The sequence below is a fragment of the Cognatiyoonia sp. IB215182 genome, from assembly GCF_033963905.1.
GTDB lineage: Bacteria > Pseudomonadota > Alphaproteobacteria > Rhodobacterales > Rhodobacteraceae > Yoonia.
In genome coordinates, this window is the sequence record NZ_JAXBMB010000011.1 from 1 (window position 1) to 57671 (window position 57671).

Here is a 57671-nt window from a genome sequence, read left to right on the forward strand (position 1 = left end):
GCGATGAAGCGATGAAGCGATGAAGCGATGAAGCGATGAAGCGATGAAGCGATGAAGCGATGAAGCGATGAAGCGATGAAGCGATGAAGCGATGAAGCGATGATACTCGGCTCCACTCTGAATGCAAGTAAGTTATTGTTTTTATTTGTTATATTTTCGTTTTTTATCAGATCAGTTAGGTCTTCCATGCTAACATACGCGCACATTCCGGTATTCTCCGTACAAGTTCGAGACAGTTCAGATTTGAAAGCGACAGCGCAGAAACTTTGTCCCAGTTTCGCACCCTAAGCCTCGTCAGTTGATTTGATGCCTCCCCTTTAGGGCAAGTGACGGCGAGTAGCTGGCAGGCGTGTCGAAGAAAACATCCGCCAGGGCCCTTGATGACTGAGACTAGTATCCGGTTGCCGTTTTGAGAAATACCGAGATGCTATACAATGATATGCATCGGCTATGGTGAGGCTGTTCATCCACCGGAACCGCGATATCTTTGCGCAAGCCTGACATTGGCCCCAATACAGCAGACCCTGAGACCGATGGTGTCACCACAAGAAAACGACTGAAGATGAACGCCATCTGGCGCGCAACAGTCAGCAGCCAAGGAAGAAATCAGTATCATTCTGGAGAAGATCAAAGGCGAGGACAGCACTGCTGAGCCGTTTCGTTCTGGATAAATCACGACCGCATTAGTGACTTGAAAAAATGCCCCGACAGGCTTTCGGCCAGAGGATCCACCGTCGGTTTCAACTCTTGCTCCAGAACCGTGCAACTGCCATCGGGATATCAGTCTAACGAGCCTCTCAGGGTGTAGCGAAGGCGGTTGTTGTCTACTGTACTACACGGTTTGTCCGACACCTCACGCCAGTAACTGCTTTGCGGGTACGGTCACAGCACGCGCTAAACATGTTCAACACCCGTTAAGCCCTGATTTCGACGCAGTGGCATCGATGAATTGCACTTCCCAACTTTTGACCCGATAGGCACCATTCGTAATCTCGCCGAAATCGGGATTGAGCCGGCCAGTTTTTGTCGCGCAGCACTGACGTGATGTAACGCCATTTACACGTGGCTTCACTGCGGCTGCATTAGTGTCAACACGATCAATCGGAAGGTCGAACACATCGTCCTTTTCATCGATGATCTAAACCGTACATTTTCCGACAGTCCAGATGCCTGCCATCGTTCTTTCAAAGTCGAAGGGGAAGAAACTGACATCGTTCAGGTTCAAACGCCAAGCCCAGTATCCAAGTGGATGAATCTGCCACCCCGTTAGAAAGTCCCTCGGCTTCTCACTCAAATCGAACTAAAAAGCCCGATGCGCGCCATCACAGTCAGCAATTCCACCATGCATCCGTGAGTTTACGTCGGCCTGCATGATCAGATTGCCCCTCAGGCGATGTCCAGCCAAAAACTCCGTAGAGCACGCTTCTGCGCACCACTGCGACAAACCTGTGCTGAATAACCTGAACTTGACGATAAATCTATTTCTTCCCGCCGGATTCTGTGTTGTAAACCACTGATCAACATGTGGAACAGCAAGAATGCAAATGGATCTGAGATCACTGACACGTAAAGAGCTGGAGAAGCTCAACGCTGATATCGACAAGGCCCTGGCTAAGGTAGCAACGCGCGAGAAGAAGGCAGCAATTGTTGCCGCGGAACGGGCAGCGAAGAAGCACGGGTTTACGCTTGCCGAGATCACCGGCACGACTGATACACCCGCAAAGCCTGTCGGCCGCAAGACGGCCAAAAAGCCAGCCGTGCGCGGTAAGCCCAAATACGCAAATCCCGATGACAAGAAACAGACATGGACTGGCAAGGGACGCAAACCAGACTGGTTCAATGCAGCACTTGCAGCGGGCAAAACACCTGACGACATGGCAATCTGATCTCTAGGAACGCCACGCGACGGTACTGCTTGGTTGGCTTTCTGAGGCGAACAGTTTTAGCGGATCGGTGCGGTGCATCTTCCGCACTACAAGCTGAACCTGAATTCCCGGCTCAATTTGTAGGCCACACCATCCGCTAGCACATCATGCCCTGCAGCGCCCGCCCGTGCTGCTCTTCATCGAGGTCAGACACATTGCGGATGCGTGCTGCGGTCCAAAGCATGCCGGGTATGCAAGCGACGGTTTGGGCTGATGGCGGGGTGGCACCGCGTCTGAAAATGTAGCCTGCGCCGCCCGCGGCCCGTTGCACGTCCTTGAGCAGTTGCCGTTTTGACATGACCTCAAGCTGCATTGCTTCCGACCTATCATTGGTCAGACTCAGCGGTTCTCGGCGCGGCAAGATGTGGTTGAGAAGCATGGCCAAGAGGAGGACTGCGTTAGACGGATTGTCCTCCCGGTGTCAGTCATTGACCTGCCCATCAAACGCATTCTGCCGTAAAGATGCATCAATCACGCGCTGGGTGTGACGCATCGCGATCTATACGTCGTGATCAACCGGGGCGATGATCCGAACACTGGTGTCGTTCATGGGTGAAGATGCCGTCGGGATAGGGAAGCTTAACGGCTTACATCGAGGTTCTTTGTGGCGGCATGTGATATGTTCCGCCTCGTGCGCCAAACACACACGCGGATTTCAACGAATAAATCGGTGTGTTTTCGCAAGTACCTGCAGACTAAGCGCTTTTGGCCTGATGAATAACTGGGCTTCAGCCTCGATCAGGCCGCTGTTTGTTCTGGAAGCGCTAGTATACGTGATCTGTGAGCAGCGGTTTCTCAAATAATGACCTATATATGTCCTTCACGGGTGATGCGCGAGAACGCCAATGCTCCGATCGTTGCAACTGAACCTGATCGACCTTCTTCGAGAGTTAGCTCAAGTGCATTTTGGGGACGAGCGTAACGCCCACAGCATCAAGCACTTTTAGAACTGTGCGCAATTCGGGATTGCCGTTTTCGCTGAGTGCGCGATAGAGGCTTTCGCGGGACAAGCCCGAAGTTCTGGCCACACTCGACATGCCTTTGGCTCTGGCAACATCGCCAAGCGCCGCTGCGATCAAAGCCTTGTCGCTGGTTTCAAAAGCGGCTTCAAGATAGGCTTGGACGGCCTCTAAGCTTTCAAGATTGTCAGCCGTTGTTTCGGCACCCATGCTTTTCGCTCCAACTCAGTTGTCATTCCATTATTGGCTTAAATGTCCATTTGCCGGGATGCTTGCCACCTCCAGGTAAGGCAAACGGTCAAAACGTTACTCCGCGACGCTTAGTTGCTATTGTCGGCTTTGAACCCGCCCACAATCGCTTCTGTTTCGGTGCTGCCCGCGAATGCCCCAACGGCAGTAGAGTTTGTGCTTAGGGTGTCGCCAAAGACTGCACCCTCAAGATCGGCTGTCACACCTGCAAAAGTCGCTGTCCCGTTCATGGCGCCGGTTCGGTCGATCTGTCCGTCAAGGGCCAAAGTTTCACCGACAGCGGAGCTGCTGAGACTAGTCCCGGTAAACGCTCCGTCGTCGAATGCGACATTCAAGTTTACCCTACCGTTTACCAGGTTTTCCTGACGAGCAGATGAGGAGCCGTCGACATCCGAACCGATGCCGGTGATGTGGCTGAGGAAAAAGTCACCACGATACCGTACTGTGCCGGATGTCGGCCCGCCGCCAGGTTCTGAGAATGCTCCAGGATAGAACGTAGCGAGCGCAATGAGATCTTCGGTGTCAGGGCTTTGCCCCACAATGAATTCGAAACCACCGGTGGGGCTGTTGCTGCCACCGCGGGTGCCTATATCATCGTCCCCGATCAGTGCCGAAATTGTAGACTGTCCCTCTGCCTGGCTGCCAGACCTAAAGATCGAGATCGGACCGGACACATTCGGACCACTTGCATCCGAACCATCCTCGCCTGGGCCCTCGGGTGTTGGGCCACCAGATGTTGGAGAGTCAATTTCTGGAACATCAGCGTTAGTGCTCTGTCCGCCACCAGAAAGGCATGCTGCAGTCAGAAGAAAAACTGAAAGGGTTGTGCTCAGTCTCGTCGCCATATGCATGTCGGATCTCTCCTTTTGTTCCTTTTGATCTAAAACGCCTCATGATATCGACCATCAATGGCACGCACGCAGATCACACTACTCATCTGCGTTGGGTCAGGGTCAACGGGCCCCTGCTGTGTTTCAAAGATGTTTGGCTCTACAATAGCCTTGAACTTGTTCAAGCAACTGTCCCGAACCAAAACGTGGAGCAGGCTCCGGGTCGGATGTAGGTCCGGGGGATTGATTGCCATTCTGAAACTCTCCATTGAAGCACCTTACTCGGACAAGGGGAACAACACAGCCACCAAGACGAACACCCCGGCGAAAAGCGAACGATGGGAAATAAATCTGCGCACTCTGTTCACGAAGCAAGACACAATTTGGGTCGCGGATCAATTTCTCATGTCAAATCAATCAGGTTTAGTCGCCGAAATAAAATAGATTTAGGCAATAGTTTGATAGGTAAAGTCTATTATTTAGCACCTCTTCAGAAGTGACACCCCCTTTGGACTGGCCTATTTTGAAGTTATCCATTCAGGTGTCGCATGCAACACTAGCCAATGCTCGTCCGCTCACTATCCGCGAAAAGCACTTACGTGCGCCTATCGCGCTTGGTCAAACCGCGGTATGACCGTTCAGTTGCTCTGCCGGCTTTCAGTTCATACCGGCCCCGAGACAGGTGAGAAAAGGGATCAAGGAAAGACAGCACAGACGCGATACATACATTATCACGTCACTGGAAAACGTGGGCAAAGCCGAACCAACCGAGAGCGTTCGTTACCAGGAATTCGTAGCACAACGAAGTCTCCACCGACGAACAATACACGAATTACATCTCACTACGGCGGGAAGCCACAGCCGCGAGATAGTCAATGCCTATTAATATATAGCACCTTTGTATTTCCTAATACAGCGATCAGACAATAGAATTCGCATCTGAGGTGTTGGATAGGTGCACTGCTTGCGGATGGCTGATACGACGAAAAAGAGTTTAAGCTATATCTGTCCTAAAATCGCCATATGGCTCATTAGCTTACCGCGCTCGGTCGAACGTCGTTTGCGCGTGGAAAAACAACTACAAGCTCTTTCTTTAGACTACCAATTATACAAAGCCGTCGATGGCGAGATGCAATGGGATAAGATATCCAAGTTTGTCGATATCCCGGCTTTTGAAAAAAACGTGGGTCGCATAATACTACCCGGCGAGATCGGCTGCTACATGTCGCATATCGGCGTCTGGCGGGACTTTTTGGACAGTCGACATGATGTCACGCTTGTTCTGGAGGACGACATCTTACTACATGATGATTTTCTCGTCGCAATACAGCATGGTTTAGCCAGCATTGATAAATGGGACATGTTGAAACTGTCCCGGACACGCGCAAAATTTCCCGTCAAACAGGACTTGATAGGTCCTTACCAACTCAACGCATTTATCGGCGCCTTCACCGGCATGAGCGCATATCTCATAACCCGATCTTGCGCAAAACGACTGTTGCCACATATGTTGCCAATCTTGCAACCAATTGATCATGCGTTGGATCGGATTGATTTGCGGACGTTCCGCCATTTTGCGCTCCAGCCATTTCCAAGTCATGCCGATGATCTAGGGAACAGCACAATTACCGGTGTTGGCTTTAGCAAAGTCAAAAAATTCCACGTAAGCCGCCGCATGAACGTCTACCAAAACAGAGGATGCGCACTCGTGAAAAAGAGCTTTCATCTTACGCTTGGTAAAATCGGATTTTTCAGATCATCGAATGCGTATTAGCCGAATGGAAGCGATCTGGTGTTTCTTGATTGGAATATGATTCCTGCATGGAAGCTTCGTAGAGAGGTGTCGCGTGTGGCTGGCCAATTCAGAGGATTGCCGTCTACGATCGCCGAACTGCCCACGCGCCTCAAACAACCTGCGCGGCGGGCGGCATATGAACGCGACTTCGACTCTTTGACGCGACGTGATGAAGGCAAGGTCCCCTTTGGACCAAAGCTGGCAATCTACCTGATTTACCAGCCAGACGGTATCGCTCACTCGTCCCTTACAGCGCTGGATTGGCTTGTCGAACATGGCTATGCACCTGTTGTGGTTGCAAACAGTCCCGTGCATCAAGAAGATGAGAGGGGTCTTTTGGCTCGATGTTCCCTGTTGGTCCAGCGTCCGAATTTTGGCTATGATTTTGGCGGCTATAAGGACGGGATCAGATTAATCGCCCGTCGGGGCATTTCGCCAGAACGCGTGATCATCATGAACGATAGCATCTGGATGCCAATGGCGCCAAACTTGATGAATCGTCTGGAGGAGCGAAGGGATGTGGATATCCTCGGTTTGATTGAAGATGAAAAGATAAACCACGACCACCAAGGTGGCCAACCCAGCGGGTTGAAGCACATTGAGTCCTATTTTTACATGATCAGCGGCAAAGCATGGCGCGCTCCCGCATTCCAGAACTTCTGGACGGATTACAAGATGACGGACAGCAAACCTGACACCATTAAATTTGGTGAGATCGGCTTTTCGCGAAAGATGCAACAGGCTGGTTTGGTATCCGGGGCACTAACGTCAAGAACACTTTTCTTAGAACACCTGGCAGAACAGGATGATCAGTTTATTGAGACATCACTTAAGTATGCGTCTTATGGCGACAAGGACCTGCGTCGGCAAGGCGACATACTTCGCCATCTCACAACCGGCAGCCTAGGATGGCGAGATATGGCGCTGGATCATGTGCGCAGATGCATCAATCGAAGGCGTTTCAACGCGGCGTTTTGCTACGCAAACGATCAGATGTTAGGGACGTCTTTCATGAAAAAAAATCAAGAGAAGATATTTTCGGAAATGCGACTGAATTATCTTAGAGCCATTCAAGACGGGCAACTAACACCGCCAGCCGACACTATTCTGGCGGAAATAATAGACATCGTTAAAATGCAATACCCCGATTTTGCCAAGACTAGTCAATCATTTGATGTTGGTCACTGATCCATGCTACGATTTCCAGATTGCATATCATAAAGCGCCCTGAATTTGCCATTGGCGGCAAGCAAAGCGCTAATACTGCCTTGCTCTACAATTTCGCCAGCTTCAAGATAGCAGATTTCATCCGCATTCATCACCGTCGACAAACGATGTGCGATCACAATCGTCGTTACCCCGCGAGTGATAGTTTCCAATGCATCACGCACTAGCGCTTCAGAGTGACTGTCAAGCGCACTTGTAGCCTCATCCAACAACAGGATCGGTGCCTGACGCAAGACCGCGCGCGCTATTGACAGACGTTGGCGCTGGCCACCAGACAGAGTAGATCCGTTTTCGCCAATAATGGTGCCGTACCCCTGCGGCAGCTTTTCAATGAAATCATGCGCGTTGGCGACCTTGGCGGCTGCCACGGCGTCTTCTTCGGTTGCATCATCCCGAGCCATCAGCAGATTATCCATCACGGTCCCATTGAAAAGGAACGTCTCCTGTCCGACAAAAGCGATACTTCCTCGCAACGAGGAAAAGGTCGCGTTTCGAATGTCTTGACCGTCAATCCGAACTTCCCCTTCAACGGGATCATAAAGCCGCAGGATCAGATTCAAGAGCGTGGATTTACCGCCACCCGACGGGCCGACCAGAGCCGTCGTTTTGCCGGGCTGAAACGCTACATTTACTGATTTCAGCACAGTATCACCCTCCCCATAAGCGAAGCTGGCATTATCCAACTCCACACTGCCAGGCCCAGGCTTCAAAGGAACGGCATTTGGCTTTTCCAACATACTCTGGGGCTCATCGAGCAAGTCGTACATCAGCCTGACGCCGACCATATTGCTCTCGATCACTACCCGCATCTTCGACAGCCGCGCTGCGGGTTCATACGACATCAGAAAGGCGGTCACAAATGACATCAACTGCCCCGGCGTCCCGGGGGATCGCCCGAAAACATCGACGGTGCTCAGCACAACAATTGACGCAATCGCGAGACCCGCCACAATATCCAACAAAGGCATCGTTGCCGATTGCAATTGCACGATACGATTATTTCGATCTTCGACCTGACGAACAGCGATGTGCATCCGATCAAACATGCGGGGTTCCAGCCCGAAAGCCTTGACCACCCGGGCGCCGAGCGCCGTCTCCTGCACGACCCTTATGATCTCGCCCAGCCCCGCCATTTCCTGCTCCATGACGCTGCGTACCAGCCGCAGAATGCGCTGAATCCCGTAGACGACAATCGGGGCTACCACCAAGCTGACAAGGGACAACACGGGCTGTTGGTAGAACATGACTGCGACCAGCCCAACCAGTGTCAGAAGATCGCGAATGAAGCCCGAAACGATCGTATCAATGATGGCTCGAGCTGATTGCGCGCTTTGTGTGATCTTCAACAACAGTTCCGAAGAGGCATTGCTGTTGAAAAAGGCCACACCCTGCCGCAGCATTCGATCATACATCAACATCTGCTTCTGTGCGACAATCCTGTTGCCGGCGCGGGCCATCAGAACTGCCTGACCATACATCGCAAAACCACGAAACATGAAAACCGTCGCGACACCCACGCCCACCGTAACAACTTGCGTCCGATTTTCAGGCACGGCCAAGGCATCCACGATCTGCCCCATCATCCAGGCAGAGCACGCAGTTGCCACTGCGACAAGTATCATTGCGCCAGATGCAGCGAGGTATTTCCAACGATGTTCCTGAAAGCCTTCCAGCAAAAGTCGTGTTAACAATCGGTTCGCCGGTAAACGGGCCAACCAACGATCATGCCATTTCAATGCAGTAGTCATTCTTATACACCGTACAGACCCTTGCCGTTGTGACTTTGCCGGAGCTATTCATTTCGGGAGCAATGTCATCTCAGCTCTCACCACGGAGCCTCCAACCGCGATGCAGGCATCATTGATGGTGATTTTCAAAATGTGCCCATCTGATACCGCGTAGGCGATATCATCAGAGTAATCGGCGCCAACGACATGTCCGACAAGGCCATCCCCCCGCAGTTGACGGGCAGGACTTATGCCATGCCCTGGATCTCGCACCGAGTGACAGCAACACAGCTGTCGCCACGACTTGAGAACTTTGCGGAACGCTGACCACTTGGCCGTTGAACCAGATCAAACGATCACCTCGAACAGAGAAGATGTGTAAGAGCACAGGGACGCAAAACGGAACAAGAATTGACTTCCCTTCATCTTAATCTACGTACGTCAAATCTATCCAGCTCGGTTGTCTAAATAAAATACAGAAAAACAATGGATTAATAGGGCTATGCTATTCTTATACTTCCCATGGAGGCTGTTGCATTCATTGACTAGGGCCATTTGGGAGCCAAGGCTGGTTTCTTGATCATGCGACGAGCGCGCAGAGGCGGTATATAGCCCCGAATTCTTGACTCACCCGGTTTGCTGTAACGCTGCGTCCCGGCGGAACTCTTTGCGGCGTATGTGTTGTGGCAAAAAGATCACCGGGCATAGCTTGTGGTTGCGCCACGTCTCTGTGCTACCAGAATTGTTCTGGTACTCCTGCAGCGATCCTAGCCGTAACACCTCATCCATAGTTGATTTCCAAGGTACCGGCATGTTCACAATACCAGTCCCAGGTTTCCTGCAGACCTCTTCAAGGGAGAAGGTCGGGCCAAATCCAAGGTCCGTCAGTTTCACTAGGTTAGGGTAGCTCCTCTCAAAATCGAACTTACACCTTCACTTTGACGTCTTGCGATGCCGGTAGGTGGGGACGCATCGACGCCATCAACAGAGCCCTCTGGGAGTCAAGCGAGAAAGCAGCGTTGCCGTTTACCTCAGTGATTGAAAGATCATTAAACGCGACGTCTGGTGGACTCGGGCTGTTTAAGACGACGATGCCGGGACTGCGTGAGGAAGGATCATACCGGGATAATCTCGAGGCTCTGCACTGCGTTTGCTTTCGTGACGGGGCGATTGACCCTTGGTAAAAAAAATGATCCCGGCTTTATCAAAGGGCGCGGGCCCTAGGGGTTCCCCACTGTTTTTGAGGGGAATATAGAACATCTCACGTCCCCCTGATAACGCTGAAACGCAGAAAAAGGCTTGATGGCGATCAATGGAAACGACCTGGCGCTCGACGCTTAAGGGCGAGGCTGCCCCCTCCCATCCGGACATAGGGATAGAAGTCTGCGGAGGTCGTGGCGCGACACCAAGAAAGCCCGCCACATATTGAGCCTCATAATCATAGCCCAAGGCCAGCTTGAAATGGTGCCCGTAGAGATCACCTGGGCAACGGCGCATGCACTCGATGATCCAGAAAGACGTGTCGGAGACCATAAACTGTGTGTGTAGCAACCCGTCACACAACGGTAAGGTCGCGACCAAGGTCTCCATAACAGTTTGCACTTCGGTACGGACATCCCGGCAGAGAGCCGATGGGTAAACGGATCGATCCACCTGATACGGGTAAACCTCGCAAAACTCGTCGATGAAATCGTGCCAGACGATCTGACCCTCGGCTATAAAGGCCGTGTGACTGTGTAGCGTGCCGTCCACATATTCCTCAAGCACGGCAGATGCCCGCTGAGATTGTTCGAATGTCCACTCCGTGGCGGCGGGCAGATCAGCGATGTCATCTATGATTTGAATGCCCCGGCCACTGAAACTGTCGACCGGCTTGAGGAGAGCCGAACCATCCAATTTCGTCAAGGTTATCGGGGTATCTCGTTCCAACACCCCCAGGATTTGCGGAGAAGGTATCCCGATATCGGCACAGAAACGGCGGAAGTGATCCTTGCTGTGCATGATCTGGGTGGTCTCCAGGTCATCAAGCCCGCGATACCCCAACTGCGCCGAAACTTTCGCTGCCGCTAGATAGGAATAATCGTTGCATGTAGGCACGATGTAATCGAACTGCTCCTCACGACAGACCCGGAGCAAGGTGTCGGCGTCGGAGTAATCCTGATAAATCGAGGCATCGCCATAGGCATGGCAGGGGTCTGCCTCGTACTTGCCTATCACCGTTACCCGAGCGCTACGTGCCTTCAATGCCGCCAACATCGGCATGGCGCTGAAACTACTACCAATCAAAAGGACGTTCATGTCAGAGCCCCAGAAGAACAGGTTCGATAGGATCGTCACTTCGCTTGTTTAAGACTTCCTCCATCGCCTCCTCGAGAAGTGGGAGGCGGATAAAGTAGTCGGAGTTATACAGGTTTGACCCGCCAATTTGACTCCTGTGGCCCAGAACAAAAGTCACGTCATGGCCAAGGGCGATCAAAAGATTGCTGAAGTAATAGAAGCTCGCGGAAGGATAGTGCGGTGTCAGAATGATAACCGTCACGCCGGGGGGGCTAAAGATGAGGTTAGCCAATGCGGCACCAATAGGACTAACGACAACCCGCACGGTCTGGAATATCTCAACAACACTTTCGAATGAGGCATTAAATACATCAAAGGGGATCACACCCATCGACTTCAGCAGGCGCATCACTGTGCTTTGGTTCAACAAATGTCGTCCGTTACCTGTCGAGGCTGGGGTTCGGCTAAGGTAAAGCATTGAGTTATCTTCCCCCTCCCCACAATCACTGATGCCGCGCTGGGGGAGATAGTCTTTCATGATTGCGCTAACTTGCTGCAGGGCGTCAGGGCAAAATTGATACTGCTTGGCGTGGGGGGTATCCAGTTCACCAGTTTCGAATACACGGCGTGTCTCCGCCGGAGTAATTCCGGGAAGACCCACATAGATCAGTGATTCTACGAAAACAGGTTCATATGCACGGACGGTTATGATCTCTCGCTGGCTATTATTCACTAGCGCAAGGATGTACTGTAACTTTGGATGGGTATCCCTATCGACCAAAATAGGAATACCCCTGAACTCGTCCATACTTTCAATGAGAGCAAGGCGGGACATGGCTTCCGTTAACCAATGGGCATAATTACCACTACACTGACCCAAAAGACTTATGGCGCGACCCAATTTCTTCGTCGATTTCCGCGGCAAAATAGAGATTTCCGTTTTGTTTTGATGAACCTTGCCACGTTCCTCGATCTCGATCATGAAAGCAAAAAGACTAGGGTTTAGATTCTTAGGATAATACAAGGTCCGCCCGCTTTGAATGAATTCTGTGCGACCGATGACAGAGACACTCTTGCACTGGTAAACGGAGACATCAGGAGAAATCTGCATGCCATCATATCCATCAGTCACACCAATCGTATCACCGAAAAATTCTGGCGCATGCCCCTGGATCTGTTTCTCTGCAAAAAGAGTTTTACGCTCCATGAAGGGAGGGCCCTGAGCGTCTTCAATCGATCGAAGTATGAATACCTTGGAGAATAAACGCCGCCTTACCCTTAGAGAGGCGCCTTTAATGGCTGTTTTCACTTCTCTAGATCTCATGATGTCTCATTCCTCATGTTCTCTCTTGCATTTGTTCTCAATAAGAGAAGCGCGGCCATGAGGCGATTTTCAAAATGAAATGTGGTGTCGTGCAGTGCTACTTTCAGCAAATTGATGTCACTATTTTTGCCAGCCGCGCGCAAGGTTCGGCGTTCTAGTCGGCGCACGACGTGCGCGGCATTTTTTTGGCCCACCAGCTCATGCAAGATTTGGCGAACGTTCGCCAAATCGTCAAGTGTTGCGAAAGCGACCACATCCCAACGAAACGTGTCCCAATATGCTCGGGGCACATAGGCTTTTACAACTTCAAGGATCAATTGGAATTGACGAGCGGCTACCCGATGCACATTGTGATCGTGAATACGGTATAACCACAAACTTGCGGCATCGAAGAGAAAACGCTTTTGCTTCGATGCGAGATACTTGAACAGGCGCAGAATAAAGGCGTAATCATCGGCCAACAGACTTGTATCGAAGCCGCCGATGGCTGTAACCACATCGCGTCTGATGATCATACCCTGCAAAAACAGTCGAGACACTTCCTTATAGAGGTGGCCTTGCAATACTTTTTCGGGATCACCCGAGATCAAGGTTTCCAGGAGCTGCTCCTTGTAGATATGATCGGGCTTTGCGGCTGCATTTTGGTGAAGGTACAAAAGCCTTGGAAGGACAAAAGCTAGCTGTGGATCTTTCTCCAGCTTGTGCAGACTGCGCTGGATCGGGAAACTAGGGCCCAACATATCATCTCCAGACATGAACATGATGAACTCACCATCGGATACATTGATAAGGTGCTGGGTGTTTTCCGCAGTGCGCCCCCCGCTGTTGGGCTGTGTCATGACCGTGACACGGTCGTCGTCGCGGGCTATGCCTTCAAGCACTGCGAGTGTATGATCGCTTGAGCCATCCTCAAGGATCCAGACGTGCATATGCTCAGTGGCGCTTTGAAGCACGCTTGCCACGCAATCAGCAATGTAGTCGCCATGGTTATAGGCCAAAACAAGCACGCTCAGCTTCAAATCAGCAGCGAGAGGCCGTTCCGGGGTCTGCGCTATATCTGACTTTTGCAATGCTTGCTCCTTTACGCAACGGACGATTCAAACCTGCGATCCCACGGCGCTAGTGCTCCTGCGTTGGCCTTGGCTCGGTACTCAATGAAATTTGTCGCCCTGTCTGTGCCGCCTCTTTGATTGCTTCCACCACACGCAGGTTATGATAGCCGTCACGGGCAGATACCTGCGGGTTAGCCTGGCCCCGGATCACATCAACGAAATGCTCTAGTTGACACTTTAACGGATCACAGGGGGTCACATCCAAGGTAAGCTCTTCAAAAGGCTTCCACCATGATTTCTCAGTTCCGGGCCGGTAGGTCTTGGCTGTCATACTTGGGAAATCTAACGCCCCATCGGAGCCCGCGAAATGATAGCAGGTGGACTGGGGAAAATGCGGGTAGGCAGGGTTTTCACCGCTTGTCATTTCCCAGCTTTTCCAGCTAACGGCGGCATCTGACAACATGAAGGTGCCCAGGGCGCCATTCTCAAATTCCAGTCCGATCGAAACGGTATCTTCCACAATAAACCTGCGTGCATGGCTGCTACGAAGCGCCTGAACAGTTACAATTTCACCTGCAAAGTCCCGCATCAGCCCGATTTCGTGAATCAGATTGATCAAAATGGGCCCGCCCCCGGGTTGCGCGCGCCAGGGCCCGTCGCGGAAGTATTGGTCTGGTTTGTAGAAGATTGCCGTCCCTTGAAGCGCGACCATTTGCCCGAACTGTTGCGAACGCAGGAAATCACGTGCGATTTGTGTGAGCGGGCTATAACTGCGGTGATGGCCTACCAACATCGGTGTTCTGGTCTTCTCTACAGCGTCGACAAGCCGGATGGCATCCTCAGAACGGTCCGAAAGCGGCTTTTCAACCAATGTGGGAATTTGCCGCGACAGGCAGGCCATAGCCTGGTCATAATGGAAGGCATTGGGTGAGCTGATGATCGCAGCATCGACCGTTACGGTGTTCAGCGCCTCTTCCGTTGAAGAAAAGACCGGCGCACCACAAGCCATTGCAAAGATCGCATTGCGATCGCTTGGAGGCGCAACGACCGCCGCGAGCTTGCAGTCTTCATTTTGCTTAATCAGCTCTGCATGTTTGCGCCCAATCAGGCCGGGACCCGAAAGTAGGATTTTGACATCGTACATCTCCGAGGGCTCCTTAATCGAGATCACGTACTGTAACGGCAAACAGCATCGATAACCCTGTCAGTATCGGTTTGGGATTGATGCGGCCCAATCGGTAAGCTCAGTACGTTGGCAGCCAATGCGCGCGCGATGGGCAGGTCACGCAATTCCTTGGCCTCGACTGCATAAGCAGGTTGCTCTGCCGGTGCGATAGGATAATGCATCTGCGTTCTGACACCTGCCGCGTCTAGATGTGCGACAAGACCGGCGCGATCAGGGCAACGCACCACATACAGATGCCACACGCATTCGGCATAGTCGGGTTGGGTAGGCAGACCCAAATCCGTTCCGGCAAACGCCTCGGAGTACTGCTTTGCAATCAGTCGACGACGCTCATTCCAATCATCCATGTGGGGCAGTTTGACACTCAGAATTGCTGCTTGTATCTCATCGAGCCTACTATTCAGGCCTAGGATCTCATTGTGATATTTCCGGCGTCCTCCATAGTTCCCCAACATGCGTACACGTTCGGCCAACACCGAGTTGTTGGTCGTCACAGAGCCCGCATCACCCATCGCGCCAAGGTTCTTAGCCGGATAAAAACTCCAACAGACCAAGTCACCATGAGATCCAATCCGCTGGCCACGATAGCGTGCCCCATGCGCTTGCGCAGCATCTTCGATCAAAGCGATGCGGTGGGTCCGGGTAAGGGTCAGGATCGGATCCAGATCAACAGGTTGACCATAAAGATGTACCGCAATCACAGCACGTGTGCGGGGGGTGATTGCGGTTTCAATCCGAGCAGGGTCGATGTTGTGGGTCTGCGGATCAGGTTCTACCGGAACAACGCTGGCACCCACCTCCGATACGGCAAGCCAAGTTGCTATATAGGTATTGGACGGTACGATCACCTCATCGCCCAGTCCAATATCTAAGGCGCGTAGCGACAGAATTAAAGCATCCAACCCATTGGCAACTCCAACAGCGTGTTGCGCTTCGCAATAAGCAGCAAATGCTTTTTCAAAGCGGGCTACTTCTTCGCCCAAGATAAACCATCCGCTGTTCATTACCCGTGATACAGCGGCATCAATGTCTAGTTGGAGTTCCTTGTAAGCTGCTCCGAGATTTAGGAACTCCGTCACCACGATGCTCTTTCTTGCTCTAGTTGGCACAGGCCACGCCTGATGGTCTCCCAGCGACCTAGACCGGAGGCAACATCATCCGGATTGGCGCGCGCAGCGGCTAGAAAATCATCATAGTTGCGGTAGTAATCGGCTTCTTCGTAAGGTTGCGAGGCGAGAACCATACATACTGCGCCTTGGCTGAAATTATCCATCTCCCGCCAGATGAGGTTGTTGACGTAAAGCCCTTTGCGCGGGTTACGCAGCCAGAACTCCGATTTATTCTGGCCGTCATCAACCGTAAGGCGGAAACTACCAGATAACGCGAAGATGACCTGCTCCAGTTGACGGTGAGCATGCCCTCCTCGTTTGGAATCTACGGGAACATTATAGAGGTAGTATACTCGGCGGATCGGAAAGGGGACATGATTTTGGCCTTCTACAAAGGTCAAATCCCCGCGGGGATCGGATATAAGTGGCAGCTCAATCTCGCGCAACGAACCTGCCATACCTTGTGTATTGTTCATGACGCGGCTCCTACTGCAGATGTCGTGGGCACGAAGTACATGACCGTCTCATAAATCGACTCTGTATAATGGCGCAGGTAGACTCGATAATCTGGATTGAGGGCAAGGATGGCCTTGGGGATTTCCCAAAAGTCACTGGGCCGATGGTAGACGCAGATCGCCAAATTCGGTCGGTAATCCGAGATGGTTCGAAGCGCGCCCCTGATTGCCTGCGCTTCGGCCCCTTCGATGTCCATTTTGATAAAGGTGACGGGTTCCTGCACCACATCGTCAATCCTTCGAACCTCCAAGCTCAACTCGCCATCAACATCAATGCGAGAGGCCGACCCATTGGCAGTGAATTTGATCGTCGCATTCTCATCGGACGCGCCGAAGTTCAGCACTTGCACATTATCATGGACCGCGGTTGCGGCAGTGCACGCCTTGAAGTTCTCGGACTCTGGTTCAAAGACATAAGCGGCTTTGAATTCGGGATATAGACGTGCAAACTCATTTGTGGTGAATCCGTCAAAGCCACCGATATCAAGAAAGACATCACGGTTGGTGCCCAGGGCGAGGAAATCCTCAAAATACTGCTTAGTCTGCCGTTCAGTGAACCCGCCGAGCCAATCAAGATCATAGCTGTAGCGAAACTTGAACAGCTTCAAAAATGTCGCGCGAGAAGTCTCATCTGACAGCCGTTCATAGATCCACGCAATATCGTCACCATGGGCTTGCACTAGGGCACCAAAACCATCGTTGAACGCGGCGTGCGGGAGATCCAGCCCGCTCCAGCGTAAGAATGTGAAATAGTCTATATTTCGAATGCCCCGGTCCTCCAGGAGGCGCCGCACCGTTAGAGGGCGCCCCCCTGAGAGAGCCAGGACAAATGCACTTTCCGGCAGATCCGCAATGGACAGGATCGGAATACCCCCTTGTGCCGTATCTGAAGTGTAATCATCGACAATCCCAGCGACCGCCAAGTGCTGCAAAACAGCCTCGGTATAGACGTTGCGCCCAAACAGGAACCGCTGTGCTTCGGGCGCGGCAAGAAAAGCGGCACAACGCTTTTGCGCCCATTCGGCTTTTTCTTCAGCCCAGGGGACGGTAATCTCATCAAGGGAAGAGGGAGTGTTGGGGAATTGCATTGGCTTGCTTAGGCGGTCCAGAAATGAAGAATGTCCGTGCTGACTTCGTGGTGAATGAATCGTTCCCGAAACCCCAAAACTCGTTGCTGGCCCAATCAACACGGAGCGTTTCTGCATCCGGGGGATCCCAGGAGACTTTCAATGGAAACAAAACATCCCGCACCGCTTCACAGGTATTGGCAGAAGCATTGGCCAGATCAGCCGTCACCCCAGACGTTGTAAACACGTAGTCCGCCCGATCGACGCCAGCGCCGCCATACAGGCTGTCATCGCCAGCTTTGCCATCTATGATATCGTCACCAGCAGTGCCCAGCAGATAGATTGGTACCTCGTTTCTCCTGTGAACCACGACTGAAACGGTTGGGATGCTCTCACTACCGTTGCCGTCATCAATCTGGAAGATGATCGTACAACCGACTCCGGTCGCGGAATCGCGCTTTCGATACGTCCTGATGTGAGGCGTTACATTTTCCACATACCCTAGGTCGGAGATACAGCGGCCAATTTCCAATACCGAAAATCCATTTTTTGATAGTCAAAAACTATAGAGTTTGCAGGTTCAAACCAGCGCAGCTCATTCCAATGAGAAAATGGTGTCGAATGTCACTGAGAACTGACCCGGTGTTTTCGCCGATATTTGACCAACCCTCAGTTATGAGTCGCTGCTTATGACGCGGGCAATGTTGCTTTCTCGTTTCCTGTTTTCTTTGCAGCCTCAGCGCTGGCTTCGAAGCAGAAGCTGTCATTGCAGGTTTTAAGGATATGAAAGCGGAGTGTGAGCCGATCGAGGAGCGGGGTGGTCATTTTTGCATCGTCGAAAACCTGTACCCATTCTGGGAAGCTGAGGTTGGTAATGATGATCACGCTGGTGCGTCTGTAGAGCTTACTCAGCAGATGGAAAAGTAGCGCCCCGGCGGACGAACTGAACGGCAGGTCACCGAGCTCGTCCAAGATGACCTAGCCGACCTTGGTCAGCATTTAGCCAATTTCCGTGCTTTGCCGAGCACCATTTCCTACTCCAGTGCGTTGATCAGTTCCACGGTCGAGAAGATGGGCCTCAACTGTCACGAAGCGATGTTGTGGCGAACTATAAAAATGATCAAGCCTTAGATATCCTGAGCGATCTTGACGGCCTCGAATTCCGCTACGCCTTCGTCCTCCCCACTTGCGAAACAGGCCACTGTGACGGGGTCCGGCCTGTCTGGGAAATGGTAGACCGCGTTGACGCTGAACGGCCCCCCACCTGAATGTCCGATCGCCCGCCCAATCTCGCCTACGTCGCCAGACATCAGGCCAAGCGCATAACCACACTCCGTCCAAGGCCGTCCTCGAATTGATCCGCCGATCACATACCGCGTGAGCATTTCGCGACAAGTCTCGGCACGAAGCAGCTGACCATGGAAGAGAGCATGCAAAAGATGCGCTGCATCCGAGGCAGAACCGATCAGGCAGCCATGAAAAACCCAACGTGGATCATAGCCGTCAGCAGCCTCCCATTTCAGCGAAGCCGTTTGTTCGGGCGTTCCCCAGTACTTCACGCTCTTCAGACCCAGGGGCCGACACAAAAGGTCCGAAATCACTCTGCCAATTGGCATTCCGGTCGTCTCTTCAATCAGTTCGCGAACGTACCGGTAGCCGATGTTGGAATAGGACCATCCCTCATCAGGATCAAAAAGCATGCCTTGTGCCATTGCCGCTTCCAGCAGTTCCTGGCGAGACCACGGTTCCTCCTTTCTGGCGACCGCAGCACGGTAGGTTTTAAGCGGCGCATAGTCCGGCAAACCTGAGGTGTGCTGAAGCAGCTGACGAAGGGTAAATGGCTGACCCGGCACGATAGCGTCCAACCTCAAGTAACAGGCCTCTACCAGTTTGAGCGCGCAAATTGAGATCGCTGTCTTTGTGAAACTCCAGTAAGGAAACAACGCTCCGGAAGGGCTATCCCCGCCCTCACGGCCTTGGGCAGTTATCCAATGGTGGTATATTGGCTGAGATTTCATCGAGTATGGACCAGTCGTCATTTTGAGTTGGTCAACACAACTTTGCCTACGAGCCCACCCGCTTCGAGCATCGCATGTCCTCGGGATGCCTCTGACATGGGTATCTCTGCAGCAATGGCGGGGCGTAGATGGCCCTCAGCGGCGTTCTCCAGCAAGTCAGTCAGCGTATCCCTGTACCAGCCAAGGTTTTTTGCGGGATAGCTCAACATGCTTGGTGACATAGGCACGCTGACGCCGTTTGGCCAAAGCGCCACAGCACCGGCGGTCAACAGACTAAGGGGAATGATTGCAGCACCGGCTTTGTATATGGATGCCATGCCAAGCATGACCAACCGTCCCCCGCGTCTGAGGCATAGGCTTGATCGCCAGAGTTGGCGGGGTCCGCCAATGACATCAATCACGACATCCACCCCGTCGTGGGTAAAATCTCGGATACGATGGACAAAGTTTTCGGTTTTGTAGTTGATCGGGACAGCGCCGTTCTCAGCAATGAATTGAGTGGAGTTGTTGCTCCCGGTGCCAAACATTTCGAACCTGGCCAGGTTTCCCAGTTGCATGAGCGCTGAACCAAGACCACCCGCCGCTCCGTGGATCAAAAGCCGCTCGCCGGGACGCACCTTGGCTGTCTTCTCCAGTACAAGCGATGCCGTGAGGTAGTTAGTTATGATCGCAGCCGCTGTGACGGGCTCAACGCCATCCGGCACCGCAACCAGCGTTTCAGCAGAGCGGATGATCACCTCGGAGTAGCCGCTACCCTGTCCGAACGTCCAGCCAGCAACCCTTTGGCCTATGTTGAAGTCGGTCACATCCGGCCCGACGGCATCCACAATGCCGACAAAATCTTCGCCGGGCGTATAGGGCGTTTTTGTAAACCCCAGAAACCAATGGCCACGGACCATCAGATCGTAACCTGATACACCAGCCGCCTCGATGCGAACGCGGACTTCGCCGGCACCCGGCGTGCGCACCGGAATTGGTTCCCAAGACAATACTTCTGGACCGCCTCGCCCGTGAACGACGATGGTGTTGCATGTGTTCTGTTTCATGAAAAAGCGCCTTTTTGCGTGATGATGGTGGGTGAAGAGTTTTCGCGGCCGGGAAAATCCGCACCGCTCTGGCACAAGTCTTCAAGAAAGCTTGCAATGCGTTTTGCATTCTTTCCCGCGTCCACAAGCCCTTCGCGCGACTTCGAGCGCATATCGACCCAAGTCATGCCGTCCCATTCACTCACCTGGATGACAACGTCATCGACAAATCCCAAGAACGGCGTCACTGCCTCAGCCTCGACGGTTCTTCTTGCAGCATCTGCATCGTGCACACGCCATCCGCGTTGGTGGTTTGCAGCATCGACAATCCTATCAAAGATACGATCGGCAGACTCGTTTAACCTCAACGATCGAACGTATGGGTAGGATTTCCGAGCCTTCGCCTTGAAGATCTGAGGATAGGTCATATCGCGCCCAGCATTCTCGGTCAGGCGAAGAGCAGCAGCGAATACGGGCGGATTTTGCGCGTCAGTTGTCACATCGTTGATCAGCGGATAGCTCAAGTCTCTTAAGACCATGACGAAAACGACCGCGAACGGAGCAACCGACACAGCGACTAGATACCACGAGGGCATCTGGTTGGCGGTGAAAAGTGCGGCTACAATGACTGGCCCGCTTAGAGCACCGGTTATACAAATGCCCCAAGGTCGCATTGCAGGGCGCAAACGTGCCATTCCCAAAGCAAGGCCTGATACAATGATCAGGTAAGGCAATAAGACAGCAAGATGCATAGGGCGAAACTCCCTTCGAATTTGTTTGAATTTGAGGTGCCGGTAGGCGTTCGCTTGCGCGGCTAGGGCGACAAACTCTCCGCTATAAGATCGAAGACCAATCGGATCCGCTTGCTGGATTGCAACTCGCGATGTGCAACCAGCCATGTCGAGATTGTAAAGGGCTCAATCTCGGTCAGGACAGGTTGGAAATCGGAAAACTTGCACGCGATCCGGTCCGTCATGATCGCAATCCCATGCCCGTGACGTGCAATTTCCCACTCAACAATCTGGGACTGTGACGCGTATCTGAAGTTTTGTTTTGTCAACGTCAGACCAAGTGCTGTCAGGTGACCAAGCATGCCTTCGACATCTCCGAAGCTAACAAACTGGTGATGTGAAGGGTCGTCTTTCAGCCTCGGCTGGCCAAAGTTTTCCGTGTATTTGGCGACCGCATAAAACCTTGCTGTGTCTTCACAGACAAGCTTTGCGAAGAGGTCAGGCTGCTCAGGTCGTGCATGTCGTAAGGCAATGTCGGCTTCTCGAAGAAGCAGATCGCTGAGCTTGTTTTCTGCAAGAATCTCAAGCTCGAGTTTGGGTGCAATGTCTTTCAGTTGATCCAAAATGGGTGGCAGAATGTAAGCCGCAGTCATGTCCGCCGCCGAAATGCGCACTAACCCTTCGATGTCCTCTGCCTGACCAGAAGCTGCAAGCGACACCATGTTCGCACCACCGGCCATGGTGCGTACATGTTCAAGAAGGGTCAGCCCCACTGGCGTCAGCGATACCGATCTTCCCGTTCGCTCGAACAGTACAACCCTTAGCTCCTTTTCGAGGGCCGCAATCTGCCGGGTGATCGTGGGCTGCGTGACGCCCAGAACTTCAGCAGCGGCAGACAAAGAGTGCTCCTCCGCCACGGCCAGAAAAGCCCGCGCTTGGTTCCAGTCAAACGATATCGAATTCCAGTTCATGAGGTCGGTTATACATTTGTCACCACTCTACAAAAACCAACGTCTGTTCGCAGCTTGATATCGAAAAACGTATAGGTTTTGCTTCGGTATGAGAGGCGTGACGGTTCGTAGAGTACATCCAACCCCATATTACCCGGCGCCAACTCGCGGAGCGCATCTGCGGCGAACGACACCACAAAGACGCCCTAGCCCCGCTAGGCAGACAGGAAAACCTCATCCCGGTCAGGACGATATGCTGATGTTGAACTTGTTCCCATCTGGATCTCGGAAGTAACCACCGTAGAAGTTTTTACCGCGTTGTCCAGGAACGCCTTCGTCAGTTGCGCCATGTTCAAGCGCAAGGGCATGCACAGTATCGACATGATTGTGGTCGCTTGCGCTAAGCGCAATCATTGTGCCGTTGCCATTCGAGGCAGGCCGTCCGTCAAAGGGGTAAGTGACTATGATCATCGGTTTACCTGTTCCGAAACTATAGCCGATCATATGTTCGAGTGTGTACGCGCGGGTGCCGCCAACTGCGCCAAACAAGGCATCGAAGAAAACTGCCGAAGCAGTAAGATCGGTCGTGCCGATTGTTACATAGTTGATCATGGTGTCTCTGGTAGTTTGCAGTTTGACGGCGGTAGTTTTGTACAGCTTCATAGACGCCGTGTGATAGTTTTATGTGTCACGTCAGTCGCAGCGAACGTCGAACCCGAAGGTCTTCTGCTATGCTGCAAGAAGCGCTGACGTTGGCTCCAACGAAAAGAAATTGGTGTCCGGTTCCCGAGCCTTAATAGACCGCCTGTCACTGCATGAATACCAACGTTTATGCGTGGTATGACGTTGAAAGACGAATACCTGTTCCGCGTTTCTCAAATCCCAGTCCAGTGAGTTGCGGTAGTTGATAGGCAAGGACCGCCCTAATCCGACTCTGAGGGCCCATCTCAGATGCTGCCACGCCACCCGACTAGCCATCATTCGCGGCGAGTGCGTGGAACGATGCAGGGCGTAGCCCTGTTCAAGGCAAGTGATTCCAATGGTCTTGTCGGCACCAACGCGTTGTAATAGGCCGATATTGAACGCGTCGATCAGGCGCTAAGAACCAGTTGAACGGTTTACCCACCAGTCGTGCATCGATGTGAACACAGGGGCTAGCGCCAAGCCATCCGCACTGGCCGAGTATTCAACCCGTGGCGGCACCTCGGCGTAAACCTTTCGGGTCACCAACCCATCGGCTTCCAGCGCACGAAGCTGGTTGGTCAGCATCGTCTGGGTGATCCCGTCGATGGATTTGCGCAATTCGCCAAACCGTTTGGTACCCTGAAAGATCAGAATCTGCAGAATAAGCAGCTTCCATTTGCCGCCAATCATCCCGATGACCTGTGGTGCGGGACATGCGCTTTCGTCTGAAACACGCTTTTGAACTGAGTTGGCAAGGGTCTCAGGCATCATGTTTTTCTCAATAGTATGGTTTATTATAGTATGGCAAAAAATTCTGCCTACTTTTCGGATCATACCGTGGGGAATATGTCTCTGCAAACACCCACCCACGGAGGAATGTGAATATGTCCCTGGAAATTTGGACCGTGAGCGGCGCGCCCAGTCCATGGCGCGCGGCCCTTGGAATGGCGTTCAAGGGCCTCGATTATGACGTCCACCTGCTGTCAGCCGCACAGAAAGAGCACAAGTCAGAAGCCTACCTTGTCATCAATCCACGCGGCACCGTCCCGACCGTAAAAGAAGGCGACACGACCCTTAGCCAGTCAATTGCCATCCTGGCCTGGCTGGATCGAAAATATCCAGACGCTCCCTTGTTCGGGGGCACTCCACACGACGCAGCACTGATCTGGCAGCGGACCATGGAGATTTTCGACTATTTGCCAGATGCCACAAGCGGTGTGCTTTCGCCCATCTTTTTCCAAGGCGCGGATCAAGCCACAGATGACCTAAAAGCCGCCAGCGAAAGGCTCCAATCCGAACTTGCGCGGCTGACCGGCATCTTGGCCGATACCCTATTTCTGTCCGGTGAACGTCCGGGGGCAGCTGATGCTGTGGCCTTTCCCCATGTGCGACTGATCCAACGGGCGATGGAGACGAACCCAACCATCATGCAAGCGCTTGGCTTGACGGACCTGGCGACGGTGTCGCCCGAAATTACGGATTGGGTTGGGCGGATCGAAGCCCTTCCAAATGTCGCCGCAACCTTTCCGCCCCATTGGGCCTAAGCTGCTTAAGGACAACCAAGATGACCGCACCGAGCTATACAAAATCCATAGACGTCCAGGCATCCGCCTCCGCCGCGTTCGACGCGGTGACCAAGGGTGTCGCGCACTGGTGGACCCGACCCGATCAGCCGCTGACCAACATCGGGGATCGCGCGAAATTCACCTTCCCACCCGGCGTGTCATATTGGACGTTCGAGTTGACCAGCACACAGCAGCCAACAAATGTCGAATGGACCTGCGTCGATGCCCTGCACATCCATGAGGGCCAGCCAAAAGAGATCGAAACCGAGTGGCTCAACACCAAGGTGCTGTGGCAAATCACCGAGCAAGAAGGCGGATCCAGAATTGAGATGCAGCACCAAGGGCTGACGCCTGACTTGCTATGCTATGCTGTTTGTGAAGCGGGCTGGGATATATTTTTCCTTGGTAGCCTCAAGCAGTACCTCGACACTGGCAAAGGCTCACCTCATCAGGGTTAAGCCCGGTCTTGCGCAGAGGAGAAGCAGTTTGGACTACGCACCTCTCCACTGGAGAGCAAAACACGGGCTAAGGCTATTCCCTATGGGAGCTATTTGGCGTCGGGATGGCGGCCTTTGTGCTTATGTCGCAAGTTGCGATAAGAATTCCTCGGATGGTGGAATAGGCGTGATGACATCAATCAACACCCCATTTTGGTCGCGATATGCTGGTCGAGATCGGATTCTCAGATCGCGGACGATATGCGCATACAACTTGACTTGGCGAATGTGCGGGCTGGTAGCCCGGAGGCGGGATACGCCTCCGGGCAATTATTGACTAGCGCGTCAGATAACCGCCGTTGATCCAAACGGTCTGCCCGTTCACCCACTGCGAGCCAGGGCTGGCAAGGAAGGCAACGATGGGCAGGATGTCGTTGATGACACCAAGACGTTGCTCGGTCGACAGGCGCGCGGCAAAAGCCGTTGATTGCTCGGTTTCCTGATCGTGGAAAAACGGCGTGTCCACGGGACCGGGCGCAAAAGAATTCACGGTAATCCGTTTCGGACCCAACTCTTTGGCGAGCATGCGGGTGTATTCTTCAACTGGCGCCTTGGTGCCCGAGTAGATGGTGTAGCCCGGAGCGGCCCCGGCGAGAAGCGATGTGCCGGTATTGATGATGCGACCCCCGTCACGGACGCGTGTGGCAGCTTCACGCAGGCTGTAGAACAGGGCGCGATTGTTGATCGCATCCAGACGTTCGAACTCGTCATCCGTGAACTCGGCCAAGGGCTTTTTGATAATTGCACCTGCATTGTTCAGAACGATGTCGACGCCGCCGAAATTCAGCTCGGCCGTCTCGTACATGGCCCTTACGTTTTCGGCTTGACCAAGATCGCCCATGGTCAATGCTGCCCGGGCGCCTTGCGCCTCAACCAGCCGGACAGTTTCTTCTGCCTGGTCGCGTGTTTCCGCGCGGTGGTAATGAACGACAACATCAGCGCCCATCTCGGCTAGTTTGACTGAAAACGCCCGGCCCATATTGTTACGTGCACCCGAAACGATGGCCACCTTACCCGCCAGCGGTTTGGTTACAGTGGCTTGGGCCTGTGCCTGCGTTGCCGCAGCACCTGCGAGGGCCGCAACTCCCAATCCAGTCAAGGCGGATCGGCGGGATATAGCGTGATCATTCGTAGTCATGTCTATTGCTCCTGTTTTGAGTGGGATTAAAGTTTGAAACCGCCATCGATCTTGAGGATGGCACCAGTTACAAAGGCCGCTTTCGGATCGCAGAGGAAACCGATCACACCGCTCACGTCTTCGGGCAGGCCCACACGACCCAGCGCGGTATTGCCTGCAACATAGTCGCGTGCGCCGGGGATAATCTCGTCAAAAAGCCTGGCATTGAAATCGTCATCCAGCCCGCCAGGCGCCACGGCGTTCACGGTGATCTGGCGTGGACCAAGGATTTGCGCCCAGTAAAGGGTCATGGCCTGTAACGCCGCCTTCAGCGGCCCATACGCAATCAGCGGTGGGAAGACGCCGTTTGCTAGACCGGAGCTGAGGTTGACGATACGCCCACCGTCTCTCAATTGCGACGCCAGTGCCTGAGTCAAAAGCACAACGCTCTTGAAGTTGGTGGTATAAATCGCGTCCAGATCATCGCCGGTGATCTGCTCAAAACCACCGATCCGAAGCGTACCCGCGTTGTTGATCAGGATGTCGAAGCCATCGGCCGACCAGTCCCTTAGAGTATCCTCGACTTGTGTCGCCAACTCAGGGATGTTCGCGCTGCTCGAGAAATCCGCCTGCAACGCTTTGGCGCGATTTCCCGCGGCTTCGATTTCGGCAACGACGGTTGCCGCAGCGTCCGCCTGACTGCGATATGTCAGGATGACGTCCGCACCTTTTTCAGCCAGTTCCAGCGCTGTTAAACGTCCAATGTTTCGGCTGCCGCCTGTGACGAGGGCGATTTTTCCGTTCAGTGTCTTTTCCATTTTCAAGGCTCCTTCATCTGTTGTTAGGAACCTAAGTGATTGAAATTCGCAGCATCAGTCGTTCATTTGACAATACAGTGTAGACGAAACTACAACACCTGAATGAAGAAGGCTTGCGAGGTTGCATTTCTGAAAGTTGTTGAACTTGGGTCCATTCGCGCGGCAGCACGGGCCCTAGACCAAGACCCGTCCGGCATTTCGCGGAGGGTTGCGCAGTTGGAACAGCGGCTAGGGGCGAAGCTTGTTGAACGAAGGGGAAACGCGACAATCGCGACGGCCCAGGGGCAGCTGTATTACGAACGCTTGTCGTCAATCATCGGCCAGCTTGAGGCGCTGGAAGCAGAGGTCAGCGGCGAGGACCTTGTGCCAAGCGGTCTGCTGCGCGTCACCTCGGCCATCGATTTCGGGCAGGAATTCGTGGCCGACTGGCTTCTGGACTATCGAAGGAAATTCGCAGACGTCGAGTTTGACCTGGTGTTGGCCAGCGGTTTTGTCGATATGACCCAAAACGGGATTGATGTCGCACTTCGTGTTGGCGAGCTGCCGGATTCGCGTCTGATCGCCAAGAAACTGGCAGATGTCCCGCGCGTTCTTGTCGCGTCCCCGGGGTATCTGAAACGCAAGGGCACACCGTGGCATCCGGGAGATCTGCAAGACCACGAGTTTGTGTTTTTCTCGCCCACCAATCGACAGCAGCCTTTGCGGTTGTTAGGGCCCGACAACGTGCCGGTGCGTGTTCAGCGGTCCGGTGGTATTGCGATCAACGCAGTTCGATCTGCGGTCAATGCCGTAGTTGCAGGCCACGGCATCCACTGTGGTCCGCTTTGGGCGTTCGCGCCCCATATCGCGCGCGGCGATATCGTTCAGGTGCTGCCGGATTATACGCAACGGCAACTTCCCCTCTACGCGGTTCGACAGCCATCCAACGTTGTTCCCGCCCGAATATCCAGTTTCATCAATCACGTCGCCGAACGTGTAAAATCTGTCGAAGGTCTGATCACGTCAGACGCGCCAGCCTGATCGATCACAACGAACTGGCTAGGGTCACCATGTCAAAAACAGCTTCATGGGATCGAACAAGCGATGCCGTCGTCTATCCTGAAAATCTCCGACCTCATGGCTCTAACCCTTACTTCCTGAAAGCTGGCATTCATGGACAAAGCAACATCGATCAAGATGGGCTGCGGCCCGTAGGGTCTAGGCTAGCCGTTGGTGCAATCCCGATCGAGCCCGCGACGGCTGGACCAAGATCCGAAAGGATGTGGCCAAAAAGGTTGGGCCCCACAACTACGTCAAACCAGTCGAGGTTGGTGACGAAGCGCGCAGTCAGAATGTCTACGTGAAACTGGTCGGTAAGGGTATTTGGGGTGGCGCTGCTTGGTGGCCTCGAAGCGTCCGTCCCAATACGGCATCGTGTGAACGATACCGTTGGACTTGGTCGCCGAAGTAACCTTGCGGCGCTTGCATACGGCGCGGCGTCTGGCCATGCCCTCTGTTGCTGTCCAATCTGTCATATCAGCCAAGCTATGGACCAACTGCCGAAAGCTTGTGACCTCTCCGCATTCACTCAATGCCGCAATATTCCTTGCGCCTGCTATTCATTTGTGCAAGCTTACGTGCAGGCTTGGGGTTATACATGTCACTCTTGGAAAAAATCTCGGATCAGGCAGCGACGCTGACACCCAGCGAACGCCGACTGGTTGAAAACGTTATTGAAAGCCCGACTTCGGCGGCGCTCGGAACGGCTGGCGAATTGGCTAAAGCAGTCGGTGTACACGAAGCAACGGCTTCGCGGCTTGCTAAAAAACTTGGCTTCGACAGCTATGCGGCATTCCGCGACGCGCTCCGCGATGAGTTCATTGCCACGCGCGAGACTGCGACCCGGTTCGAAAAGACTATCGCCGAAAGCAGCGGCGACACAATCCTGGGCAAGCTGGCACATGACGAGGCGCAGGCGCTTGCCAGAATCGAAGAATTCATCAAGCCCGAACAGATCACCGAGATCGCCGGGCTTCTGATACAGGCAAATCGGATCTTCATCTACGGCTACGGCAACGCTGAGGTTCTGGCGCTGATGATGGTCAAACGCTTCCGTCGCTTTGGCAAGGAGGTTCAGCAACTCGACACGAACCCGCGCGGTCTGGCCGAGCAGATGCTGGGGCTCGAAGCGGGCGATGTCGTGCTCAGTTTCGCCTTCCGCCGCCCACCGCGCGGCTACGCCGCCCTGATCGAAACCGCGAAGGAAGCTGGTGCGAGGACAATCATTATCACGGGCAAGTCGGGCGCGCTTCTGGCGCCCCGCCCCGATCACATTCTGGCTGCACCGCGGTCCGGAGATCCGGATGCATTCCAGACTCTGACCGTTCCGATGACGGTCTGTAACGCGCTTGTCATCGCTGCCGGGCATACAGCGAAGGACGAGTCGCTGAAGAAGCTCGATCGGCTAGGACAGTTGATCGAGCGTTTCGAATAAAGAGGAACCCAAGGGAGGATCACATGAAGGTTCTGAACACAACGCGCCTCGGCGCGATAGGTATTCTCATGTCTACGGCTGCGATGGCCGGCGGACACCTAAATGAGATGGGACCGGAGGAGTTGCTGCCGCTGGCGCAGGACGAAGGCACAGTGACGGTGTACTCCTTCACCAGCCGGATCGGGCGGGTCGAAACAGCCTTTGAAGAGGCCTATCCCGGAATCGACCTGCAAGGGTTCGACATTTCCTCAACGGAACAAATCGCCCGGCTGAAGGCCGAAGCGCAGGCAGGTGTCACCAACGCAGACGTCATTTACATCTCGGACACGCCGGTCGTGCTGACCGAGTTGCTGCAAACCGGAATCATTGCACCCTACGTGCCACGGCGCGTGGCCGACCGGGTGCCGGACCAGTACAAGAGCCCACTATTGGCGCAGCGTCTATCGACCAAAGTGCTGATGTATAACGAGGAAGCCAATCCTGACGGTGCTCCTGTCGATAGCCTCTGGGAACTGACCACCGATGAGTGGCGCGGTCGTGTGGTGATGGTCGACCCTTTGCAACGTGGTGATTATCTTGACCTGATGACGGAGATTGTCCTGCGCTCGGACGAGATGGCGGCGGCTTATGAGGCTCAGTTCGGAAGTGCGATCGACCTCGGTGGTGCGGCCAACGCGGGCGAGAAGTTCATCGGCGACCTGTTTGCCAACGACCTCATCCTGGTGGGCTCGACGGACGAAGTGAACGCCGCGGTCGGCGCATTGGGTCAGGACAATCCGCCGGTTGGCTTCACAAGCTACTCCGATCGCCGTGACAATGAGGAAGAAGGCTGGGCACTCCAAGTCGCCAATGCTGTTGAACCTGCTCCGGGCATCATCTTTCCTGCCGTGTTGGCACTGGCGTCTGAGCCGGACAACCCGGCGGCAGCGCGCCTTGCGATTGACTTCCTGATGGGCGACGAAAGCGATGTCGGCGGGCCGGGTCTCGCACCGTTCTATGTCGCGGGGGACTACGTGACCCGCACCGACATTCCGCCACATCCCGACGCGGTGCCGCTCGACGACTTCACCGCCTGGCGGATTACACCGGCGGAGACGGCCACGATCCGCGCCGAGATTGGCGATCTGATCCTGACGCTGCAGTAACCGCATACTCCCCGCTGGGGCGGGCGTGGCGACACGTCTGCCTGTCCGCTATCCTCACTTCGCGAACCAAGGATGAACTCGATGGCGAACGTAGCCATGCAAGGACGGCGTGTGCAGTTGCAACAAGGCACGGTGCTAAAGGCGGTCGTGCTCGCTCTGCTGATTGCCCTGATCGTGCTGCCGCTGATCAGAACGGTGATGTTCACGCTTCAGCCTGACACGATCATTGCGTGGTCTGATGTGCTGACCGGTCGATTGTCGACAAACTTATTCTACAAACCTTTGATCAATACGCTGTTGATCGGCGTGGTCGTGGCAACGGGATGTGTGCTGCTCGGCGGATTTCTGGCTTGGCTTGTGGTGATGACGAACGTGCCGTTTCGGAAGACCATCGGCGTCATGGCGACCCTGCCATTTATGATCCCGTCATTCGCGGCGGCTCTGGCTTGGGGGTCGCTGTTTCGCAACGACCGCGTCGGCGGGCAGGTTGGGTGGCTGCAGGGCCTCGGGTTCGACATCCCCGACTGGCTGGCATGGGGCATGGTGCCGACACTGATCGTGTTGACGTTGCATTACTTCAGCCTCGCCTTCACGATCATTGCGGCGGCCCTCGCAACGGTGAACTCCGATCTTGTCGAGGCCGCGCAGATTGCGGGGGCGAAGGGGCGGCGCATCCTGTTGGGGATCATCCTTCCGGTGACGACACCGGCGCTGGTGGCTGCCGGGTCGCTCTGTTTCGCGGGCGCTGTATCGAACTTTGCCACACCCGCACTCCTCGGCCTGCCCGTCCGGATGCAAACCCTATCGACCCGCCTCTTTGGCATGATCGAAGTCGGTCAGGTGGAGCGCGGCTATGTGATCGGTATCCTGCTGGTACTGATCTCGGGCGTCTTCCTCTGGGCCGGCAACCGGGTCGTGTCGGGCCGCCGGTCCTACGCTACGATCACTGGCAAAGGCGGGCGCGCAAAACGATTCGATCTGCGCGGTGCCCGTTGGCCGCTCTTTGTCCTGGCAATGGCTATTCTGGTCAGCTCAACCGTCGTGCCCGTCATCGTGCTGACGGCATCTAGTCTCGCGCCATCGTCGGCCAATCTCTTCTCCAACTGGACGCTTCACTATTGGCTGGGACAGAGTGATCCGTCCTTCGCGCAAGGCATTCCGGGCATCGCCTACAACGAAGACATCGTCCGGGCGCTGACGGTTACGTTGGGCCTTGGGTTGGCTGTGGCCTTCACCGGCATGTTCGTGGGGCTTCTGGCCTCGTACACGACAGCACGCTACCGCGAAGGGTGGGCTTCTGCCGCCATCACCCAAATCAGCTTCCTGCCGCTTCTCGTGCCCGGCATCGCCTTTGGCGCAGCTTACATCGCCTATCTGGGAGCCCCCATCGGGCCGTTTCCGGCGCTATACGGAACCTTCGTACTCTTGGTCATCGCTGGCACAGCGTATCTGTTGCCGTTCTCTGTCCAGACAGGACGCGCTGTGATCCAGCAGGTGGGAGGCGAACTGGAGGAGAGCGCGCGCATCACGGGTGCCAGCTTTGCCCGCAGGCTTTTTGCCATCACGGTGCCACTGGCCATTCGCGGCCTAGCGGCGGGAGGCATCCTGATTTTCGTCAAGATCGTCCGTGATCTGTCGCTGGTCGTCCTGCTCTTTACGCCCACCATGCCTGTCCTGTCGGTCGTGGCCTATCGGTATGCCTCAGAAGGCTTTGGGCAATTCGCCAACGCCATCACGGTCGTCATCCTGTTCATCTCCATCGCCGCGTCACTGTTTGCCAACCGGCTGCAATCCAAATCCCAACCCTGGCTGCAGAACTAGAAGGGTCCTATGCTGGAAATCCGTAATCTCACCAAACGTTTCGGCGACTTCAAGGCCGTCAAGGAGGTCTCGATCTCGGTGCCCAATGGCGCGTTTCTCGTGCTGCTTGGACCGTCCGGCTGCGGCAAGACCACGCTCTTGCGGATGCTCGCGGGACTCGAATTGCCGTCTGCGGGACAGATCATATTCGACGGGGAAACCGTATCTGACGGCAATCGAAACTGGGCTGTTGATCCGGCCAAGAGGAACTCTGGCCTCGTGTTCCAGTCCTACGCGCTTTGGCCACATATGTCGGTGCGCGGCAACGTGGAATGGCCTCTGAAGGTCATGAAGATGCCTAAGGAGGAACGCGCCTCACGCGTGGCGGAGGTTCTGGAGCTTCTGGACATCAGCCAACTGGCGGATCGCTACCCCAACGAAATCTCCGGTGGGCAACAACAGCGTGTCGCCATTGCGCGCACCATCGCTCCGAAACCGTCAGTCCTCTTGTTCGACGAGCCGCTGTCGAACCTTGACGCAAAGCTTCGGGTCGAAATGCGCACAGAACTCATGCGGCTACACCGTGCAACTGGCGCGACGACCGTTTACGTCACCCATGACCAGATTGAAGCGATGACGATGGCGTCCCATGTCGCAGTCATGAACCAAGGTCGGGTCCAGCAATTCGGCACGCCCGCCGATCTTGTGAACCATCCGGAAACCGCGTTTGTGGCAACCTTTGTCGGCACGCCGCCCAACAACATGGTGCCGGTGGTCAAGAACGGCACCGGCTATACTGTTGGCGGTCGTCACATGCCCGTCACCCCGCCCGCTGACGATTGTATGGCCATGTATCGCGCCGAGGCAATGACGCTCAGCGACAGCGAAGGTGATACCACGCTGCCGATGGAACTGGTTGAGACGAGCACCATCGCAGGGCGCACGATGGTCACCGGACTGCGTGACGGACTGCGATTGACCGCCATTGTCGACCGTGCACCCCAGGCACGGATCGGCGACACGATCCAGTTTTCCCTGCCGCCATATCCTGACAGCTGGTTCGGCCCCGATGGTGAGAGGATCGGCTGATGCGCTTACTATTGGTTCGGCACGGGCAGTCACAGTGGAATGCGACACGGCGGCTTCAGGGCCAGGCGGATATCGGTTTGTCCGAGCTCGGCAAAACCCAAGCCGATGCGTTGCGCCCTGTGATCGACGAGATCGGGCATTGTCGGGCCGTCTCGTCCGATCTTGCACGCGTGCAAGACACCGCGCATCGGATTGGAGCCGAGACACCACGCTTCACGCAAGACCTTCGTGAGATTGACGTCGGCGACTGGACCGGCCGCTCGATCGACGACATTCGAGCCGAGGACGAGGGCGCCTACCAAAGCTGGCGGGGGGGCACCTCCACTCCTCCGGGCGGCGAAACATGGACCAGCTTCGTGGATCGCGTAACTGGCGTGATCGAGGAGGAGCGGGTGACGGAGTGTCAGAACCTTCTCGTCGTCTGCCACGGCGGAGTGATCCGGGCGATCCTTCAGCGGTACATCGGGCTCGACCCCGCGCAGATCATTCCTGTCGCTCCGGCAAGCCTGAGCGCGCTTCGGTTGGGCAACGGCAAGCCCCCGCGGCTGGAGCTCTTCAACTACCTGTCGGAAAGCCTCGATTTTGGAGCGCCTGATTAGATCGCGTAGATATTGGTCCATCATATTTGAACCCTTATGTGTCAATGCAGTTTCCCGCTGATCCGGGCCGTTTAGGCGTAGAATCCGTTCCTGTTTCCTTCTTTTGATACCCTGATCGAAGCTGCCAAGCTCAACAAGGTCGATCCACAAGCCTGGCTCACTTGGGTCCTCGCACAAATCGCCGACCACAAAATCACACACCTCGACGAGCTCATGCCATGGCGTTATTCTGCTTAAGCAGAATAACGAAGCCTGTCATACGGTGACAGAGCGGCAAGACCAAACGGCTAGTTTGTTCCTCATGGAACAATTGGGCCTGATTGTCTTGGTGCTTATTCTTGCCAGTGTTCTGTTTCTGAGGATCTGGTTCACGGCCATCGTCGTGACCCTGCTGATTGCGATCGTTGCTCTAGATATCAGCAATTGGATTGCAGCTGACGGGACGCTCACGCAACACTCTCCACCAGACAAAGAAGGATACAGCATTCCTATCAAACCATCGCTAATTTATATTTTATTTTGGCAGCCAACGCTGATTAATCTAATCCTAGAAATTGGCCCAATAGGGTCGCTCGTTCTTTGTAAGATAGACAAATGGCGCCTATCAAATCCTACTACATCAATCTTGATTGGTCTGTTCTGCGGCGCCATCACATGGAGCGGCAATTCAGATCACTGGGGCTGAAAACCACGCGCATGGCTGCCGTGGATGGACGCGCCTTGGAACAGGCTGATATACCACTGCTTTCAACGCGAGCAAAAGAGAGGTGGCGCCTGACGCCGACAGAGATCGCCTGTGCACTCAGCCATCGTAAGGTCTGGCGCAAAATATGCGCGTCCGGCCACGAATATGCTACGGTTTTTGAAGACGACATCCTCATATCACAAAAGATCAGAACCGTTCTCCAAGACGACGCATGGGTGCCAGAGGCCGTCGACTGCGTTAAGATCGACACGTCAGAAATCGTTGGCTTTCATACCGACTTTCGTTCGGCTAACCTGCCCGGTTTCAGGTTATCTCGCTCCGTATCCGATATGCGCAGTACAGCTGGTTACATTATCTCGCGGGAGGCCGCCGCAAGGCTACTGCTGAAGACACAGATTATAGGCGGGCCCATCGATGTCCAAATGTTCAGTGTGGGCGATCCTGATTTTCTGGAACTGAACTACCGTCAGTTGCACCCCGCAGTCTGTACGCAGGCCAACCACAACGTCGTCTCACAATTCCTTCCAAAAGCTGCGGCTAGCTCAACCATCGCCCCACCCAAACCCAAGAAATTGGTCCAACGACAGCGCATGCCTTTCGGGTGGAAGAAAATCAAACGAGAGCTTTTCAGACCGATCCGGCGCACGGTTGCAAAGGTCCAAGATATCAGTCGCGCTCTCTATTATCGGCTCATGTTTCGCGCCAAACTGACAAGTGTCAGCTTCGAGGACACCGCAGCCTCATTTGAATAGATCGATCTGTTTATCCAAATCAGACTCGGAAAGTCGCTTCGTGCCATCGGGATGAAAGACAACGATAGAGATATCGAAATCCGTGCGGACCCAGCGGCTTCTTGTTCTGCGTGGGGCCACCGATCGTAGGGCAATCAACGTTGCGACACGCAGGTATACCACAAACTGGAGCAATTAGCCGGTTCTCTGGCGCTCATTCACTCACAGTTGAAAACATGAAGTTTCTTATCCTGGTTGCTGTCAGATTGGGCAAGCGCCCAGGCTATGAGGCCACAAACGCGAATGATAAAGGAGAGCGGGCTCGCGGATCCAACTAAGAGTTGGCTTTCGTCACGTCGGCTGAGGCAGGTTTCCATCACGCCATTTCAATCGCCCAGCAGGAACAGGCTATGATAACGCACAACACGGCTGACATCATTCCGAACGCAACCATGCGGCTTGCAGGCATAGCGTCCCTGTCAAAACCCAACAGCGACGAAACTACAAAGATTGGACCAGTCCTTGAAACCGATGAAGGAGCGCTTCTGCTTTGGTTGCACACCTACCCGGCTCATACGCAAATCTGGCTTTGTCGCATCTCACCGAAGCTGAACGCCGCGCTTACGTATACCTAGTGTGGCGAGTAGAATCTCCCGCCAGCCATGCCCTTCATGGTGATCGTCGGTAAGTAGTACCGTGCAGCCAGACGCCCAGTTCATCATTAAAGGTCGAAACATCAGACGCTCACGACCTTTTACAACCTAAACGCCTAAATGAAGCATCGGCACTAAAGTTGCTGGGTGATCTTCGAGATGCCTACCGAATTGGAGACTACTTTGATTATAGTATTTTACAAAGCTGTCGGCGCTGCGATTATTGCGGCCCTGCCGTGTGCGGCTGCAGCGGAATGGAGCGGCGTTTATGCTGGCGCGGCTCTTGGCAGTTTAGAGGAGAAGGCGGGAGCCTCCGCCTTTGCTGGTGCACAGTATCAGTACAGCAGTCTGGTTGCAGGGCTGGAGCTTGAATACACGAAAGTGCTTGCTGAAGATGGTATCGGTTCTGCTGAGTTGACTGGCTTCACAACGGCCGCCTTACGCCTTGGGTGGTCCTTTGATGAAATGCTTGTCTATTTTAGTCAAGGCGTGGGCAGTGCAGATGAAGACAACAACAAAAGCGGCGACGTCATCGTACAGACTCAGTTTGGCATCGACTACCAATTCGATAAAAGCGTCGTCATCGGAGCCCAGTATGAAGTAGCTGGCGCCGTCATTAGCGCGCTTGCGGACGACGAGCCGGCAGACCTCGACAGTTTTAGACTGCGTGTCGCTTACCAGTTCTAGTCTTCTGTCATGCGCGCCGGTCAGGTGTCTGGTGCGCAGCGGGCGTCTTATGTACTCATCACCCCACGACGGACCAGATTAACACCAGCGATCACTATCCCAAGGTCTTCCAAGAACTGATTGCGCAGTTCATGGTGTTCAGACCCGATGCAGGGCGTAACCTGCCACAGGAAAAGTACCGCCGTCTCAAAGCCTTGGCATCAGGGCGCGTGCAACTCGTTGAAACATGAAAACGGCTGCCGGCGCTGATCAAAACGCATCAGAAATTAGGATCGGCAGAATTCTTTGCAGCCATGGATTGTGAACTGAAAGACTTGCTGGTTCGTCAGATAGCAGGGCTCAATCCCTCAAGAGTTTCAACGGAGATCAAGAGATCCCCCGTAGCTTCGCCGGTATTGGCAGAAGCATTGGCCAGATCAACTGTGACACCAGACGTTGCAGAGACGTAGCCCGCCCAATCGAAGCCAATCCCGCCATCCAAATGGTCGGCGCCTCCACGGCCATGCGGGTCGTCATTGCCAGCGCCACCAAGGATTAGCGCTTCGCCTTTTTCATTAACAAAACTGATACGGTCGCGGTGTTCTCTACGCCATTACCGTCCTCGACCGTATAGGTGAATGTGTCCGTCAGGGTCTGAACAGCATCTGCGTTGGTTGGATCATAGCTGATCGTCCCGTTGGTGTTCAGCGTCAGGGCGGCCGCATGGGTACTTGTCGTAGAAACGGCTGCCATCGTCAGCACATCCCCCTCGACATCGTTGTCGTTTGCCAGAAGAGTGGCGGTATCAATCGAGATGACAGCATCTTTTGTGATCGTAGTGGGGCTTTGAGCCACACCGTTTGCACCAAAGTGCGTGCCGGGATGGGAGAGCCGGAAGCATCGCCCTTCTGCCCGTCATCTGACTGCTAGCTAACGACAAAATCGCCATTGGCAAGGTTTGTCACAGTCGAGTTCCATTGACCAGGAATTCACTGACGATCTCAACGCCGTTCGCATCAAAAATGCGGGCCTTGATCGCAGAAGAAGACGCATCACCTTGCAGCCCGTCATCAGAGTGCCAGGTGACGATGAAATTACCATTGGTGAGGGCTGTAACGCTGGAGGTCGATTGACCACCGTAGGTGAACTCACTAACCAGGAATTCATTAAAGATCTCAACACCATTCGCGTCAAAAATACGGGCCTTGATGGCAGAACCGGGCGTATCGCCTTGCTGCCCGTCATAAGCCTCCCACGTGACGACAAAGTGGCCATTGGCGAGGGCCGTTACACTCGGGTCCCATAACCAGTTATTGGTGAATTCCCTGACGCTAAACTCACTGACGATCTCATCGCCATTTGCATCCAGAATTCGGGCCATAATGGCAGAAACGATCGTACCGTCCTGCTGCTCGTCATCAGACGTCCAGGTGACTACGAGGTTGCCATTGGCGAGCTCCGTAATACTTGGCTTTTTTTGTTCGCCACTTGTGAATTCACCGACCCGGAACTCACTCACGCCGACAATATCACGACCTGCGCCAAGTGAGTTGTTGGTGACAGTCACGGCTTTCTCCAATTCAAATTGGTAGTGTATCGACGTTGATCTCGCGCACATCCCGAATACGCTGGCGACGAGCGTAAATCTGGCGTTTCTTTCCGAGCCGACCTTCCGGGATTTGCTGTTTGACTGTGCCCAAATATGTCCGGCGAGTTCGACTCGTATCCAACACTGGAACCAGATCGCCGCATGGGAAAATACTGAAATCCTATATTTGAATAGGTATCAGCTATGGTGATGTCTAAGCCTGTCAGGATTGTCATATTGTCAACACGGGCTAACCAAACAGTTGCCTGGTCGCAGAGATAGATACGATTACGCATCAATTACGGTTTGCGACGCCACGCCGAGTCCAGCCAACTCTATGCACAGACCGTCTTCGCACGGCTGAAGCTCATGGGCGGGATGAGTATCACAGAATGACGCCTGCCGCAGGATGGCAGTGCTCCGTCAGCATACAGCATCAGCCCCACTGGACCTCTTTGACGGCCCCGTTCATCAAAAGCCCTGTATAATCATCTCCATGGCGTTTGTGATTTGTTCAAACTCATCAGAGAGATCGCGGACGGTTCCACCAAGTATCCCGACCGGGACTGCGGCAAGGAATTGTGCGACCATCACAGCTTTTTCGCCATCGACATCAAAAGACGGGTTTAATCTTGTCGCCGGTTTCGGTGCGCTGGACTTCGGCAAGAGCGGCACAACCACCCGGGTGTTCAGGTCGCTCAAAAGATCGGTTTGCACGTCCAAGAGAAAGCCGCTCCCTGACGGGTCACGGAATACATCATATTTGGGCATCAGAACTGACGAAACCGATCGAGTGGCAATCCATGTTCGTCAACGTAAGAATCTGAACTCCGAAGTGCAGCTGCATTAACGGCTTTCCAATGCTCCGCTTTCGCGAGCGCCACGGCGCGTCGCACACCTTCTTCCGCCGCATGCGAGAGATTTACTTTCAGTTCTTTGGCTTCCGCAAGTAAAGACGTATCAAGCGATAGATTTGTGGGTTTCCGTGCGTGAACATTCATTGTTCCATCTCCCTTATCGAAAGAATAGCCTTTGAAGTTATGCGCGCCAACTATGCGCATGTTGCATGCGCATTTCGCACGCCCCAACCATCTACACCTTTGCGGTCCAGAACCTGTACCTGCCCTGTCCTGTGACCTCGCGGATAATCCCGGCCTGCGTCATCCGGTTGAGGTTGCGCTGGATGGCCGCACGGCTGGCGCCGGTTTCGGCCTCGGCCAGGGGTGCGCTGATCAGGGGCCAGGCGCTGAGCAGGTGGATCAGTTGTGGTGGGGTGCGGCCAGAGAGGGGCGCACAGGTCGCGTGCGCGCGATCCTCCCAGGCCTGGACCCTATCCAGCACGCGCAGGGCTGCCCGTGTCGCATGATCGGCCCCGGCGATCCAGCGCTGCAGGCGGTCCTGCGGTGTGCCGGTGCCGCGCAGGCCCCCTGCCCCGCCAAGCGCCAGCGGCAGGAACAGCGCATCCTCGGCGCCACCCTCCTGCAGGGCAAACCGCGCCGCCACCACCGCCGCCTCCATCAACGGCAAGGGCGCCGCCCCGCCAAGCCCCGCTGACAGCCCCACAACCGGCCACAGATAGAACCCAAGTGCCGCGCGGCTGATTGGATGCAGCTTGGCGCCCTGCCCCATCACCTCCTGCCAGTCGGCAATCTGATCGGCGAGGCGCGCATCATCAGATTGTCGCCCCAGAAACGTTGCCAGATCATCCTGCGGGCCAAGCCCCCCTTGCAGGCGCCGCGCAGCCCAGCCAGCCCGTGCCAGGGCCTGGGCATCCTCCGTGTCGCCCGCCAGACGCAGGGTGAGCCACAGGGCCAACCGCTCCGCCGGCACCCGATCGCCCGCCAAGACTCTGTCGCAAACTTTTGGCAGTCTTGCGATAAGAATGCGGTGACGATGGACTGGGCGGCAACTGAGGCGACTGCATGATCTCTTTCAAAGGTGCGCATTTTCCAACGCCCGTGATCATGTTCACGGTCTACTTCTATGTGCGCTATGGGGTGTCTTATCGCGATCTCGAAGAGATTATGGCTGAGCGTGGCGTCACCGTTGATCATGCCACACTGAACCGCTGGGTCGTAAAATACTCGCCCGAGGTGGCGCGGATTGCACAGAAACGGAGAGCGAAGACTGCAGAGTCTTGGCGGATGGATGAGACTTATGTCAAGGTGCGGGGTGAATGGATGTACCTGTTCCGGGCCGTCGACCGGGACGGTCAAACCCTTGACTTCATGCTGTCTGATAAGCGCGATACCAAAACCGCGAAAAAGTTCTTCGCCAATGCCCTGTCGAACAACGGCATCCCCAATCGGATCACGATCGATAAGAGCCGGAGCAATGCGGCGGGCATCACGGAGATCAACAAGATCTTCAAACGGCTTATGATCCCGGTAAAAATTGACACAGTCCGATCGAAGTATCTCAACAAAATGATCAAACAGGATCATGGGTTCATCAAACGGGTGACGCGAACCATGCTGGGCTTCAAGAGCTTTGCATCAGCCGCCGCTACGCTTGCCGGGATCGAAGTGGCGCACATGATCCGCAAATGCCAGCTTGGCGCACGGAGCTGTGGTTTCCGCCAGTTTGCTGAGCTCGCAGGATAACCGCGTCCGGAAAAGGCCTCTCCCGGCGCTGAAAGAATTTTTGCGACAGAACCGTACCAACTTACTCGAAAGCGAAAGGGCGGTGCCACGACAGCACCGCCCCTGTTTCCGAGCTTTTTGGGTCAGTTATTGAAACACAGCGTCTGGATTATCGAGGCTGTCGGAGCCTTCGATTTCGATCCCATCCGCGCCCAGAACCGCGATGACCCGTTCGATGGAGCGGGTCTGATCAATCAACCCGTTCACGCCGCCCATGATCAACGCTTCGCCTGCATCATTGCCACGTGCGAGCATCATGTCGTAGGTAAAGCCCGCCTCGGCTGCGGTTTTGATACGGCCCAAAGCCATCACGGCATCGGACAATTTCGCTTTCATTTCCATATCCAGCGCGGGATCGGCTTCGGCCACTAGATCGGAAAGCGATGGTCCTCTTACCACGGTGCCGTCGATGCCGGTATAGCTGCCAAGATAGACAGACTGGATGCCCACACCATTGTAGAAATGATCGTTATGCGTGTTGTCTGCAAAGCAGGAATGCTCTTCCTCGGGGTCGTTCAGCATGACACCAAGGCGCATCCGCTCACCAGCAGTTTCGCCGTAAGAAAGCGAGCCCATACCGGTGAGCATTGCAGCAATGCCTGCATCAGCGTCGGCCATCAATTCCGCGCGGGCCGCACCGCCATCTGTCCATTGCGCGGCCATCCATTCCAAATCTGAGATCAGGAGGTCAGTTGCCGCCACCAGATATTCCGCGCGGCGGTCGCAATTACCGTTCGTGCAAGCATCGCCCTGCGCATAGTCCGTCCAGGGGCGGTTGCCTGCGCCCGACCCGTGCCCGTTGAGGTCCTGCCCCCACAGAAGGAACTCAATGGCGTGATATCCGGTGGCGACGTTCGCCTCCACCCCGTCCGCCTCTTGTAGTGTGTCTTCCAAAAGGGCCGGCGTGATGGTGGATGCATCCACGGTCTCACCGGACAGAGTGAAAGACGCATTGGCGATCACATTCAGCGTCGCTGCGGCGTTCTCATCCGTTGGACCACCGTAAGAGGCATCTACGTAATCGATCAGCCCTTCATCGAGTGGCCACGCGTTCACCTTGCCTTCCCAATCATCGACGATGGCATTGCCGAAGCGGAAAACCTCAGTCTGCTGGTAAGGAACGCGGGCGGCAAGCCAAGCCTCCTTCGCGGCCTCTAGGTTCTCTGCGGACGGATCGGCGACAAGCGCGTTGATCGTAGTTTGCAGCACTTTTGCAGATGTTAGACTATCAGCATATTTGGCCGCCGCCATATCGGCATAAGTGTCGAGGACATCCGTTTTTTCGACCGCCAGAGCAGGCGTCGCAAGTGCCAGACACAATGCCGTTGACGCGATATACGTGGATTTCATGAGGTTTTTCCCTGTTAGTGAAGTACTGGTTGATGAATTGGTTTCTTCGCGACCGCTTTTGGCGCGGCGAGGTTCATTTGTTTGAGCGCGAGGCCGAAATCCGCAGCCAAGCTGGTGAGGGCAGGGGCCATGTCGGGACGGACCAGCAGCATAGCGATCATCATGGCATCTTCACGCTCTCCGTCTGCGGCGCTCGCCACGAAATGGGCAAAGCTGGCCTCATCGGCACCAACACAGCGGCAATTTAACCCATGGCGGCAAAGCGGGCGGCGCCCGTGCCGAACACACATGCTGCAAAGCTCTGCAAAGGCGGCAACCGCATTGTGCCCGCGTCCTCTCCCCAGCGTGTTGATCAGGTCATTCATGACGTTCGTTTGCGTCTCTGGACCTTCGCACCACATGCGCAGGTAGATAACAGCAGCGGCTGTCAGCCCGTCAAAATCATCAATAACAGCAACAGTGGCCGCGCCACGATGTGCAAGGGACGCATTCATTTTGTCAGGATCAACTTGCCCGCGCGTGTGATACGCAAGACATAGACTTGATCGTCCAGCACGATATTGGCCTGGCCTTCATCACTGACCATATCGCGCGCGTCAAAGCAGGGCAGATGTTGGGTGGGTTGCGTCGGTTGTGGCATCATTTTCGGCATACCCATCACAGCCGCCCCTCACGTCCGGTACAGCGGTCAAGCATCCATTCCAGCTGCAATCCCGCACGGCTGCCATCATGTTGCAAAGCTTCGAGGAGCTCGGCCTTGGTCGGCACCGAGAATTGGTCGTCTTGTTTGGTCGTTTTCGAGTGGTCCAATGGTTTGGGCATGACGAGAAGTCCTTTCATCGGGTGATTTGTCGGGCTTCCCTTGCTGCGAACACGGGTGGCTGGAAGATGAGTCCAAACCTGAGTGATTTTGTCACCCATGTCAATCTGACAATTTCGCTCAGGAATCTGGACATTGGCGTACAACATGATAAATGCAATCCTGAGTAAAACGCTCGCAAAATAGGGATTGGATCATGACACAGACCACCAAAGCACTTCTTATCGGTGCAACCGCGCTGACGGCGATCGCATCCTCGGCCTATGCCGAGGGTGAGCTGAACCTTTATTCATCGCGTCATTACGACACTGATGAGCGGCTTTATTCCGACTTCACCGATATGACCGGCATCACGATCAACCGGATTGAAGGCAATGCGGATGAGCTGATTGCACGTATGGAAGCGGAAGGTGCAAACTCGCCCGCCGATATCCTGCTGACGGTCGATACATCCCGCTTGGAGCGCGCGAAGGAGGCCGGAGTGCTGCAATCCATCGACAGTGCGGTGCTTGAAACGCGCATTCCCGAAGCGCTGCAGGATGATGACAATCAGTGGTTCGGCTTTAGCCAGCGTGCGCGCATTATCTTCTATGACAAGGCCGACGTGACCGATCCGCCGATGTCTTATGTCGACCTAGCCGATCCAGCCTATGAAGGCATGGTTTGCCACCGGTCCTCCACCAACGTCTACTCGCAGACACTGGTGTCGGCAATTATCGAGAACCACGGCACCGATGCGGCGACATCCTGGGCCGAAGGGTTCGTCAGCAATTTTGCCCGTGATCCACAAGGTGGTGACACCGATCAGCTTCGTGGCCTTGTGTCCGGTGAATGCGATATCTCAATCTCGAACACCTATTACTTCGCCCGCGCGCTGCGGAAGGACGTTGATGGCCTGAATGCCGAAGCACTCGACAATATCGGCTGGGTATTCCCCGCGCAGAATGCTGAGGGCGCGCATATGAACCTGTCGGGCGGCGGTGTAGCTGCCAACGCACCAAACCGCGACAATGCAATTGCTTTCCTTGAATACCTCGCCTCCGACCAGGCGCAGGAATACTTCAGCGCGGGCAATGACGAATATCCGGCAGTTGCTGGTGTGGGCCTTTCGCCCTCAGTCGCCGCCCTTGGTCTCTTCCGCCCAGATGCGGTAGACCTGTCCGAAGTTGCAAAAAACGTCCCAGAAGCACAGGCCATCTTTAATCAGGTCGGCTGGGAATAAAGAGCCACGTTTTGAAAAATGAGAGGGCGCAGGTAAAGCTGCGCCCTTACTTAATTCAGAATGTGTAGGCGTAGTTAATAACCAATTCACGCCCCGGACCAGCGAAACGGCGGTCAGCGGTTGCCAGAAAACGTGACTGACTTTCCAAAGGGATATACTCTTCGTTCAGCACATTTGTGATTTGCATCGACAACTCGCCACCATTGTCGAACGCAAAGGTGGCGCCGACATCCGCGGTCACGTAGCCCTCGGCCCGGTAGTTATCAACGCCGTCGTCAAATGCAGCGTCACGGTCGCCGAGGTAGAAGACGCTGCCATTCAGGTTCAGCCGTTGTGTCGCTTGCCAATTGGCCTGCAATGTCACCTTCAACGGCAGGACAGTCAGGCTTGAAAGGGCTTCAAAGTCCCCATCGTCATCGGTGTCATTTTCGCCTTCGTTCCATGATACACCAATGCCTGCGTTGATCGTGTCAGTGAAGGCGCGTTGTGCTTCGAATTCGAAACCGTAATTGCGCTGTGGCGCGCGCTCAATACGGCCGCCGCCGGTTGCAGGATCGACGGTTGGTGATGATCCAAGTTCAGACTCGGCGTAGAATGCGGCAAGTGAGTAGTCGGTTGCACCAACGAAACCGCGAACGCCAACTTCGTAACTATCGACAACAATCGGCTCAAGTAGCCCGCTTCCTTCAAGCGAGACGCCCGGGTCAACACTGCCTGCGGCGAAGTTAATCTGTGGCAGAGAAAACCCTTGGGCGAAGCTCGCAAAGAGGGTCGTGCTGTCGTTCAGATCGAAGATTGTACCGATGTTATAGGAGAAACCATCTGCATCGCCCGAACCACCCGGCCGCAATCCCGGATCGCGCGCAAAGACAGGGGAGGCCGGGCCAACATCATATTCGAAACTGTCGTAGCGGACACCACCAGTGATCGTCGTCCGCTCCGTTACGTCCCATGTGGTTTGCACAAACAAACCAAAGGACTCCAAATCAACCGGTGGTGCTTGCGGGCCAGAATCGGATGCATCGTAGACCCCTGTTGCATCAAAAACATCCGGGTCCGATATGCCTACGACAAATTCGTTAGTTTCGTCGCGGTAGTCAGCGCCGATATTGACCGAGACATTGCTGCTGACGTCAAATGCGTAGTCCGCACGCAAACCGAATGCTTCGTCATCACCATTCGTTTGGAAAAGCCCAGGCCAGATATCCGGCAAGGTGCCCCCTTGTGCTTCTTGTCGCTCACGGATGTCGGAACCGATCTGTGTGATTTCTTCACTGGAATAGTAAAGCTGCAGCCGGAAGTCCCCGCCGGCGAGATCATTGTTGCGATAGCTCAACGCGGTATAGACACCTTCCTGCTGTGGCTCGTCCTCGTAGTCTTGCGGCTGAAAAATGGCCACCGCCGTAGGGTCTGATCCCTCAGAAGCGGTGTTCGTAAAATCTGTTGCGCGAGCCACGGAGCGACCGTAGCTGAGGAAACCTTCGACTGACTGCGCACCATCAATATCGTAAGTGAGTTTTCCAAAGACGCTGGCATCATCAAAATCATCCAGACGTGTCGGCGCAATGCGCTGGCCGTCAGGCTGGAAATGCGCCCCATGACGTTCGAGGCTGACGACCCCAACATAGCCTAAATTGTCGATACGACCCGACGTCTCTACCCCTAACCGGTAGCTTAGGCTGTCTTCGTCAAATGCACTATCGTTTGCCAGTGATGATGTGATGCCGGTCGTAATCCTCGTCTGCGGCTCGTCTGTCGGATCTTTTGTAAAGAATTGTATCACCCCGCCAGATGCACCACGGCCGTAAAGGGCAGTCGGGCCGTACAGTACCTCGATATTGTCGATGATACTATGGTCAAAGTATTGAAATTGCACGCCGAAACTAGACGTGACCGGGATACCATCAATCAGAAACAGTGGGTCGCGCCCACGCAAAAACAGCCCGCGGGTTGCGTTCTGATAAACCGGCGTACCAAAGCCCGGAATAATCTGCGGGAGTGTCTGCGAGAAATTGGTACTGGTCTTCGCCGCATCTTCAAGCTCTTCAGTGTCGATGTTTTTGACAGCGCGCGGCACGTCTTCGATGGGGGTGCCATCCCGGTCGGATTGAAAAATGATCGTTCCAAGATCAAACGGGGTGCCCTCGTCGACTTCGGGTAGGGTCGATTGCGCGGTCGCGGGTAGCGCGACGGCCAATGCGGCAATACTTGCAGTGACGCGAAGTGATACGTGAAGTTTGTGACGGGGATCAGACATGGTTTCATCCTTACGGGTCTAGTGGATGCCTGCCATATCGGTGGGTTAACAAAAGGTTAGGACGCGGTCTCAATCTGGCAATGGTCGTATTACGCGTGCTATCAGAATACGTATTTATTCAATAAAATCAATTTTTTACCGTTCTTCTTCTATTGGACTTTGCATAGCTATCAACCATTACGTGTCTTAATGATCTACTCTTCAACCAGTTCTCGATTCAGGGCAGGGTCGGATAGTATCGTTCCAATCTGCTCCAGACCGGTCGACAGGCTCCGCCAAGACAAACTGCCAACTTTGAAGATATGGACGGGATAAATCTGTCCCTCCTGAACCGCCGGCAGAAACTGCGTGACGGGCCATGACATCAAAGTGTCGTGGTTTTCCGAACTGCCATCTGGCTGCATATCTGGCACATAATTGATAATCACGTCCGCAACATGATCGCCCAAGGCCTCGATTGATCGAAACTCGCGCTCGGCACCGATACCTTGTTCGGCAGGACTGCGGCGAATGCCAAGCTCGTCAATGATGACGGGCAGGCCAAAGCTCATCGTGACGGGAAAAAACTGGTCATCCCGATTGACGTGCTGGATAAAAGACACGGTTGTGCGCGCAATATCATCGCTTGCCTCCGCGCGTATCTGGGCTGCTTGTCCGTTGAAAGCGGCCTCAAGGCGCTCCGCCTCATCAGTGCGGTTTACAAGGTCAGCGATGTCGAACAGCACCTCTTTGATCGGACGATTGAAGAGATCCAGGTTTACGGCCGGTGCGATCTCGGCAAATCTGTCAAAACCGTCGTCATTGCCCAGGTAACCCACGATCAGATCGGGGTTTAGCGCGGCCACTTCTTCAACATCGACATCCCTAAAAAAGCCCAAAGGTGCGATTTCGGTCGTGTCATAGTCTTCTGGCAAGAACCATTGGATTGACCCATCCTCTTTGTACCAATTGGCAGAGCCGACAGGTGTGACGCCAAGCTCCATGATGGGGTAGGCAAGGTTCATACTGTGCAGCGTGACGATACGTTGGGGTGTTTCAGGAACGCAGGTGACGCCCATCCGATGCTCAAACGGGCGAAAGCCGGTTTCGCAGTCCAATGCTGCCAGTGGCGTAGCCGCCGATATGGCCAGAACACCAAGAAAAACAGAGTTGCGGTCGGTCATCTTTCATCCTCTTTGGGAAGTGAATGCTGGCTGACCGGTTGGACGTTGCTGGCGGAGTGAACTTTTGCTGACCGAGAAGCTAAGGTGATCCGCGCCGATGTCGACCCGTTATTTGATGTCGCCGTACAGCGCATTAACTGACCTCATGCGCAAGCGACTTGGAGGTCTCAACATGCAAAGCATCAGCACCCCAATCGTTCGATTTAAGTGGACGCTCTGTGCCATCTCTCTTGGCCTTTGTATGCTTCTGATGAAGCCTGCGATTGCGGCGGCAGAGATCGCACGCTTTTCGCCGTTTGATACGCAGCGACAGGTTGATGCGTCGTTCACACATTTGGCGCATGTGGCACCGGATGCACCGCAGGGCGGAACGTTGCGCACCGGCAGCACCGTCAACTTTGACAGTACCAACCCGATGAGGTTTCCGGGTCGTTCGCCAAATGCGTTGCGCTACACGTTCGATACGCTTCTTGTGCCGTCAGATTCTGAACCCGGCGCATTTTATGGTCTTCTTGCCAAGGAGATAGAGGTATCCGAAGATTTCACTTCGGCTCGCTTTGTCCTGAACGACAAAGCATATTGGCATGATGGCAGCGCAATTACAGCGCGCGACGTCGCATTCACATTTGAAACCGTAAGGGCACATGGATTGCCCTTTGACAGATCATTGCTGGGCGACATCGTCATTGAAACCGAAGGTGTCGACACCATCATCTTTCAGTATTCAGGCGAGGGATCATGGCAATGGATCAGCGAACTGGGCCAATTCCCAATTCAATCGTCGGCCTATTGGCAGGAACTCGACCCGTCTGAGGCAACGCTGACGCCACCAATGGGCAGCGGACCCTACCAGATGACACGCATCGCCTTTAACGAACAGGTGATCATCCAGCGGGTGCCGGACTATTGGGCGGCGAACCATCCACTTAATCGCGGGCGCTGGAACTTTGATGAAATCGTTGTTGATTATTTCTTTGACAACACCGCGATGATTGAAGCGCTGAAAAAGGGCGATCTGGATGTTTTGCGCGAATGGAATGCAACGTCCTGGCGCGAAAGGTATGCCGGCCCCGCCCTTGATGCGGGGCGGTTGGTGCGCACGGCGGTCAGGCGGCAGGATGGCGGATCGCTGACAACCCTGGTCTTCAATCTGCGGCGATCACTGCTGGAGGATGTGCGGGTTCGGGAAGCGATTGCACTCGCCTTGGACACCCAATGGTATGAAGAATTACACGGATCGGTCTTTGAGCTGCCGGGCAGTTTTTACGGTGACAGCAGGCTTGCGGCGAAAGGCGCAGCGGCGGCGGCTGAGCAGGCATTGCTGGCACCCTACATGGCCGATTTGCCCAATGAGATACTCGATCATGGCGGGCCGGATGAAATCCATACCGGTTTGACCGAAAGACAGCGCCTGCAGCGCGCAAACAATCTGTTGGACGCAGCTGGTTTTCCGTTTGAGGGCCGGTACAGGATTGATCCGGACACCGGCGAACAACTTCGGCTGACTTATGTGACCGCGCATCCGACAACCGCGCGGCAACTCGCGCCATTGCAGGATATGCTTGAGCGCGTTGGTGTTACGCTGGAGCTTTCAGTTCATGATTATGTTTCGGGACGGCGTCTTATTCTTGATCACGCATATGACCTGACCTGGTTGAAACTCAGTGCCAACGACCCGCCGGGCACGACCGAGCAAAGGTTTTGGCATAGCAGCCAGTCCGGAGATCAGGGCTATGGCCTCGCGGGGCTGAGCCACCCGGCATCTGATATGTTGATCGAAATCATGCTTGGGTCACGAAACGAAGAAGAGATTGTCACTGCAGCGCGGGCATTTGATCGATTTTTGCGGTGGGGGCACTACACGATACCGCTCTGGCATGAGGTGGAAGACTGGTATGTGCATGCCTCCGGTCTTGGTTTCCCTGATCCCGGGCGTGTCAGAATGGACCCAGCCGAACGCTGGTTCTGGATCAGGTGACCGGTGATCTTTTGCTGAGACCCGCGACTCTGCGCACGTTTCCTGGCATTCCATGCGATTTCGTTGTCGTACGGTGTGTAGAACCGAATAGTTACATGAAACAACAGCCTTTTCAGACTTCCCGCACGACCTGAAAAGTCGTACGGGAAAAGGCCGTCTTAGTCAGTTGGCGTTACCAGAAAAACCACCAACGAGAACACCGTCTTGATCATGCCCGGCAAAGGCTCCAACAATACGGTCTTCGCCGATGGCTCCTTCCAACGCGGCTGTGACGCCATCAAATGTGACCGAGCCATCCAAATCTGTACCGTCAAAAGTGCCATTGATCAGGAGGCCATTGTCGGAACCTGCAAGGGTGGCACTGCCGGTTGCGAAATCCGCCGTCAGCGTCACGTTTCCTGCACGCTCTATTTCAGTATTGCCGCGTGTCCGGGTGAAGTCATATGCCGCATTGTAACTGACAGACCCTGTTGTAACAGCGTCGCCGACGCCTGTTCCTGTGCGGAAGCCTGCAACACCTAGGAAATCATTGGTGCCCTCGACACTTCCATAGGCATAGCCAAAACCAAAACCATTACTGAAAGTCGTATATGTTTTGTTGATACCTGCCCCGCTGTAGTTCTGATCCGGAATGGTACCATTGGCGTTCAAGGTAATAATTGCGGAGGTCGGATTGGGATTTGTATCGGTTCTCGATGACTCAGTGGAAGTACACGCTGCGGTCAAAACGACCAAACCTGACAAAGAAACAGATCGAACGTATGACATTTCACGCCCTTTTCTATCAGTTGTTTCAATTAGATTGATCTAGTATCGTATCGTGTCTTTTTGAAGTTCTTCACAAAAAATACCTTATTAAATACAAAGTCTTGGGCGCATCAACTGATCGTTACGGCCTCCGACCCTTTATGTACTAAAAATGGTCCCACCAATGCGAGCAAATGCTGCGTCAGTAGTTGTTTTGTCCGCACTCATAAACCTAGACGAATTTCAAACCAGCGCAGCCTCGTAAGAGGTGCGAAAGCGTTGCGACTAAGCCCACACACATCAGGGACCAAGACACGCACCAACTACATCCCTCCCGATTTGGCCCGGGCGATCATCTCAATAACGCGGCGGCGCAATCCGGCGGGAATGGTAGTGTTTTCGAGTGACAGGAAGCCCTGAACGATCAGGTCGCGTGCAGCATCTTCTTCAATGCCCGCCGCCATCAGATAGTTCAGCTTATCGCTGTCGATCATCCCCACGCTCGCTTCGTGGCTCAGCATCGCACCTTCTGCCTTTGCCTCAAGTGCCGGGACGGCCCGGATCGCACCGTCATCTGTCAGTTTCAACCCGTCACAGCCGAGAAACCCGTTGGTCCCCGCCATATTGCCGATGAGATAGGCGTTGTTGATGATGGTCCCGCCGGCCGAGACCATCCGCGCGAGATCTTCTGACTTTGCTCCGGTGCCGTTCAAATGGGTCTCTGTCTCGATTACGCGTTCCGTGCCCGGGGCGGCAAAGATAATAGCCTGACTGACTGCATTTGTGTTCGCGCCCATTGTCACCTTGGACCGGCTGAGGTCGTTAGCGACAGGTGCCATCTTGATCGCAGTTGACTGACTGCGCGCGCCTTCATCCATCTGAGCATACCCGTAGGAAACGACATCCATTCCGTCTCCCCAATGCTCAATCGTCACCGAATTGCACGATGCACCCTTGCGCATGTAACACTCACCAATAGAAACATGGCGGCCCTTATGCACACTCGATGGCACAGCAGAGCCTGAGATCATATCGACAGAGGCACCTTCATCAATCACCATAATGTCATGGGTGAACTGCCGTCCCTGCGGGGTTTCCAGCAAGGTAAAGGTCTGCACGGGCAGCGTGACCTGTGCGCCCGGTTTGACCCAAACAAAGTGGCCTAAAGGCCCATCACGCTGTTCCGCAATCAGTGCGATATCCTCATTCGCATCCGGTTCAACGAGGCCGAACATCAGGTCCTGCACAAAGTCATAGGTGCGCAAGGCCTCGGCCAATGGCATGACCTCGACGCCCGGATCGTTGGACTGGGCGAGCCGCACGGTGCCATCGACCAGCACAGCTGTTGCGGCCCGTTCGGACAAATCCTCAAACCCCACGTCATGCAGGATATCGCGTTCTTCATTGCTCAGATCAGGACGCTGATCCATCATCATCTCCTTTTGTTGAACGCAAGGGTGATCAGGCAGCTGGCACCGTGTAACCACCGGTTTGGACATGGGCGAAAAGGGTTTGCGGATCGCCTGAATGCAGGATGCGACCGTCTTTGATGATATGCGCCCGATCCGCTTTGACATGGTTCAGGATCAACCCGGTATGGGTGATCACAAGGCCCGAACAGGTGCGACCGTCGCGATCAGGCGCGCGGACCACGCGCGCAATCGCCTCGCCCACATCAATCACATGTTCGAGATCAACACCGCTTTCTGGTTCGTCGAACATCAAAAGCCGCGGGTCCTGCAGCATCAGCTTCAGAACTTCCCAGCGTTTGATCTCTCCCCCTGAAAAGCCGACATTCATTTCACGGTCCAAGAAATCGCTCAGATCAAGCGCATTTGCATGCGTGGCCAATTGGCCATCTGCGCCTAGCGCCCGCGCAAAGCTATGCAATGAAACGCCATCGATGCTGGGCGGTCTTTGATAGGCCAAGCCGATCCCCAGCCGGGCGCGTTCATGCAGATCCAGATCCTCGATCGGGCTGCCATCAAACACAATCTCACCCGCGCGCACCTCAAACGGTGGCAGACCCACGATAGTGGCCAGCAGGCTTGACTTGCCAGAACCATTTGGCCCCAGCAGCACGTGCAACTCTCCCTCAGGCAGTGTCAGATTGACGTTTTCGAGGATTGTCGCGTCGCCGATCCCAACAGTCAGGTCCCGGATTTCCAGCATTGGCACCTCCATTCCTGATAAAAACAGTATACTATAAAATTGACCCATGCGAAATGGGTTTCTGAAGGCGATATCGCATAAACAGCGTGCGCAATTGACAAAGATCAAAGGTTACCTGAGGAGGTGACACAATGACCCGGCTTTCTGGCATGATAAATGGGAACGGGGCGACATCGGGTTTCATGAAACCCGCGCAAACCCCAGCCTGATTGCGCATTTTCCCAAGGTCGCGCCATCAGCACCAGCTGTCGTCTTCGTCCCGCTTTGCGGCAAGACGCGTGATATCGCCTGGCTACTAGACCAAGGCTATCAGGTTGTCGGCGCAGAGCTGAGCGAGCGGGCGATCATCGATCTCTTTCATGGTCTAGGAATTGCACCCGAAATCGAGAGATATCGTGCAGTGTCGCGGTTTTCGGGGCCGGATGTGACCATCTTTGTCGGTGAGATATTTGATATTGACAACCTTGGACGAAAACCAATTCCTGGGCCGCTGAAAACCCGGCTTTCGGCATCACTCCTAGCCGATCACACTGCCTCGCATCTGTCGTGAAGCAAAAGTGTCTTTAGCGGGTAGCTTGGCCTGTATTGGCAAACAAACTATCCTGATTGCGTGCTCGCTGCCGCCTTTGAAAAACCAGCCTAAGCCAGGTCCATCCCGTCGACTTCTTCCCAGATTTCATCCCAGACCTGACGCGCGCGGCCACGTTGACGCACGCCTTGCGCCGCTTCGCGGTTATCCATCATGCCGTCGCCCTGAACGATAATCAGCCCAACCATACCTACAGAGGCGTGCGGGGTGCATTTGTACCCGTAAAAGCCCGGAACGCTGACTGTGACCTCAATATCGTCATTGATGGCACCTTCCCAGTTCTCTGCTCCATCAGGCATCATCTCAGGAACACTTTCGCTGTTATGCCCGCGGTCAACCGATACGAATTTCACTGTGTCGCCCGGCTGCGCCACAAGAATGCGCGGAATATAGACCTGGCGCGCGCGTGGATCGTCTGGATCCACATTCAACATCTGCACCTCATGCATCACTGGCTCTTGCGCCAGAACAGGCCGGACCAGAAGGGCAGCAGCGCTGGTCGCAATGGCTGCACGGCGGGTGAAATGAAAAGGCATGTCGTCTCCTGTCAAGTATTGCGATGTCAGCGGGCGACAGCTGGCGAGACGGTTTCCGTTATTGTCAGTATGACGAAAATCCCCTAAAGTCGAGCATAATTGTCAGGAATTGATATGCTGCGACGTCTCGCCATTGTTATGGTCCCATTTATCGCGATCTTCGCGGCAAAAGCGCATGCAGGGTCATGTATTGGGGCAGGGGAGTACCTGCTCAAACAGTATGCGCAAAAAGGCGATCCGCAGGCGCAATACCAATTGTCCGAAACGCTTTCCGCAGAAGGCTGCCAGCAGGAAGCGATGCGCTGGCTGCAACGGGCGGTTTCGCAGGACCATGCCGAAGCGACATTCATCCTTGGAATTCGCTACATCACGGGCACCGGTGTTACAGAGGACTTATTGCGCGGCCTCAACCTGATGGAAAAAGCGGCCAGAATTGGCCATCTCGAAGCCCAATTTCAATATGCGATGGTGCTCTTGGATTCCTCCGTGTCGCATGATCACCGTGATCAAGCGCTTTACTGGCTAGGGGCCGCTGCATCACAAGGTGATACGAAAGCAGCGCTTACCTTGGGTCATATCTATGCGGCCGGACTTCACGGGGTTGAACAGCATACATGCCAGGCATCGGACTGGTTTGAAGCTGCCACGCTTTTGGCGAGTGATGTCAACCTTGATATCTCGAACCTGATCCCTGACGATCTGCGTTGCGATACCTAAGTCTCAAACAACGGCGAACACAGGTCCCGTAGTGCAGCCCTTAACAGAACTGCACCCAAAACGGCGGCGACAAGAAGCATGTTCAAGCGCGTAAAAGACCTTCTGACCGACTCATTTCCTTTTGCCATAACTGAATTCAATAGCGTTCCGCCATCTGCAACCACGTGGACGCCCTGCGTGACCAGTTCCCCCCCCGAAAAAGTACGCACCTGAAAGCGGATGTCATTGCGACCAGTCTCAGGCAGCTTTATTCGCAGGTCACCATATCCATTTGTGGGGTAAATGCTGTAACCCGCATAGAAGTGCAAATCTGAGATGTGGAAAAACTGCGGCACATCGTCAAACGAACACAGTGTGACCGCTGACAACGCGTCCCAAGGTGTGGCAAATGGGATCGCGTCAGTGATTGGGTGTACCATCATCCCCATCGCCTCTGCATGAGCAGAAGCGGCGTCATTCGTGAAAGAGATTGGCGCAAAAGCCTGTTCGCTAAGCGGCGCTGTGTCAGTGCGAAAGTCACGCAGATCAATCATGCTGTTGTCATCCCGCAGGAACCCAGGAAGATGACCAGTAAGCGGCGCGACTATCCCACCGGGCATCTTGACGAAGACATCTATCGACACATCGCCACGGTTGATAATCATTGTTGCATCAGCGTCGCGCGCGAAAGCGGCCATCGGCAAGAAGCCAATGAAAAAGACAATAGCTAGGCTCAGTTGTTGCGGGATGGTTGTCTCCACCTTTGGTCGTAATGAAGTATCAAAGCAACGCGTTATTATATAATACTAAATCTTGACAAAATTACTATGTTTTTTCATTTACATAGGCTGAGCACAGAAAACCCCTTTAAGCAAATTGTGATAGTGTTTTCCGCCAGCAAATCCGCTGCTGAAAACGACATGCGGCCAACGATTTTCCATTATGCGGAGCAAGGCGTTTGTCACCTTGAAGTCCGATTGGGAATGAACGCAATTCGATCTGGTGCGAAATCCAACAAACCTACGAGAGATCTGTCGGATTTCGCGTGAGGTCATTTACCGACCGCTTATCAGAATGTCCGTGATACGGTCAGATTGATACTGCGGCCGGCACGCCGGATGTTGGCGCTTTGCAGATGGGTCCGGTAATCCTCATCCGCGACATTTGATACACCCAGACGGACGGTTAGGTCCTCAAAAGCACCCTCATCCGGTGTCCATGCAGCATAGATGTCGTGGATGAACTCGCTTGGTGTTTCGATCAGTGTTGGTGGACCACCCATCCCTGCCTGGTTTCGCGACTTACTGTCGTAATACGTGCCGGTCCAGCCCAGTTCCAGATCTGCGGCTGGGAAGCGGGTGCCCAACGACAAAACCAATGTGTCCGCCGGGATGTCGTCTTCGAGATTGGGGTTCAATGCGTCAGGATCGCTTTTGTTTTCCCCATCCAACGCAGTGTAGGCGAGCGACCCAAATACCCGCTCAGATTCGTAAGCGGCCTCCAGTTCCACTCCTTCGATCTGTGCTTCGTTGATATTGGTAAATGTTGTTTCGCCAGGGCCGCCGGTCACATTGCGGGCGATCAGGTTATCCAGATCGTTGCGGAAGATGACTGCTTTGAAGGAGAGCTGATCCTGACCAAGGATTACATCATTCTGGCTATAGGCCAGACCCAGCTCAACATTTCGGCTTTCCTCATTTTCCAGCGTCCCTGCTGACACTTGATCGGGGCTGCCAGGCCCACGGAACGGGAAAGTGTCGTAAAGCTCATCCACCACTGGAAGCCGTTCTGTATATGAGGCCGAGCCAAAGACCGCCACCGCTTCAGTAAGCTGATAATGTACGGCAAGTGTCACGGCACGTCCTTCATCGTCCAGCTTTTCGTCAGTGGGAACCAGATCACCGGGTGTGGTCTCCTGAAAATCGATGCGCGCACCTGCCAGAAGTGTCAGGGTTTCATCCAGAATGAATTCGTTTTGGGCGAAAACGCCAATCGTGTCGGTGGTGCCTTCGGGGTGGAATGAAGCGTTTTCGGCTGATGCACGGGTGCTGACACGATCCTGCGTGCTGATATCAACACCAAAAGTCACGTAGTTTTCGAATGCCGCGCCAACCACTTGGGCCGTGTTTTCGAACCGCAATGCTGTACTCTCATACGCATAGTCGGTGTCAAATGACTCACCAATGTCAGGGTCGCCACGGAAATCTGTAATGTTGTTTTCAGATTTTCCGTAAGAAAGTTGTACAGTTAGGTCGATCAAAGCGTTGTCGAGCGGGGCATAGTTGTATTTTACAAAGGCGGTCGTATCGATCACCTCGCGGTCGACGATGCCAAACGGCACGAGGCTGTCGACGATGTCCAGAACCTGATCATCCGCCTCCCCCTGATAGCGGATGTAAGCCGCTTCAACTTCATGCTCTAGCGCCTCACCAAAGGAAAAGGTGCCTTTGATCAGCGTATTGTACTCGGTGATCTTGGTGCCAAGGATATCTTCACCATCGCCGCTTTGCTGAAAATCGCTATCATCATAGATGAAACCGATCAGACCATCGAACCGCTCGTCCGGTGCGAAGGCGAGGAATGTCGCGGATTCGACACCTTCGCCATTGCTGCGGTATTCCAGCTTCTGATCGACACCAAAGGGGTCACCGGGGTCTAGGAAGTCCGACGCATCCTTGGTTTCAAGCGAGATGACACCGGCGAGCGCGCCCGCGCCATAAAGCGTGGATGAGCCGGGGCCGCGCAAGATCTCAACCCTTTTGAAAAACTCGGGATCGGTGAAAAGAGAGCCTTGCCGATAGGATTCGTAGTACTTCCTGACCCCGTCGATCACGGTCACAATGCGTGGTTCATCAGCAGAGGTACCGCCCCCGATCCCGCGGATGTTGAAACTTTCGCCAAAGCGCGATTCTGACCCGACGGTAGAAACACCAGGGCTGCGTTCGAGCACATCGCCAATTGTGCCGGGCAGCACCTCGGCTATATCCTCCTCTTCCAGCACAGAGATGGATTGTGGTGCGTCAATCGCCACTTTCTCGGCACCGGCCCCCAGCACGATCCGGCCGAGCGGTGTGAATGTTTCGGTTGTGTCCTGTGCAAATGCTGGCGCAGACAGGGCCAGCGACATCGCGACTGAGGCGCGCAGCATAGGGCCTGTGGATTTTAAGATACGCATGAGCTTCCCATTCATTTCTTGCGCTTACGTGCTGGCAGGGAAGCTGGCGGCAGCTGTTAACCTTTTCGGGTTATGAAGACCGACAAAAAGAGTCAAGTTTGATCTGCACGCTGCGGTGTTGCGACGCATTCACCTATGCAAACGCCAATTGTGACGGCAGCAGCCCTTCAAAACGGATCAAAGGGCAACTTCGCTCTTGCATCTTTCAAATAAGTCCTAGTAATTTA

The 57671-nt window shown here is 54.4% G+C and carries 57 protein-coding genes and 3 pseudogenes; 20 read left to right on the plus strand and 40 right to left on the minus strand.

Annotated features, from left to right (window positions below; translation table 11 throughout):
* The coding region (locus tag SLH47_RS20240; RefSeq protein ID WP_320242129.1) for a hypothetical protein at positions 1-188 on the minus strand (188 nt) is incomplete at its 3' end.
* A 1350-nt stretch (positions 189-1538) separates the two neighbouring features.
* Here SLH47_RS20240 and SLH47_RS20245 point away from each other — a divergent pair.
* A complete protein-coding gene (locus SLH47_RS20245) occupies positions 1539-1886 on the plus strand; it encodes an H-NS histone family protein (RefSeq protein ID WP_320242131.1) in 348 nt (115 codons plus the stop codon).
* 136 nt (positions 1887-2022) lie between these two features.
* On the opposite strand, the gene SLH47_RS20250 is transcribed toward SLH47_RS20245, so the two are convergent.
* The 3 genes from SLH47_RS20250 to SLH47_RS20260 form a co-directional block, all read right to left on the minus strand.
* On the minus strand, positions 2023-2238 hold the full coding sequence (locus SLH47_RS20250; RefSeq protein WP_320242133.1) for a hypothetical protein: 216 nt from the start codon (positions 2236-2238) through the stop codon (positions 2023-2025).
* Between the two features lie 577 nt (positions 2239-2815).
* Positions 2816-3094, minus strand: coding sequence for an addiction module antidote protein (locus SLH47_RS20255; protein WP_320242134.1), 279 nt, complete (start codon positions 3092-3094; stop codon positions 2816-2818).
* A gap of 110 nt (positions 3095-3204) precedes the next feature.
* A complete protein-coding gene (locus SLH47_RS20260; RefSeq protein ID WP_320242135.1) occupies positions 3205-3984 on the minus strand; it encodes a hypothetical protein in 780 nt (259 codons plus the stop codon).
* Between the two features lie 949 nt (positions 3985-4933).
* Here SLH47_RS20260 and SLH47_RS20265 point away from each other — a divergent pair.
* Positions 4934-5737, plus strand: a complete 804-nt coding sequence (locus SLH47_RS20265; protein WP_320242137.1) for a glycosyltransferase family 25 protein — start codon at positions 4934-4936, stop codon at positions 5735-5737.
* 18 nt (positions 5738-5755) lie between these two features.
* Complete coding sequence (locus tag SLH47_RS20270) at positions 5756-6946, plus strand: rhamnan synthesis F family protein (protein WP_320242139.1); 1191 nt, start codon at positions 5756-5758, stop codon at positions 6944-6946.
* On the opposite strand, the gene SLH47_RS20275 is transcribed toward SLH47_RS20270, so the two are convergent.
* From SLH47_RS20275 to SLH47_RS20350, 16 genes and pseudogenes are all read right to left on the minus strand, one after another.
* Positions 6940-8733: an ABC transporter ATP-binding protein gene (locus SLH47_RS20275; RefSeq protein WP_320242141.1), complete on the minus strand. Its 1794-nt coding sequence runs from the start codon at positions 8731-8733 to the stop codon at positions 6940-6942. The genes SLH47_RS20270 and SLH47_RS20275 overlap by 7 nt on opposite strands.
* 1059 nt (positions 8734-9792) lie before the next feature.
* Positions 9793-11010, minus strand: a complete 1218-nt coding sequence (locus SLH47_RS20280; RefSeq protein ID WP_320242142.1) for a hypothetical protein — start codon at positions 11008-11010, stop codon at positions 9793-9795.
* Position 11011: 1 nt separating this feature from the next.
* Entirely contained in the window at positions 11012-12196 is a 1185-nt protein-coding gene (locus SLH47_RS20285) for a glycosyltransferase family 61 protein (protein WP_320242145.1), read from the minus strand.
* A 113-nt stretch (positions 12197-12309) separates the two neighbouring features.
* Positions 12310-13383, minus strand: coding sequence for a glycosyltransferase family A protein (locus tag SLH47_RS20290; RefSeq protein WP_320242146.1), 1074 nt, complete (start codon positions 13381-13383; stop codon positions 12310-12312).
* Positions 13384-13432: 49 nt separating this feature from the next.
* Positions 13433-14509 carry a Gfo/Idh/MocA family oxidoreductase gene (locus SLH47_RS20295; protein WP_320242148.1) on the minus strand — a complete coding sequence of 359 codons (1077 nt, stop codon included), beginning with the start codon at positions 14507-14509 and terminating at the stop codon, positions 13433-13435.
* Positions 14510-14532: 23 nt separating this feature from the next.
* The gene (locus SLH47_RS20300; protein ID WP_320242150.1) at positions 14533-15633 is read right to left on the minus strand and encodes a DegT/DnrJ/EryC1/StrS family aminotransferase; all 1101 of its coding nucleotides are present in this window, start codon (positions 15631-15633) and stop codon (positions 14533-14535) included.
* Positions 15627-16136, minus strand: coding sequence for an FdtA/QdtA family cupin domain-containing protein (locus SLH47_RS20305; RefSeq protein WP_320242153.1), 510 nt, complete (start codon positions 16134-16136; stop codon positions 15627-15629). Before SLH47_RS20305 ends, SLH47_RS20300 begins: the two co-directional genes overlap by 7 nt.
* Positions 16133-17263, minus strand: coding sequence for an FkbM family methyltransferase (locus SLH47_RS20310; protein WP_320242155.1), 1131 nt, complete (start codon positions 17261-17263; stop codon positions 16133-16135). Before SLH47_RS20310 ends, SLH47_RS20305 begins: the two co-directional genes overlap by 4 nt.
* On the minus strand, positions 17232-17738 hold the full coding sequence (locus tag SLH47_RS20315; protein WP_320242157.1) for a hypothetical protein: 507 nt from the start codon (positions 17736-17738) through the stop codon (positions 17232-17234). Before SLH47_RS20315 ends, SLH47_RS20310 begins: the two co-directional genes overlap by 32 nt.
* A gap of 191 nt (positions 17739-17929) precedes the next feature.
* Positions 17930-18312, minus strand: a pseudogene (locus tag SLH47_RS20320) (ATP-binding protein); the annotation flags it as partial.
* A 57-nt stretch (positions 18313-18369) separates the two neighbouring features.
* Positions 18370-19281, minus strand: coding sequence for a serine hydrolase domain-containing protein (locus SLH47_RS20325; RefSeq protein WP_320242159.1), 912 nt, complete (start codon positions 19279-19281; stop codon positions 18370-18372).
* A complete protein-coding gene (locus tag SLH47_RS20330; RefSeq protein ID WP_320242161.1) occupies positions 19278-20306 on the minus strand; it encodes a zinc-binding dehydrogenase in 1029 nt (342 codons plus the stop codon). Before SLH47_RS20330 ends, SLH47_RS20325 begins: the two co-directional genes overlap by 4 nt.
* Positions 20303-21037, minus strand: a complete 735-nt coding sequence (locus tag SLH47_RS20335; RefSeq protein ID WP_320242162.1) for a DUF1499 domain-containing protein — start codon at positions 21035-21037, stop codon at positions 20303-20305. The genes SLH47_RS20330 and SLH47_RS20335 overlap by 4 nt, the downstream gene beginning before the upstream one ends.
* A gap of 62 nt (positions 21038-21099) precedes the next feature.
* On the minus strand, positions 21100-21987 hold the full coding sequence (locus SLH47_RS20340) for a LysR family transcriptional regulator (RefSeq protein WP_320242164.1): 888 nt from the start codon (positions 21985-21987) through the stop codon (positions 21100-21102).
* Positions 21988-22209: 222 nt separating this feature from the next.
* Positions 22210-22578 carry a VOC family protein gene (locus tag SLH47_RS20345; protein ID WP_320242166.1) on the minus strand — a complete coding sequence of 123 codons (369 nt, stop codon included), beginning with the start codon at positions 22576-22578 and terminating at the stop codon, positions 22210-22212.
* Positions 22579-23064: 486 nt separating this feature from the next.
* The gene (locus SLH47_RS20350) at positions 23065-23421 is read right to left on the minus strand and encodes a helix-turn-helix domain-containing protein (RefSeq protein WP_320242168.1); all 357 of its coding nucleotides are present in this window, start codon (positions 23419-23421) and stop codon (positions 23065-23067) included.
* Between the two features lie 113 nt (positions 23422-23534).
* On the opposite strand from SLH47_RS20350, the gene SLH47_RS20355 reads away from it, so the two are divergent.
* A complete protein-coding gene (locus tag SLH47_RS20355) occupies positions 23535-24194 on the plus strand; it encodes a glutathione S-transferase family protein (protein WP_320242170.1) in 660 nt (219 codons plus the stop codon).
* Between the two features lie 20 nt (positions 24195-24214).
* A complete protein-coding gene (locus SLH47_RS20360; RefSeq protein WP_320242172.1) occupies positions 24215-24673 on the plus strand; it encodes an SRPBCC domain-containing protein in 459 nt (152 codons plus the stop codon).
* Positions 24674-24989: 316 nt separating this feature from the next.
* Here the strand turns inward: SLH47_RS20360 and SLH47_RS20365 are convergent, their stop codons facing one another.
* Entirely contained in the window at positions 24990-25850 is an 861-nt protein-coding gene (locus SLH47_RS20365) for an SDR family oxidoreductase (protein WP_320242174.1), read from the minus strand.
* Between the two features lie 26 nt (positions 25851-25876).
* The gene (locus SLH47_RS20370) at positions 25877-26647 is read right to left on the minus strand and encodes an SDR family NAD(P)-dependent oxidoreductase (RefSeq protein WP_320242176.1); all 771 of its coding nucleotides are present in this window, start codon (positions 26645-26647) and stop codon (positions 25877-25879) included.
* A 102-nt stretch (positions 26648-26749) separates the two neighbouring features.
* Here SLH47_RS20370 and SLH47_RS20375 point away from each other — a divergent pair, with 102 nt between their 5' ends.
* Positions 26750-27667: a LysR family transcriptional regulator gene (locus SLH47_RS20375; protein ID WP_320242178.1), complete on the plus strand. Its 918-nt coding sequence runs from the start codon at positions 26750-26752 to the stop codon at positions 27665-27667.
* Positions 27668-27818: 151 nt separating this feature from the next.
* On the opposite strand, the gene SLH47_RS20380 is transcribed toward SLH47_RS20375, so the two are convergent.
* Positions 27819-28154, minus strand: a complete 336-nt coding sequence (locus tag SLH47_RS20380) for an isocitrate/isopropylmalate family dehydrogenase (protein ID WP_320242382.1) — start codon at positions 28152-28154, stop codon at positions 27819-27821.
* Positions 28155-28283: 129 nt separating this feature from the next.
* On the opposite strand from SLH47_RS20380, the gene SLH47_RS20385 reads away from it, so the two are divergent.
* The 9 genes and pseudogenes from SLH47_RS20385 to SLH47_RS20425 all read left to right on the plus strand — a co-directional run bounded on the left by SLH47_RS20385 (position 28284) and on the right by SLH47_RS20425 (position 36530).
* Positions 28284-29120, plus strand: coding sequence for a MurR/RpiR family transcriptional regulator (locus tag SLH47_RS20385; RefSeq protein WP_320242180.1), 837 nt, complete (start codon positions 28284-28286; stop codon positions 29118-29120).
* A 23-nt stretch (positions 29121-29143) separates the two neighbouring features.
* The gene (locus SLH47_RS20390) at positions 29144-30265 is read left to right on the plus strand and encodes a hypothetical protein (protein WP_320242182.1); all 1122 of its coding nucleotides are present in this window, start codon (positions 29144-29146) and stop codon (positions 30263-30265) included.
* A gap of 81 nt (positions 30266-30346) precedes the next feature.
* Complete coding sequence (locus tag SLH47_RS20395) at positions 30347-32086, plus strand: iron ABC transporter permease (protein ID WP_320242184.1); 1740 nt, start codon at positions 30347-30349, stop codon at positions 32084-32086.
* A gap of 9 nt (positions 32087-32095) precedes the next feature.
* Entirely contained in the window at positions 32096-33154 is a 1059-nt protein-coding gene (locus tag SLH47_RS20400; RefSeq protein WP_320242186.1) for an ABC transporter ATP-binding protein, read from the plus strand.
* The gene (locus SLH47_RS20405; protein WP_320242188.1) at positions 33154-33753 is read left to right on the plus strand and encodes a histidine phosphatase family protein; all 600 of its coding nucleotides are present in this window, start codon (positions 33154-33156) and stop codon (positions 33751-33753) included. The genes SLH47_RS20400 and SLH47_RS20405 overlap by 1 nt, the downstream gene beginning before the upstream one ends.
* Before the next feature lie 108 nt (positions 33754-33861).
* Positions 33862-33990 (plus strand): annotated as a pseudogene (locus SLH47_RS20410) (transposase domain-containing protein); the annotation flags it as partial.
* A 64-nt stretch (positions 33991-34054) separates the two neighbouring features.
* Positions 34055-34438 (plus strand): hypothetical protein, encoded by a 384-nt coding sequence (locus SLH47_RS20415; protein WP_320242190.1) that lies wholly within the window; start codon positions 34055-34057, stop codon positions 34436-34438.
* Complete coding sequence (locus tag SLH47_RS20420) at positions 34408-35211, plus strand: glycosyltransferase family 25 protein (RefSeq protein ID WP_320242192.1); 804 nt, start codon at positions 34408-34410, stop codon at positions 35209-35211. The genes SLH47_RS20415 and SLH47_RS20420 overlap by 31 nt, the downstream gene beginning before the upstream one ends.
* Before the next feature lie 791 nt (positions 35212-36002).
* A complete protein-coding gene (locus tag SLH47_RS20425; protein ID WP_320242194.1) occupies positions 36003-36530 on the plus strand; it encodes an outer membrane protein in 528 nt (175 codons plus the stop codon).
* Between the two features lie 534 nt (positions 36531-37064).
* On the opposite strand, the gene SLH47_RS20430 is transcribed toward SLH47_RS20425, so the two are convergent.
* The 5 genes from SLH47_RS20430 to SLH47_RS20450 all read right to left on the minus strand — a co-directional run bounded on the left by SLH47_RS20430 (position 37065) and on the right by SLH47_RS20450 (position 39942).
* The gene (locus SLH47_RS20430) at positions 37065-37364 is read right to left on the minus strand and encodes an Ig-like domain-containing protein (RefSeq protein WP_320242196.1); all 300 of its coding nucleotides are present in this window, start codon (positions 37362-37364) and stop codon (positions 37065-37067) included.
* Positions 37365-37470: 106 nt separating this feature from the next.
* Positions 37471-38076, minus strand: coding sequence for a hypothetical protein (locus tag SLH47_RS20435; RefSeq protein ID WP_320242198.1), 606 nt, complete (start codon positions 38074-38076; stop codon positions 37471-37473).
* 492 nt (positions 38077-38568) lie between these two features.
* Positions 38569-38868, minus strand: a complete 300-nt coding sequence (locus SLH47_RS20440; protein WP_320242200.1) for a CcdB family protein — start codon at positions 38866-38868, stop codon at positions 38569-38571.
* Positions 38868-39158 (minus strand): type II toxin-antitoxin system CcdA family antitoxin, encoded by a 291-nt coding sequence (locus SLH47_RS20445; protein WP_320242202.1) that lies wholly within the window; start codon positions 39156-39158, stop codon positions 38868-38870. The genes SLH47_RS20440 and SLH47_RS20445 overlap by 1 nt, the downstream gene beginning before the upstream one ends.
* A gap of 31 nt (positions 39159-39189) precedes the next feature.
* Positions 39190-39942 carry a helix-turn-helix domain-containing protein gene (locus SLH47_RS20450; protein ID WP_320242205.1) on the minus strand — a complete coding sequence of 251 codons (753 nt, stop codon included), beginning with the start codon at positions 39940-39942 and terminating at the stop codon, positions 39190-39192.
* A gap of 77 nt (positions 39943-40019) precedes the next feature.
* On the opposite strand from SLH47_RS20450, the gene SLH47_RS20455 reads away from it, so the two are divergent.
* Complete coding sequence (locus SLH47_RS20455) at positions 40020-40700, plus strand: IS6 family transposase (protein WP_320242206.1); 681 nt, start codon at positions 40020-40022, stop codon at positions 40698-40700.
* A gap of 126 nt (positions 40701-40826) precedes the next feature.
* Here SLH47_RS20455 and SLH47_RS20460 read toward each other — a convergent pair whose 3' ends face one another.
* From SLH47_RS20460 to SLH47_RS20475, 4 genes are read right to left on the minus strand one after another with little or no spacing between them, the layout of a single operon-like run.
* On the minus strand, positions 40827-42089 hold the full coding sequence (locus SLH47_RS20460; RefSeq protein WP_320242208.1) for an imelysin family protein: 1263 nt from the start codon (positions 42087-42089) through the stop codon (positions 40827-40829).
* Between the two features lie 14 nt (positions 42090-42103).
* Positions 42104-42583 (minus strand): hypothetical protein, encoded by a 480-nt coding sequence (locus tag SLH47_RS20465; protein ID WP_320242210.1) that lies wholly within the window; start codon positions 42581-42583, stop codon positions 42104-42106.
* The gene (gene hemP / locus SLH47_RS20470) at positions 42580-42747 is read right to left on the minus strand and encodes a hemin uptake protein HemP (RefSeq protein ID WP_320242213.1); all 168 of its coding nucleotides are present in this window, start codon (positions 42745-42747) and stop codon (positions 42580-42582) included. Before hemP ends, SLH47_RS20465 begins: the two co-directional genes overlap by 4 nt.
* Positions 42747-42911, minus strand: a complete 165-nt coding sequence (locus tag SLH47_RS20475) for a hypothetical protein (RefSeq protein WP_320242214.1) — start codon at positions 42909-42911, stop codon at positions 42747-42749. Before SLH47_RS20475 ends, hemP begins: the two co-directional genes overlap by 1 nt.
* Positions 42912-43105: 194 nt before the next feature.
* Between SLH47_RS20475 and SLH47_RS20480 the strand changes: the two genes are divergently transcribed.
* A complete protein-coding gene (locus tag SLH47_RS20480; protein ID WP_320242216.1) occupies positions 43106-44131 on the plus strand; it encodes an extracellular solute-binding protein in 1026 nt (341 codons plus the stop codon).
* 55 nt (positions 44132-44186) lie between these two features.
* Here the strand turns inward: SLH47_RS20480 and SLH47_RS20485 are convergent, their stop codons facing one another.
* Both SLH47_RS20485 and SLH47_RS20490 read right to left on the minus strand, forming a co-directional pair.
* Positions 44187-46388 (minus strand): TonB-dependent receptor, encoded by a 2202-nt coding sequence (locus SLH47_RS20485; RefSeq protein ID WP_320242218.1) that lies wholly within the window; start codon positions 46386-46388, stop codon positions 44187-44189.
* A gap of 194 nt (positions 46389-46582) precedes the next feature.
* On the minus strand, positions 46583-47551 hold the full coding sequence (locus SLH47_RS20490; RefSeq protein WP_320242220.1) for an ABC transporter substrate-binding protein: 969 nt from the start codon (positions 47549-47551) through the stop codon (positions 46583-46585).
* 250 nt (positions 47552-47801) lie between these two features.
* On the opposite strand from SLH47_RS20490, the gene SLH47_RS20495 reads away from it, so the two are divergent.
* Complete coding sequence (locus SLH47_RS20495; protein ID WP_320242222.1) at positions 47802-49529, plus strand: extracellular solute-binding protein; 1728 nt, start codon at positions 47802-47804, stop codon at positions 49527-49529.
* 162 nt (positions 49530-49691) lie between these two features.
* Here the strand turns inward: SLH47_RS20495 and SLH47_RS20500 are convergent, their stop codons facing one another.
* From SLH47_RS20500 to SLH47_RS20510, 3 genes are all read right to left on the minus strand, one after another.
* The gene (locus tag SLH47_RS20500) at positions 49692-50297 is read right to left on the minus strand and encodes a hypothetical protein (RefSeq protein WP_320242225.1); all 606 of its coding nucleotides are present in this window, start codon (positions 50295-50297) and stop codon (positions 49692-49694) included.
* Between the two features lie 302 nt (positions 50298-50599).
* Positions 50600-51706, minus strand: a complete 1107-nt coding sequence (locus tag SLH47_RS20505) for a SufD family Fe-S cluster assembly protein (protein WP_320242227.1) — start codon at positions 51704-51706, stop codon at positions 50600-50602.
* A 31-nt stretch (positions 51707-51737) separates the two neighbouring features.
* Positions 51738-52448 (minus strand): ABC transporter ATP-binding protein, encoded by a 711-nt coding sequence (locus tag SLH47_RS20510; RefSeq protein WP_320242229.1) that lies wholly within the window; start codon positions 52446-52448, stop codon positions 51738-51740.
* 145 nt (positions 52449-52593) lie between these two features.
* Between SLH47_RS20510 and SLH47_RS26400 the strand changes: the two are divergent.
* Positions 52594-52998: pseudogene (locus SLH47_RS26400) on the plus strand (thiopurine S-methyltransferase); the annotation flags it as partial.
* 89 nt (positions 52999-53087) lie between these two features.
* Here the strand turns inward: SLH47_RS26400 and SLH47_RS20515 are convergent.
* Entirely contained in the window at positions 53088-53573 is a 486-nt protein-coding gene (locus tag SLH47_RS20515; RefSeq protein ID WP_320242230.1) for a pseudoazurin, read from the minus strand.
* A 114-nt stretch (positions 53574-53687) separates the two neighbouring features.
* On the opposite strand from SLH47_RS20515, the gene SLH47_RS20520 reads away from it, so the two are divergent.
* Complete coding sequence (locus SLH47_RS20520; protein WP_320242231.1) at positions 53688-54290, plus strand: tetratricopeptide repeat protein; 603 nt, start codon at positions 53688-53690, stop codon at positions 54288-54290.
* Here SLH47_RS20520 and SLH47_RS20525 read toward each other — a convergent pair.
* Both SLH47_RS20525 and SLH47_RS20530 read right to left on the minus strand, forming a co-directional pair.
* On the minus strand, positions 54287-54967 hold the full coding sequence (locus SLH47_RS20525; protein ID WP_320242233.1) for a hypothetical protein: 681 nt from the start codon (positions 54965-54967) through the stop codon (positions 54287-54289). The two genes, SLH47_RS20520 and SLH47_RS20525, sit on opposite strands and share 4 nt — an antisense overlap.
* A 371-nt stretch (positions 54968-55338) precedes the next feature.
* Positions 55339-57444: a TonB-dependent receptor domain-containing protein gene (locus tag SLH47_RS20530; protein WP_320242234.1), complete on the minus strand. Its 2106-nt coding sequence runs from the start codon at positions 57442-57444 to the stop codon at positions 55339-55341.
* Between the last annotated feature and the right edge of the window lie 227 nt (positions 57445-57671).

Bases quoted from the DNA above. Each gene is read 5' to 3' on its own strand.
- SLH47_RS20515 (WP_320242230.1), bottom strand. From the start codon at position 53,573: ATGCCTTTTCATTTCACCCGCCGTGCAGCCATTGCGACCAGCGCTGCT.
- SLH47_RS20405 (WP_320242188.1), top strand. From the start codon at position 33,154: ATGCGCTTACTATTGGTTCGGCACGGGCAGTCACAGTGGAATGCGACA.
- SLH47_RS20490 (WP_320242220.1), bottom strand. From the start codon at position 47,551: ATGACCGACCGCAACTCTGTTTTTCTTGGTGTTCTGGCCATATCGGCG.
- SLH47_RS20250 (WP_320242133.1), bottom strand. From the start codon at position 2,238: ATGCAGCTTGAGGTCATGTCAAAACGGCAACTGCTCAAGGACGTGCAA.
- SLH47_RS20520 (WP_320242231.1), top strand. From the start codon at position 53,688: ATGCTGCGACGTCTCGCCATTGTTATGGTCCCATTTATCGCGATCTTC.
- SLH47_RS20420 (WP_320242192.1), top strand. From the start codon at position 34,408: ATGGAGCGGCAATTCAGATCACTGGGGCTGAAAACCACGCGCATGGCT.
- SLH47_RS20395 (WP_320242184.1), top strand. From the start codon at position 30,347: ATGGCGAACGTAGCCATGCAAGGACGGCGTGTGCAGTTGCAACAAGGC.
- SLH47_RS20280 (WP_320242142.1), bottom strand. From the start codon at position 11,010: ATGAACGTCCTTTTGATTGGTAGTAGTTTCAGCGCCATGCCGATGTTG.
- SLH47_RS20310 (WP_320242155.1), bottom strand. From the start codon at position 17,263: ATGCAATTCCCCAACACTCCCTCTTCCCTTGATGAGATTACCGTCCCC.
- SLH47_RS20260 (WP_320242135.1), bottom strand. From the start codon at position 3,984: ATGCATATGGCGACGAGACTGAGCACAACCCTTTCAGTTTTTCTTCTG.
- SLH47_RS20360 (WP_320242172.1), top strand. From the start codon at position 24,215: ATGACCGCACCGAGCTATACAAAATCCATAGACGTCCAGGCATCCGCC.
- SLH47_RS20425 (WP_320242194.1), top strand. From the start codon at position 36,003: ATGCCTACCGAATTGGAGACTACTTTGATTATAGTATTTTACAAAGCT.
- SLH47_RS20460 (WP_320242208.1), bottom strand. From the start codon at position 42,089: ATGAAATCCACGTATATCGCGTCAACGGCATTGTGTCTGGCACTTGCG.
- SLH47_RS20415 (WP_320242190.1), top strand. From the start codon at position 34,055: ATGGAACAATTGGGCCTGATTGTCTTGGTGCTTATTCTTGCCAGTGTT.
- SLH47_RS20500 (WP_320242225.1), bottom strand. From the start codon at position 50,297: ATGTCATACGTTCGATCTGTTTCTTTGTCAGGTTTGGTCGTTTTGACC.
- SLH47_RS20345 (WP_320242166.1), bottom strand. From the start codon at position 22,578: ATGATCAACTATGTAACAATCGGCACGACCGATCTTACTGCTTCGGCA.
- SLH47_RS20445 (WP_320242202.1), bottom strand. From the start codon at position 39,158: ATGCGCATAGTTGGCGCGCATAACTTCAAAGGCTATTCTTTCGATAAG.
- SLH47_RS20265 (WP_320242137.1), top strand. From the start codon at position 4,934: ATGGCTGATACGACGAAAAAGAGTTTAAGCTATATCTGTCCTAAAATC.
- SLH47_RS20495 (WP_320242222.1), top strand. From the start codon at position 47,802: ATGAAGCCTGCGATTGCGGCGGCAGAGATCGCACGCTTTTCGCCGTTT.
- SLH47_RS20465 (WP_320242210.1), bottom strand. From the start codon at position 42,583: ATGAATGCGTCCCTTGCACATCGTGGCGCGGCCACTGTTGCTGTTATT.
- SLH47_RS20440 (WP_320242200.1), bottom strand. From the start codon at position 38,868: ATGCCCAAATATGATGTATTCCGTGACCCGTCAGGGAGCGGCTTTCTC.
- SLH47_RS20480 (WP_320242216.1), top strand. From the start codon at position 43,106: ATGACACAGACCACCAAAGCACTTCTTATCGGTGCAACCGCGCTGACG.
- SLH47_RS20255 (WP_320242134.1), bottom strand. From the start codon at position 3,094: ATGGGTGCCGAAACAACGGCTGACAATCTTGAAAGCTTAGAGGCCGTC.
- SLH47_RS20530 (WP_320242234.1), bottom strand. From the start codon at position 57,444: ATGCGTATCTTAAAATCCACAGGCCCTATGCTGCGCGCCTCAGTCGCG.
- SLH47_RS20305 (WP_320242153.1), bottom strand. From the start codon at position 16,136: ATGAACAATACACAAGGTATGGCAGGTTCGTTGCGCGAGATTGAGCTG.
- SLH47_RS20510 (WP_320242229.1), bottom strand. From the start codon at position 52,448: ATGCTGGAAATCCGGGACCTGACTGTTGGGATCGGCGACGCGACAATC.
- SLH47_RS20485 (WP_320242218.1), bottom strand. From the start codon at position 46,388: ATGTCTGATCCCCGTCACAAACTTCACGTATCACTTCGCGTCACTGCA.
- SLH47_RS20275 (WP_320242141.1), bottom strand. From the start codon at position 8,733: ATGACTACTGCATTGAAATGGCATGATCGTTGGTTGGCCCGTTTACCG.
- SLH47_RS20385 (WP_320242180.1), top strand. From the start codon at position 28,284: ATGTCACTCTTGGAAAAAATCTCGGATCAGGCAGCGACGCTGACACCC.
- SLH47_RS20505 (WP_320242227.1), bottom strand. From the start codon at position 51,706: ATGGATCAGCGTCCTGATCTGAGCAATGAAGAACGCGATATCCTGCAT.
- SLH47_RS20455 (WP_320242206.1), top strand. From the start codon at position 40,020: ATGATCTCTTTCAAAGGTGCGCATTTTCCAACGCCCGTGATCATGTTC.
- SLH47_RS20245 (WP_320242131.1), top strand. From the start codon at position 1,539: ATGCAAATGGATCTGAGATCACTGACACGTAAAGAGCTGGAGAAGCTC.
- SLH47_RS20325 (WP_320242159.1), bottom strand. From the start codon at position 19,281: ATGACGACTGGTCCATACTCGATGAAATCTCAGCCAATATACCACCAT.
- SLH47_RS20285 (WP_320242145.1), bottom strand. From the start codon at position 12,196: ATGGAGCGTAAAACTCTTTTTGCAGAGAAACAGATCCAGGGGCATGCG.
- SLH47_RS20340 (WP_320242164.1), bottom strand. From the start codon at position 21,987: ATGAACTGGAATTCGATATCGTTTGACTGGAACCAAGCGCGGGCTTTT.
- SLH47_RS20390 (WP_320242182.1), top strand. From the start codon at position 29,144: ATGAAGGTTCTGAACACAACGCGCCTCGGCGCGATAGGTATTCTCATG.
- SLH47_RS20525 (WP_320242233.1), bottom strand. From the start codon at position 54,967: ATGGCCGCTTTCGCGCGCGACGCTGATGCAACAATGATTATCAACCGT.
- SLH47_RS20335 (WP_320242162.1), bottom strand. From the start codon at position 21,037: ATGCATCTTGCTGTCTTATTGCCTTACCTGATCATTGTATCAGGCCTT.
- SLH47_RS20370 (WP_320242176.1), bottom strand. From the start codon at position 26,647: ATGGAAAAGACACTGAACGGAAAAATCGCCCTCGTCACAGGCGGCAGC.
- SLH47_RS20400 (WP_320242186.1), top strand. From the start codon at position 32,096: ATGCTGGAAATCCGTAATCTCACCAAACGTTTCGGCGACTTCAAGGCC.
- SLH47_RS20350 (WP_320242168.1), bottom strand. From the start codon at position 23,421: ATGATGCCTGAGACCCTTGCCAACTCAGTTCAAAAGCGTGTTTCAGAC.
- SLH47_RS20295 (WP_320242148.1), bottom strand. From the start codon at position 14,509: ATGTACGATGTCAAAATCCTACTTTCGGGTCCCGGCCTGATTGGGCGC.
- SLH47_RS20330 (WP_320242161.1), bottom strand. From the start codon at position 20,306: ATGAAACAGAACACATGCAACACCATCGTCGTTCACGGGCGAGGCGGT.
- hemP (WP_320242213.1), bottom strand. From the start codon at position 42,747: ATGGGTATGCCGAAAATGATGCCACAACCGACGCAACCCACCCAACAT.
- SLH47_RS20375 (WP_320242178.1), top strand. From the start codon at position 26,750: ATGAAGAAGGCTTGCGAGGTTGCATTTCTGAAAGTTGTTGAACTTGGG.
- SLH47_RS20475 (WP_320242214.1), bottom strand. From the start codon at position 42,911: ATGCCCAAACCATTGGACCACTCGAAAACGACCAAACAAGACGACCAA.
- SLH47_RS20365 (WP_320242174.1), bottom strand. From the start codon at position 25,850: ATGACTACGAATGATCACGCTATATCCCGCCGATCCGCCTTGACTGGA.
- SLH47_RS20355 (WP_320242170.1), top strand. From the start codon at position 23,535: ATGTCCCTGGAAATTTGGACCGTGAGCGGCGCGCCCAGTCCATGGCGC.